The 56,552-nt window shown below is 60.8% G+C and carries 56 protein-coding genes, 1 tRNA gene, 1 pseudogene and 1 riboswitch (2 of these 59 cut by a window edge); of the genes and pseudogenes, 52 read left to right on the top strand and 6 right to left on the bottom strand.

Annotated elements, in window-relative coordinates; all coding sequences use genetic code 11:
- The 15 genes from ACYVRZ_RS01825 to lepA all read left to right on the top strand — a co-directional run.
- Window positions 1-370, top strand: the 3' portion of a protein-coding gene (locus tag ACYVRZ_RS01825) for a PolC-type DNA polymerase III (protein ID WP_461224290.1). It extends 3,962 nt beyond the left edge of the window; the window shows 370 of its 4,332 coding nt (coding positions 3,963-4,332); the start codon falls outside the window, past its left edge; the stop codon is at window positions 368-370.
- Between the two features lie 182 nt (window positions 371-552).
- Window positions 553-1,026, top strand: coding sequence for a ribosome maturation factor RimP (gene rimP, locus ACYVRZ_RS01820; protein WP_461224288.1), 474 nt, complete (start codon window positions 553-555; stop codon window positions 1,024-1,026).
- Between the two features lie 36 nt (window positions 1,027-1,062).
- On the top strand, window positions 1,063-2,274 hold the full coding sequence (gene nusA / locus ACYVRZ_RS01815; protein WP_461224286.1) for a transcription termination factor NusA: 1,212 nt from the start codon (window positions 1,063-1,065) through the stop codon (window positions 2,272-2,274).
- 9 nt (window positions 2,275-2,283) lie between these two features.
- On the top strand, window positions 2,284-2,583 hold the full coding sequence (gene rnpM, locus ACYVRZ_RS01810) for an RNase P modulator RnpM (RefSeq protein WP_461224284.1): 300 nt from the start codon (window positions 2,284-2,286) through the stop codon (window positions 2,581-2,583).
- Window positions 2,580-2,879: a L7Ae/L30e/S12e/Gadd45 family ribosomal protein gene (locus tag ACYVRZ_RS01805; RefSeq protein ID WP_461224282.1), complete on the top strand. Its 300-nt coding sequence runs from the start codon at window positions 2,580-2,582 to the stop codon at window positions 2,877-2,879. The genes rnpM and ACYVRZ_RS01805 overlap by 4 nt, the downstream gene beginning before the upstream one ends.
- Window positions 2,880-2,900: 21 nt before the next feature.
- Window positions 2,901-5,699 carry a translation initiation factor IF-2 gene (gene infB, locus ACYVRZ_RS01800; protein ID WP_461224280.1) on the top strand — a complete coding sequence of 933 codons (2,799 nt, stop codon included), beginning with the start codon at window positions 2,901-2,903 and terminating at the stop codon, window positions 5,697-5,699.
- Window positions 5,700-5,739: 40 nt separating this feature from the next.
- Entirely contained in the window at window positions 5,740-6,084 is a 345-nt protein-coding gene (gene rbfA / locus ACYVRZ_RS01795) for a 30S ribosome-binding factor RbfA (RefSeq protein WP_461224278.1), read from the top strand.
- 236 nt (window positions 6,085-6,320) lie between these two features.
- Window positions 6,321-7,250, top strand: coding sequence for a tRNA pseudouridine(55) synthase TruB (truB, locus tag ACYVRZ_RS01790; protein WP_461224276.1), 930 nt, complete (start codon window positions 6,321-6,323; stop codon window positions 7,248-7,250).
- Entirely contained in the window at window positions 7,237-8,184 is a 948-nt protein-coding gene (gene ribF / locus ACYVRZ_RS01785) for a riboflavin biosynthesis protein RibF (protein WP_461224275.1), read from the top strand. The genes truB and ribF overlap by 14 nt, the downstream gene beginning before the upstream one ends.
- Entirely contained in the window at window positions 8,184-9,329 is a 1,146-nt protein-coding gene (gene hemW, locus ACYVRZ_RS01780; RefSeq protein ID WP_461224273.1) for a radical SAM family heme chaperone HemW, read from the top strand. Before ribF ends, hemW begins: the two co-directional genes overlap by 1 nt.
- Window positions 9,330-9,444: 115 nt before the next feature.
- Window positions 9,445-10,488 carry a heat-inducible transcriptional repressor HrcA gene (gene hrcA, locus ACYVRZ_RS01775; RefSeq protein ID WP_461224271.1) on the top strand — a complete coding sequence of 348 codons (1,044 nt, stop codon included), beginning with the start codon at window positions 9,445-9,447 and terminating at the stop codon, window positions 10,486-10,488.
- A gap of 13 nt (window positions 10,489-10,501) precedes the next feature.
- Window positions 10,502-11,083 (top strand): nucleotide exchange factor GrpE, encoded by a 582-nt coding sequence (gene grpE, locus ACYVRZ_RS01770; protein WP_461224269.1) that lies wholly within the window; start codon window positions 10,502-10,504, stop codon window positions 11,081-11,083.
- Between the two features lie 36 nt (window positions 11,084-11,119).
- A complete protein-coding gene (dnaK, locus tag ACYVRZ_RS01765) occupies window positions 11,120-12,979 on the top strand; it encodes a molecular chaperone DnaK (protein ID WP_461224267.1) in 1,860 nt (619 codons plus the stop codon).
- A gap of 121 nt (window positions 12,980-13,100) precedes the next feature.
- On the top strand, window positions 13,101-14,240 hold the full coding sequence (gene dnaJ / locus ACYVRZ_RS01760) for a molecular chaperone DnaJ (protein WP_461224265.1): 1,140 nt from the start codon (window positions 13,101-13,103) through the stop codon (window positions 14,238-14,240).
- Between the two features lie 266 nt (window positions 14,241-14,506).
- Entirely contained in the window at window positions 14,507-16,345 is a 1,839-nt protein-coding gene (gene lepA / locus ACYVRZ_RS01755) for a translation elongation factor 4 (RefSeq protein ID WP_461224263.1), read from the top strand.
- Window positions 16,346-16,877: 532 nt separating this feature from the next.
- On the opposite strand, the gene ACYVRZ_RS01750 is transcribed toward lepA, so the two are convergent.
- The gene (locus tag ACYVRZ_RS01750) at window positions 16,878-18,656 is read right to left on the bottom strand and encodes a helix-turn-helix domain-containing protein (protein WP_461224261.1); all 1,779 of its coding nucleotides are present in this window, start codon (window positions 18,654-18,656) and stop codon (window positions 16,878-16,880) included.
- 833 nt (window positions 18,657-19,489) lie between these two features.
- On the opposite strand from ACYVRZ_RS01750, the gene ACYVRZ_RS01745 reads away from it, so the two are divergent.
- Window positions 19,490-20,185, top strand: a complete 696-nt coding sequence (locus tag ACYVRZ_RS01745; protein WP_461224259.1) for a hypothetical protein — start codon at window positions 19,490-19,492, stop codon at window positions 20,183-20,185.
- A gap of 10 nt (window positions 20,186-20,195) precedes the next feature.
- Entirely contained in the window at window positions 20,196-22,769 is a 2,574-nt protein-coding gene (locus ACYVRZ_RS01740; protein ID WP_461224257.1) for an AAA family ATPase, read from the top strand.
- A 115-nt stretch (window positions 22,770-22,884) separates the two neighbouring features.
- On the opposite strand, the gene ACYVRZ_RS01735 is transcribed toward ACYVRZ_RS01740, so the two are convergent.
- Both ACYVRZ_RS01735 and ACYVRZ_RS01730 read right to left on the bottom strand, forming a co-directional pair.
- Window positions 22,885-23,343, bottom strand: coding sequence for an ASCH domain-containing protein (locus ACYVRZ_RS01735; RefSeq protein WP_461224256.1), 459 nt, complete (start codon window positions 23,341-23,343; stop codon window positions 22,885-22,887).
- Window positions 23,344-23,421: 78 nt separating this feature from the next.
- A complete protein-coding gene (locus tag ACYVRZ_RS01730; protein WP_461224254.1) occupies window positions 23,422-23,748 on the bottom strand; it encodes a hypothetical protein in 327 nt (108 codons plus the stop codon).
- Between the two features lie 132 nt (window positions 23,749-23,880).
- Between ACYVRZ_RS01730 and recJ the strand changes: the two genes are divergently transcribed.
- From recJ to ACYVRZ_RS01710, 4 genes are all read left to right on the top strand, one after another.
- Entirely contained in the window at window positions 23,881-26,151 is a 2,271-nt protein-coding gene (recJ, locus tag ACYVRZ_RS01725; protein ID WP_461224252.1) for a single-stranded-DNA-specific exonuclease RecJ, read from the top strand.
- A gap of 15 nt (window positions 26,152-26,166) precedes the next feature.
- The gene (locus tag ACYVRZ_RS01720; protein WP_262316453.1) at window positions 26,167-26,694 is read left to right on the top strand and encodes an adenine phosphoribosyltransferase; all 528 of its coding nucleotides are present in this window, start codon (window positions 26,167-26,169) and stop codon (window positions 26,692-26,694) included.
- 95 nt (window positions 26,695-26,789) lie between these two features.
- Window positions 26,790-27,302 (top strand): Cys-tRNA(Pro) deacylase, encoded by a 513-nt coding sequence (gene ybaK / locus ACYVRZ_RS01715; protein ID WP_461224250.1) that lies wholly within the window; start codon window positions 26,790-26,792, stop codon window positions 27,300-27,302.
- 13 nt (window positions 27,303-27,315) lie between these two features.
- Window positions 27,316-27,630 carry a DUF960 domain-containing protein gene (locus ACYVRZ_RS01710; RefSeq protein WP_461224248.1) on the top strand — a complete coding sequence of 105 codons (315 nt, stop codon included), beginning with the start codon at window positions 27,316-27,318 and terminating at the stop codon, window positions 27,628-27,630.
- 771 nt (window positions 27,631-28,401) lie between these two features.
- On the opposite strand, the gene ACYVRZ_RS01705 is transcribed toward ACYVRZ_RS01710, so the two are convergent.
- Window positions 28,402-28,488, bottom strand: a tRNA-Ser gene (locus ACYVRZ_RS01705).
- 116 nt (window positions 28,489-28,604) lie between these two features.
- On the opposite strand from ACYVRZ_RS01705, the gene ACYVRZ_RS01700 reads away from it, so the two are divergent.
- The 3 genes from ACYVRZ_RS01700 to ACYVRZ_RS01690 all read left to right on the top strand — a co-directional run bounded on the left by ACYVRZ_RS01700 (window position 28,605) and on the right by ACYVRZ_RS01690 (window position 29,902).
- Entirely contained in the window at window positions 28,605-28,988 is a 384-nt protein-coding gene (locus ACYVRZ_RS01700; protein WP_461224246.1) for a hypothetical protein, read from the top strand.
- Entirely contained in the window at window positions 28,985-29,143 is a 159-nt protein-coding gene (locus tag ACYVRZ_RS01695; RefSeq protein WP_461224244.1) for a hypothetical protein, read from the top strand. Before ACYVRZ_RS01700 ends, ACYVRZ_RS01695 begins: the two co-directional genes overlap by 4 nt.
- A 348-nt stretch (window positions 29,144-29,491) precedes the next feature.
- A complete protein-coding gene (locus tag ACYVRZ_RS01690; protein ID WP_262316746.1) occupies window positions 29,492-29,902 on the top strand; it encodes a hypothetical protein in 411 nt (136 codons plus the stop codon).
- 63 nt (window positions 29,903-29,965) lie between these two features.
- On the opposite strand, the gene ACYVRZ_RS01685 is transcribed toward ACYVRZ_RS01690, so the two are convergent.
- Window positions 29,966-30,193, bottom strand: a complete 228-nt coding sequence (locus ACYVRZ_RS01685; RefSeq protein ID WP_461224242.1) for a hypothetical protein — start codon at window positions 30,191-30,193, stop codon at window positions 29,966-29,968.
- Between the two features lie 159 nt (window positions 30,194-30,352).
- On the opposite strand from ACYVRZ_RS01685, the gene ACYVRZ_RS01680 reads away from it, so the two are divergent.
- From ACYVRZ_RS01680 to thiT, 10 genes are all read left to right on the top strand, one after another.
- On the top strand, window positions 30,353-30,856 hold the full coding sequence (locus tag ACYVRZ_RS01680; RefSeq protein ID WP_461224241.1) for a DUF3013 family protein: 504 nt from the start codon (window positions 30,353-30,355) through the stop codon (window positions 30,854-30,856).
- Window positions 30,857-30,864: 8 nt separating this feature from the next.
- Complete coding sequence (gene prmA, locus ACYVRZ_RS01675) at window positions 30,865-31,773, top strand: 50S ribosomal protein L11 methyltransferase (RefSeq protein WP_461224239.1); 909 nt, start codon at window positions 30,865-30,867, stop codon at window positions 31,771-31,773.
- 201 nt (window positions 31,774-31,974) lie between these two features.
- Window positions 31,975-32,298, top strand: a complete 324-nt coding sequence (locus ACYVRZ_RS01670; RefSeq protein WP_262316750.1) for a hypothetical protein — start codon at window positions 31,975-31,977, stop codon at window positions 32,296-32,298.
- A 140-nt stretch (window positions 32,299-32,438) separates the two neighbouring features.
- Entirely contained in the window at window positions 32,439-33,095 is a 657-nt protein-coding gene (locus tag ACYVRZ_RS01665) for a septum site-determining protein MinC (RefSeq protein ID WP_461224236.1), read from the top strand.
- Window positions 33,095-33,892, top strand: a complete 798-nt coding sequence (gene minD, locus ACYVRZ_RS01660) for a septum site-determining protein MinD (RefSeq protein WP_461224234.1) — start codon at window positions 33,095-33,097, stop codon at window positions 33,890-33,892. Before ACYVRZ_RS01665 ends, minD begins: the two co-directional genes overlap by 1 nt.
- Before the next feature lie 464 nt (window positions 33,893-34,356).
- Window positions 34,357-35,034, top strand: coding sequence for an amino acid ABC transporter permease (locus tag ACYVRZ_RS01655; RefSeq protein WP_461224232.1), 678 nt, complete (start codon window positions 34,357-34,359; stop codon window positions 35,032-35,034).
- A 19-nt stretch (window positions 35,035-35,053) separates the two neighbouring features.
- A complete protein-coding gene (locus ACYVRZ_RS01650) occupies window positions 35,054-35,695 on the top strand; it encodes an amino acid ABC transporter ATP-binding protein (RefSeq protein WP_461224231.1) in 642 nt (213 codons plus the stop codon).
- The gene (locus ACYVRZ_RS01645) at window positions 35,695-36,498 is read left to right on the top strand and encodes an amino acid ABC transporter substrate-binding protein (RefSeq protein WP_461224538.1); all 804 of its coding nucleotides are present in this window, start codon (window positions 35,695-35,697) and stop codon (window positions 36,496-36,498) included. Before ACYVRZ_RS01650 ends, ACYVRZ_RS01645 begins: the two co-directional genes overlap by 1 nt.
- Before the next feature lie 177 nt (window positions 36,499-36,675).
- Window positions 36,676-38,112: a cardiolipin synthase gene (gene cls, locus ACYVRZ_RS01640; RefSeq protein WP_461224229.1), complete on the top strand. Its 1,437-nt coding sequence runs from the start codon at window positions 36,676-36,678 to the stop codon at window positions 38,110-38,112.
- Between the two features lie 94 nt (window positions 38,113-38,206).
- Window positions 38,207-38,303: riboswitch (TPP riboswitch) on the top strand.
- 44 nt (window positions 38,304-38,347) lie between these two features.
- Complete coding sequence (gene thiT / locus ACYVRZ_RS01635) at window positions 38,348-38,953, top strand: energy-coupled thiamine transporter ThiT (RefSeq protein ID WP_461224227.1); 606 nt, start codon at window positions 38,348-38,350, stop codon at window positions 38,951-38,953.
- Between the two features lie 55 nt (window positions 38,954-39,008).
- Here the strand turns inward: thiT and ACYVRZ_RS01630 are convergent, their stop codons facing one another.
- A complete protein-coding gene (locus ACYVRZ_RS01630; protein ID WP_262316757.1) occupies window positions 39,009-39,116 on the bottom strand; it encodes a DUF4044 domain-containing protein in 108 nt (35 codons plus the stop codon).
- Window positions 39,117-39,246: 130 nt separating this feature from the next.
- On the opposite strand from ACYVRZ_RS01630, the gene ACYVRZ_RS01625 reads away from it, so the two are divergent.
- The 18 genes and pseudogenes from ACYVRZ_RS01625 to ACYVRZ_RS01540 all read left to right on the top strand — a co-directional run.
- Entirely contained in the window at window positions 39,247-39,570 is a 324-nt protein-coding gene (locus ACYVRZ_RS01625; protein WP_262316758.1) for a hypothetical protein, read from the top strand.
- Window positions 39,571-39,809: 239 nt separating this feature from the next.
- Complete coding sequence (gene mraZ, locus ACYVRZ_RS01620; protein WP_262316759.1) at window positions 39,810-40,241, top strand: division/cell wall cluster transcriptional repressor MraZ; 432 nt, start codon at window positions 39,810-39,812, stop codon at window positions 40,239-40,241.
- Window position 40,242: 1 nt separating this feature from the next.
- Complete coding sequence (gene rsmH / locus ACYVRZ_RS01615; RefSeq protein ID WP_461224225.1) at window positions 40,243-41,202, top strand: 16S rRNA (cytosine(1402)-N(4))-methyltransferase RsmH; 960 nt, start codon at window positions 40,243-40,245, stop codon at window positions 41,200-41,202.
- Window positions 41,192-41,590, top strand: coding sequence for a cell division protein FtsL (gene ftsL / locus ACYVRZ_RS01610; protein WP_461224223.1), 399 nt, complete (start codon window positions 41,192-41,194; stop codon window positions 41,588-41,590). Before rsmH ends, ftsL begins: the two co-directional genes overlap by 11 nt.
- A complete protein-coding gene (locus tag ACYVRZ_RS01605; protein ID WP_461224222.1) occupies window positions 41,587-43,764 on the top strand; it encodes a penicillin-binding transpeptidase domain-containing protein in 2,178 nt (725 codons plus the stop codon). Before ftsL ends, ACYVRZ_RS01605 begins: the two co-directional genes overlap by 4 nt.
- Window positions 43,765-43,776: 12 nt before the next feature.
- A complete protein-coding gene (gene mraY / locus ACYVRZ_RS01600) occupies window positions 43,777-44,742 on the top strand; it encodes a phospho-N-acetylmuramoyl-pentapeptide-transferase (RefSeq protein ID WP_262316763.1) in 966 nt (321 codons plus the stop codon).
- Between the two features lie 19 nt (window positions 44,743-44,761).
- Window positions 44,762-46,132: a UDP-N-acetylmuramoyl-L-alanine--D-glutamate ligase gene (murD, locus tag ACYVRZ_RS01595; protein WP_461224219.1), complete on the top strand. Its 1,371-nt coding sequence runs from the start codon at window positions 44,762-44,764 to the stop codon at window positions 46,130-46,132.
- Between the two features lies 1 nt (window position 46,133).
- Complete coding sequence (gene murG / locus ACYVRZ_RS01590) at window positions 46,134-47,216, top strand: undecaprenyldiphospho-muramoylpentapeptide beta-N-acetylglucosaminyltransferase (RefSeq protein ID WP_461224217.1); 1,083 nt, start codon at window positions 46,134-46,136, stop codon at window positions 47,214-47,216.
- Window positions 47,217-47,226: 10 nt separating this feature from the next.
- Window positions 47,227-48,033, top strand: a complete 807-nt coding sequence (locus ACYVRZ_RS01585) for a cell division protein FtsQ/DivIB (RefSeq protein WP_461224215.1) — start codon at window positions 47,227-47,229, stop codon at window positions 48,031-48,033.
- Between the two features lie 131 nt (window positions 48,034-48,164).
- Window positions 48,165-49,484, top strand: coding sequence for a cell division protein FtsA (gene ftsA, locus ACYVRZ_RS01580; RefSeq protein WP_461224213.1), 1,320 nt, complete (start codon window positions 48,165-48,167; stop codon window positions 49,482-49,484).
- A 27-nt stretch (window positions 49,485-49,511) separates the two neighbouring features.
- Window positions 49,512-50,462, top strand: a pseudogene (ftsZ, locus tag ACYVRZ_RS01575) (cell division protein FtsZ); the annotation flags it as partial.
- Window positions 50,463-50,750: 288 nt separating this feature from the next.
- Window positions 50,751-51,224 (top strand): cell division protein SepF, encoded by a 474-nt coding sequence (locus tag ACYVRZ_RS01570; RefSeq protein WP_461224211.1) that lies wholly within the window; start codon window positions 50,751-50,753, stop codon window positions 51,222-51,224.
- A gap of 9 nt (window positions 51,225-51,233) precedes the next feature.
- Window positions 51,234-51,509: a YggT family protein gene (locus ACYVRZ_RS01565; protein WP_461224209.1), complete on the top strand. Its 276-nt coding sequence runs from the start codon at window positions 51,234-51,236 to the stop codon at window positions 51,507-51,509.
- Window positions 51,506-52,285 (top strand): YlmH family RNA-binding protein, encoded by a 780-nt coding sequence (locus ACYVRZ_RS01560; protein WP_461224207.1) that lies wholly within the window; start codon window positions 51,506-51,508, stop codon window positions 52,283-52,285. Before ACYVRZ_RS01565 ends, ACYVRZ_RS01560 begins: the two co-directional genes overlap by 4 nt.
- A gap of 17 nt (window positions 52,286-52,302) precedes the next feature.
- A complete protein-coding gene (locus ACYVRZ_RS01555; RefSeq protein WP_461224205.1) occupies window positions 52,303-53,001 on the top strand; it encodes a DivIVA domain-containing protein in 699 nt (232 codons plus the stop codon).
- A 244-nt stretch (window positions 53,002-53,245) separates the two neighbouring features.
- The gene (gene ileS / locus ACYVRZ_RS01550) at window positions 53,246-56,032 is read left to right on the top strand and encodes an isoleucine--tRNA ligase (protein WP_461224204.1); all 2,787 of its coding nucleotides are present in this window, start codon (window positions 53,246-53,248) and stop codon (window positions 56,030-56,032) included.
- 1 nt (window position 56,033) lies between these two features.
- Window positions 56,034-56,234 (top strand): cold-shock protein, encoded by a 201-nt coding sequence (locus tag ACYVRZ_RS01545; RefSeq protein WP_461224202.1) that lies wholly within the window; start codon window positions 56,034-56,036, stop codon window positions 56,232-56,234.
- Window positions 56,235-56,283: 49 nt separating this feature from the next.
- Window positions 56,284-56,552, top strand: the 5' portion of a protein-coding gene (locus ACYVRZ_RS01540) for a 2'-5' RNA ligase family protein (protein ID WP_461224200.1). 238 nt of this gene lie beyond the right edge of the window; only the first 269 of its 507 coding nucleotides appear in the window; its start codon is at window positions 56,284-56,286; its stop codon lies beyond the right edge, outside the window.

Below are 56,552 nucleotides of genomic sequence, written 5' to 3'. Positions count from 1 at the left end.
GATCACCGACCTTGGCAACGACGCCTCGGCCAAGGAGAAGAGCCTCTTGACGATTCTCGAAATCGCCAACGAATGCCTCGAGCGCGGCTTCAAGATCAAGATGGTCGATGTGGAAAAGTCCGACGCCCATGACTTCACCATCGTCGATGACCACACGCTGCTGGCGCCGTTCCGTGCGGTACCGGGGCTGGGTGACAACGTCGCCAAGCAGATCGTCTCCGCCCGAGAGGAGAAGCCGTTCCTGTCCAAGGAGGACCTCGCCAACCGCGGCAAGGTCTCCAAGACCTTGATCGACTACATGACGGAGAATCACGTGCTGGACGCGATGCCGGACGAGAACCAGCTGTCCCTGTTTGACAGCCTGTTTTAGCCCGGCGAACTCGAGGTGGTGTCAGGGCGAATAACTTGACATTCACCGTTGCGTTTTGGCGGGGTTCGTGATAAATTATTAGTAGTGAATTAAATCCTCGGAAGGGAGTGAGCAGAAATGCTCACTCTTTTTATTGGAGGTCCCCGGGTGATCAGTCGCTTGGGGTGAAAGGGGGAAAAAGCTTGAGCACGGTTGTTGAAGCAGTCACTGCAATCGTTGATCCGATCCTAGCCGAACACCAATTTTCGCTCGCCGACCTTGAATTCGTGAAGGAAGGCGGCAGTTGGTACCTGCGCGTGTACATCGACAAGCCGGGGGGCATCACGCTCAACGAGTGCGTCATGGTCTCCGAGGCCCTGTCTGAAAAGCTCGACCAAACAGAGCCCGACCCGATTCCGCAGGCCTACTTCCTGGAGGTCTCAAGTCCCGGCGCCGAGCGGCCACTCAAAACCGAAGTGGATTACCAAAACGCGGTGAATGACTACATTCACATTTCGCTGTTCACCAAGCTCAACGGCAAGAAGGTGTTCGAAGGCACGCTCAAGGCGTTGACCGAAGACGCCCTGACCCTTGAGCTCAAGGACAAGGGACGTAAGCACACGCAGGTCTTTGCGCGACCAAACATCGCCAACGCCCGCCTGGCGATTGAATTCTAGCAAATCGCGCGAACGCGCTGTAAAGGAAGGAACAACATGTCTAAGGAAATGATCGAAGCCCTCGATGCGCTTGAGCAAGAGAAGGGCGTCAAAAAAGAGGTCGTGATCGAGGCGCTTGAGGCGGCCCTGGTTTCTGCGTACAAGCGAAACTACAACCAGGCCCAAAACGTCGAGGTCAACTTCGACCCCAAGAAGGGCGATATTCACGTTTACGCCGTCAAGGAAGTGACGGAGCAGGTCTTTGACTCCCGCCTTGAAGTGGGCCTGAAGGACGCGCTTGAAATCAACCGGGCCTACGAGGTCGGCGACGAGATTCGCTTTGAGGTCACGCCGCGCGACTTCGGCCGCATCGCGGCCCAAACCGCCAAGCAGGTGATCATGCAGCGGGTCCGTGAAGCCGAACGCAGCATTATTTTCGACGAGTACTCCCAGTACGAAGACGAAATCATGACCGGCCAGGTGGAGCGGCGCGACAACAAGTTCATCTACGTCAACCTCGGCAAGATCGAGGCCGTCTTGGGCAAGCAAGACCAGATGCCCAATGAGCACTACGAGGCCCACGACCGCATCAAGGTCTTCGTCTCCAAGGTCGAAAACACCAGTAAAGGCCCTCAGGTCTTCGTCTCCCGCACCAACCCCGGCCTGGTGAAGCGCCTGTTCGAACAGGAAGTTCCAGAGATTTTCCAGGGCGTCGTCGAAATCGCGGGGATTGCCCGTGAGGCCGGCGATCGCACCAAGATCGCGGTGCGGTCGACCAACCCCTCCGTCGACCCGGTCGGCACCACCGTCGGACCCAAGGGCTCACGGGTGCAGGCCGTCGTCAACGAGCTGTCCGGTGAAAACATGGACGTGGTGCAGTGGGAAGAGGATCCGGTGGATTACATCGCCAACGCCTTGAACCCGGCGCAAGTGATCGCCGTTCAGTTCAACGACGAGGACAACGACCGCTCCTGCACGGTCATCGTGCCGGACTACCAGCTGTCCTTGGCCATCGGTAAGAAGGGTCAAAACGCCCGGCTGGCCGCCAAGCTCACTGGCTACAAGATCGACATCAAGCCGGAATCCGAAGTCGAATTCGTCGACGACGAGGAGCTTGAAGAGGCTGATGAGGCGATCGAAGCGCAAGACGCCGCGGTTGAAGACGATGCCGCAGCGGCGACGCCGGCAGAAGACACCGCAGCGGACGCTGACGCTGAGCCGGCTGCTGACGCCGACTCGGCCGAGCCCGACACGGCGGATGCCGAGTAGGAGGACGCTATGAAAACTCGCAAGATCCCGCTTCGCAAGGACCTGCTGACCGGCGAGATGTTCCCCAAGAAATCCCTGGTGCGGATCGTGAAGAACGCCGACGACACCGTTGCCATCGACCCGACTGGCAAGGCGCAAGGACGCGGGGCCTACGTTGCCCTGGATCCGGCGGCTGTGAAGGCCGCCAAGAAGAAGCAGGTCATCGAAAAGGCCTTTGGCATCAAGGTGGCGCCGGAATTTTACGACGAACTCTTCGCCTATGTCGATCACCAAAAGGCGCGGCTTGAACTCTTCGGCGATAAGCAATGACCCAAGAACAAGCCTTGAATCTGCTGGGCCTGGCCAAGCGGGCCGACCGCCTCGTGACCGGGGAAAGCTTCGTGCTGGGAGCCATTCGGGACCAAAGCGCCAAGCTGGTCCTGGTTGCCAGCGATGCCAGCGCCAACACTCACAAGAAATTTACAGACAAAAGTAGCTTTTACGAGATTCCACTTGTCGACAGCTTGACCACTGGCCAGCTGTCGCACGCGATCGGCGCTAAGCGGAGTCTGATCGCGGTTTGCGATACCGGCTTTGCAAAAAAGCTATTAAAGCTGCTCACCTAAAAAACAAGGGAGCGTGAAGAAATGGGCAAAAAACGCGTTTATGAATTTGCCAAAGAATTGAACGTCACAAGCAAGCAGGTGCTCGATGCGGCCAAGGCGAAGGGAATTGTCTTCTCCTCGCACATGGCCACCATCGACGCGGCGCAAGAGGCGACCATCAAGTCGGGTCTGACCCCCGCGGCCACGCAGGCGGCACCGAAGCCAGCGGCGCCAAAGGCTGAGGCGGCCCAACCCGCGGCCAAGCCTGCTGCGACCAAGCCGGCCGCCGCGCAGGCTGCCCCGACCCAACCGGCCGCCAAGCCGGCCGAAACCGAGAAGCCGGCGCCTGGGACCCACCACACGGTTCAAAAAACCGCCGATGGCAAGACCAAGATCTCGAAGTCTGCCATTCGCCGGCCGAAGAACGCCCCGGCGCGTGGTCAGCGGATGGGCGGCCAGGGTCAAGGCCGCGGCCAAAACGGCCAGCAAGGTCAAGGCGGCCAAGGCCAAGGCAACCGCGGCGGTCAAAACCGTGGTGGCCAGCCGCGCGACAATCGTAACGGTCAGGGCCGCAACGAAAGCGGCAGCAACCAAAACCGCGGCCAGCAGAGCCAGCGGCCTAACCAGGGCCAAGGCGGCCAGCGCAACGATCGCCGCAACGATCGCTTCGCCAACAACGGGGCGCCAAGCCCACGGCCACGCGCCGGCCGGGCGACCCAGGCCAACTCGAATCCGCGGCCGGTTGCCGGCAACGACGAGAAGTTCATTCAGCAGCTGAAGGACTCCAGGCGCCGGCGCGAGGAGCAAAAGGCCGAAAAGCAGGCTGAAAAGTCTGCCGAGAAGCCGGCGCCGCGTCCGGTCGGCAAGCCGGCCGAGGCGCCACGCGCCCAGGCCGCTCAGACCAGCCAACCGGCCAAGCCGGCAGCTCGGGCCGAGCACAGTCGGCCACAGTTCCAAGGACGTCAGCAGCAATCTAACGACAATCGCGGCAACTCCTTCAACAAGCGGCGCAACAAGAAGAACAAGCGTCGTGCTCAGGCACAGCCGAAGAAGGAAATGCCACAACGTAAGGAGCGGCCATTGCCAGAAAAACTGATCTACACGGTCGGAATGAACGCCCAGGACCTGGGTAAGATTCTGCACCGCGAACCAGCCGAAATCATCAAGAAGCTCTTCATGCTCGGCGTGATGGTGAACCAAAACCAGAGCCTGGACAAGGACGCCATCGAGCTGATCGCGACCGACTACGGCATCGAAGCTGAAGAGAAGGTCGTCGAAGACATCGCCGACATCGACACGCTGTTCGAGGCCGAGGCCGACAACAAGGACCACCAGGCACCGCGGCCGCCGGTTGTGACCATCATGGGCCACGTCGACCACGGTAAGACGACGCTGTTGGATAAGCTGCGTCACACCCACGTGACCGAAGGCGAAGCCGGCGGGATCACCCAGCACATCGGGGCTTACCAGGTTCGCCTGAATGATCGCCTGATCACCTTCCTGGACACCCCAGGACACGCTGCCTTCACCAACATGCGGGCGCGGGGGGCCGACATCACCGACATCATCGTGCTGGTAGTTGCGGCCGACGACGGCGTGATGCCACAGACCATCGAGGCGATCAACCACGCCAAGGCGGCCAATGCGCCGATTATCGTGGCGGTCAACAAGATCGATAAGCCAGGCGCCAACCCGAACCACGTGATGGAACAGCTCACCGAGTACGGCCTGATCCCAGAAGACTGGGGCGGCGACACCATTTTCGTTCAGATTTCGGCGAAGTTCGGCAAGAACATCGACGAGCTGCTCGAAATGATTCTGCTGGAAGCCGACGTCTTGGAGCTCAAGGCCAACCCGCAGCAAAAAGCGATCGGGACGGTCATCGAGGCCAAGCTGGACAAGGGCCGTGGTCCTGTCACCACCGTGCTGGTTCAGCAAGGGACGCTGCACGTCGGCGATCCGGTCGTGGTCGGCAACACCTTCGGGCGCATCCGGGTCATGACCAACGATCGTGGCCGACGCGTCAAGGAAGCCGTGCCGGCGATGCCGGTCGAAATCACCGGGCTCAACGACGTGCCGCAATCCGCCGACAAGTTCGTGGTCTTCGACGACGAAAAGAGCGCCCGGGCGGCCGGTGAGGAACGCGCGAAGCGGGCGCTTGACAAGGTTCGTCAGGAAACGCACCGCGTGACGCTTGACAACCTGTTTGAGACCATGAAGGAAGGCCAACTCAAGGAAGTCGACGTCATCATCAAGGGTGACGTACAAGGCTCCGTTGAGGCGCTGGCCGGATCGCTCAACAAGATCGAGGTCGAAGGCGTTCGCGTCAACATCATTCACCAGGCCGTCGGGGCTATCAACGAATCCGACGTCACCCTGGCCAGTGCGTCCAACGCGATCATCATCGGCTTCAACGTTCGCCCGACGCCTCAGGCCAAGCAACAGGCCGACGCCGACGACGTGGATATTCGCCTCCACCGGGTCATTTACAAGGCCATCGAGGAGATCGAATCCGCGATGAAGGGGATGCTCGAACCGACCTTCGAAGAGAAGGTCATCGGCTCTTTGACGGTTCGCGAAACCATCAACGTGTCGAAAATCGGCACGGTCGCTGGTGCGTTCGTCGACTCCGGGTACATCACCCGCGACGCCGGCGTTCGCCTGATCCGCGACGGCATCGTGATTCACGAAGGCAAGCTCGGCTCGCTGCGTCGCTTCAAGGATGACGTCAAGAAGGTCACCATGGGCTTTGAGCTCGGCTTGACCATCGAGAACTACAACGACATCAAGGTCGACGACCAGATTGAGGCCTACACGATGGAAGAAGTGCCAGTCAAGTAAGCGGTGCAGCAAACGGCCGCATCGCCGCGGAGGTAGCAACATGAAACATCGAATCGGGCGCGTTGAAACGCAGATTCAGCGGGAAATCGACGACATTTTGCTCAAGGATGTCAACGATCCGCGGGTGCAAGGGGTCACCATCACCGGGGTTCGCATGACCGGCGATTTGCAGGAGGCCACCGTTTACTACAGCGTCCTGCAAGACGATGCGAAGCACGTCGCGGAGACCCAAGCCGGCCTGGATAAGGCCCAGGGGTTGATTCGCCGCGAGGTCGGGCAGCGCATCAAGCTGTTCAAGGTGCCGACGATTACCTTCGTCCAGGACACCTCGGTTCAGTACGGGGCTCGCATCGACCAGCTGCTCAACGACATGCGCAAGGATTAACCACGAAAAAGCCGCCACTGTGCGGCTTTTTTGATGGCCTGGCGAAGCAGTGGTGGGGGCAAAGTCGGCGGCCGCGGGTCGTGCGATCGAACACCGACGGCGGCCAGCGGTCAATCCCCGTTGCGGTCCAGCGGCCGCTCGCCGGACTGGCGGCCCAGGCACCCTTGGCCCGTTGGCCGCGGCACGGTATAATAGACTGAATGCGGTCGCACGGCGACCCGGATGGGAGCAATGATATGGACGGCATTTTGCCAGTATACAAACCCAGCGGCATGACCTCTGCAGACGTGGTCAGCAAGCTGCGGTACCTGCTACAGATGAGGCGGATCGGCCACTCCGGAACCTTGGACCCGAGCGTCGATGGCGTGTTGCCGATTGCGCTTGGGGCGGCCACCAAGGCGGTCCCGGCGCTGATGGCACTGGGCAAGACCTACACCGGTTCGGTTTTGCTTGGGGTCGCAACCGAAACCGAGGACCTCGACGGGGCCGAGATCGCCCGGCAGCGCCTGACTGCGCCGCTTGACGTGGCCGCCATCGATGCGGCCATGGCGAGCCTGACCGGTGACATCGTGCAGATTCCGCCGATGTACTCGGCGGTCAAGGTCAATGGGCGGCGCCTGTACGACTACGCGCGACACGGCGAGCACGTCGAGCGGCCGCGCCGCGCGGCCCATGTCTACGCGTTCACCCGGACCGCGGCCCCGGTGTTCGACGAAGTGGCCGGCACCGTGAGCTTCACCTTCACGGCCACTGTCAGCAAGGGCACTTACATTCGGACGCTTGCCGTGGATGTCGGTCAGGTGCTGGGGTTGCCGGCGGTGATGAGCCAGCTCACCCGCACCCAAAGCGGCGGCTTCACGCTGGCGCAGACGCTTGATCTGCGTGAGCTATCGCGAGAGACCGCCCCTGAGGCGGCCCAGGCTCACCTGCGGCCGATCGAGTACGCCTACCCAACGGTGCCGCAAGTCAGCCTGACGGCGGCGCAGTGGGGAGACGTGCAAAACGGCAAGGCGCTCGTGCTGAGCCAAACCGCGCCGCAGCTGGCCCTGATGCAAGGTGCCACGCTCAAGGCGATTTACCACCGGGTCGGCGAGCTGTACCGCCCGGATGTGATGTTTTTGGCCAATGTTTGGATGAACGGGGATACGATGAATGAAAGTCTTTGATATTTTACCGCCGCTTGACGCGGCGCTGCGGCCCCAGGCACCGGTGGTGTTGGCTCTGGGCTTCTTTGATGGGGTTCACCTGGGTCACCAGGCGGTGCTGCGCCGGGCCAGGCAGGAGGCCGATCGCCGCGGCCTGGACTTGGCCGTGATGACCTTCGATGTTCACCCTGCGGTGATTTACCGCGGAGTGCCGGCCGCAAGCGTTCGCTACCTGTCGCCACGGCCGCGCAAGGAGGCCTTGATGGCCGACTGCGGGGTAGATCTGCTGTACTTTGTCCACTTCACGCCCGAGTTTGCGGCGCTTGCCCCGCAGGCCTTTGTCGATCAGTACCTGGTGGGGCTCAACGCCGCGGTGGTCGTGGCCGGGTTTGACTACACCTACGGCAAGCGAGCGGTGGCCAACATGACCAAGCTGCCCGGCTACGCGGCCGCACGCTTCGCTGTGGTGACGGTGCCCGAGGCCCTGCAGGACGGGCAGAAAATCTCATCGACGCGCATCCGCGCGGCGCTTGACGCAGGCGATGTCGACTTGGCCAACCGCCTGCTGGGTTATGCCTACCGCACCTCGGGGCCGGTGGTTCACGGCGAGGCCCGGGGACGGACGCTCGGTTTTCCGACCGCCAACATCGACACGCCGGCGGCCGAACGCCTGCCGGGCATCGGCATCTACGTGGTGCGGGTACTGGTTCGCGGCGACTGGGTGCCGGGGATGGCCTCGGTGGGCCGCAACGTGACCTTCGGCGCCGGGCGACCGGTGACGCTTGAGATCAACCTGTTTGACTTCAGTGAAGACATCTACGGTGAGGCCACCCAGGTCGAGTGGTTGCATTACCTGCGCGGCGAGGTCAAGTTTGACGGGGCCGCCGGGCTGATTGCGCAACTGCAGCACGACCAGGCGGAATCCGATGCCTACCTCAAGGAGCATAGGAACTGATGGCCGGCGCATACATTCACATCCCGTTTTGCGATCACATCTGCTACTACTGCGACTTCAACAAGGTGTTCATCGAGGGCCAGCCGGTCGACACGTACTTGGATATGCTGTTGCGAGAGATGCGGCTGGTGATGGCCGCTCACGCCAAAGACGCGATTCAAACCGTGTACATCGGCGGTGGCACCCCGACGGCGCTTTCGGCCCAGCAGCTGGATCGGCTCCTCACCGGGGTGCGAGAGGTTTTGCACTTCACGCAAGGGGAGTTCACCGTTGAGGCCAACCCCAACGACTTGCTGACGCTGGACAAGCTGCAGGTGATGCGCGACCACGGGGTCAACCGGCTGTCGATCGGGGTGCAGTCCTTTGATGACCAGATTCTCAAGCGCATCGGCCGCACCCACAAGGCCCAAGACGTGTATCGGGCCATCGAAAACGCCCGGCAGGTCGGATTTGATAACCTGTCCATCGACCTAATCTTCCGGCTGCCCGGGCAAAGCCGCGAAAACTTCCTGCACAGCCTCCACGAGGCGCTGGCGCTAGATCTGCCGCACTACTCGACTTATTCACTGATTCTTGAGAAGAAGACGATTTTTTACAACCTGATGCGCAAGGGGCGGCTGCAGCTGCCCAGCCAAGACGTCGAGGCCGACATGTACCAAGACGCCATTGACCTGATGCGTGCCAACGGCCGCGATCAGTACGAGATCTCCAACTTCGCCAAGCCCGGCTACCAGTGCGAACACAACCTGCTGTACTGGCAAAACGACAAGTACTTCGGCTTTGGCGCCGGTGCGTTCGGCTACCTGGGTCGCGACCGCTACCACAATTTCGGCCCGATTCAACAGTACCTGGCGCCGCTTGAGGCCAACAAGGTGCCGGTGATCGAACACCACTTGGTGCCGCTTGAAGAGCAGATTGAAGAGGAAATGTTCCTAGGCCTTCGCACCCGGGCGGGGGTCAGCCGCAAGCGCTTCGCGGATCGTTACCACATGCAGATCGAAGACGTCTACGGGGGTCTGATCGACCAGCTCAAGGAACAGCAGTTGCTCAAGGAGGTCGCCGGGAGTCTGAGCCTGACCAACCAAGGCATGTTTTTGGGCAATGAGGTGTTCCAGCAGTTCCTGTTGGATGATCCGCTGGTGTAGCGACTCGGGCGCAGGGCTGATTTAGCAACCCGGGGTTGACTTTGCTAAGGGCGGTTGCTATATTAGTAATTGTGTTAGCACTCATTGCTTTGCAGTGCTAAAAAGAGGTGGCAATATGTTGACGAAACGCCAACTGCTCGTCTTAAAGGAAATCATTCGGCTATTCACGGAAAGTGGTCAGCCTGTGGGTTCTAAAACCTTGATGACGGAATTACCGATTCACGTCAGCTCGGCGACGATCCGCAACGACATGGCGGCCTTGGAAGAGCAGGGATTGATTACAAAGACACACAGCAGCTCCGGCCGCGTCCCCTCGACGAAGGGCTACCGCTATTACCTGGACAACCTGGTGGAGCCGGCACAAGCGACGCCTAACGAAATCGCTGCGATTCAGCAGGGGTTCGGCGGTCATTTTTACAAGATTGACGAGATTGTGGCCCAAAGCGCCCGGATCCTGTCCAATCTGACCAGCTACACCGCCATCAGCCTTGGTCCCGAGGTGACGAACATTCGCCTGACGGGCTTTCGGCTGGTGCCGCTGGGCAACCACCAGGTGATGGCGATTCTTGTCACCAGCAACGGTAACGTGGAGAACCAGTTGTTCACGCTGCCGCCGGAGGTTGACCCCGACGAGGTCGAAAAGGCGATCCGCATCATCAACGATCAGCTGGTCGGCCTGCCGCTCGGGGCAGTTGCGCAAAAGTTGCAAACCGATGTGCCGGCGGTGCTGTTCAAGTACATGACCTCCGCCGATGGCTTCTTGGACATTTTCGGCAACGTCTTGCAAAAGGCGGCGGCCGAGCGATTCTTCGTCGGTGGCCGGCTGAACCTGATGGATTACGTCGGCGATGCGGATGCTGGGCAGCTCAAGCAGCTTTTGGGCATGATCGACTCGGAGCAAGGCGACATCAACCGGCTGCTCAACCCGAGCACCGCGGCCGATCTGCAGGTTCGCCTGGGGGCCGAGCTGACGCCGGACGTCTTGGCTAACCTGAGCGTCATCACGGCCAAGTACAGCGTCGGCGAGCACGGCACCGGGATGATCGCTTTAATCGGGCCGACTCAGATGCCGTATTCCAAGATGATCGGTCTGCTGTCAGCCTTTCGTGAGGAGCTGGCCAAGCGGTTGACCAACTACTACACGCATTTTGATCAATGACAAGGAGGCTCCCATGACGAAAAAGGAGAAAGAGACGCAGCCTACTGAAAAGCAGGCCCAGCCCGACGCGGCGCCCAAGCAGTCCTTGAAGGAAGAAATTGCCGCCGAGATGGCCGCTGACCTGGACGCCCAGGTGAAAGAAGATGCCATCGACGTGCCGGCGCTTCAAAAGGAGCGAGACGAGCTCGAAGACAAGTACCTGCGGGCCGCCGCCGAGATCAGCAACATGAACAACCGCTTCAAAAAGGAACGAGCCCAGCTGCTGAAGTACGACGGCCAAAAGCTCGCCGCCGCGGTTTTGCCGGTGCTTGACAACCTCGAACGCGCCTTGCAGACGCCGGTCGATGCGGATTCCGCGCAGTCGCTGAAGAAGGGCGTCGAGATGGTGTACAGCCACCTCGAAACCGCCTTGAAGGACAACGCGGTGACCGAAATCGATGCCAGCGCCAAGTTCGACCCGACGCTGCACCAGGCGGTTCAAACCGTACCGGCGGATGACGACCACCCCAAAGACAGTGTCGTTCAGGTCCTGCAAAAGGGCTACATGCTCAAGGACCGCGTGTTGCGGCCGGCCATGGTCGTCGTGGCCAATTAACACTGAATCTAAATCGTAAAGAGAAGGGATACTACTATGAGTAAAGTTATCGGGATTGACTTAGGGACCACCAACTCCGCCGTCGCCGTGCTTGAAGGCGGCGAGCCGAAGATCATCACCAACCCAGAAGGCAACCGCACCACGCCTTCCGTTGTCGCCTTCAAGGACGGCGAAATCCAAGTCGGCGAAGTCGCCAAGCGCCAGGCCATCACCAACCCAGACACCATCATCTCCATCAAGCGTCACATGGGCGAGGCCGGCTACAAGGTCAAGGTCGGCGACAAGGAATACACCCCGCAGGAAATTTCCGGGATGATTCTGCAGTACATCAAGAAGTTCGCCGAGGATTACCTGGGCGAAGACGTGACGGATGCGGTCATCACCGTGCCGGCCTACTTCAATGACTCCCAGCGCCAGGCGACCAAAGACGCCGGTAAGATCGCCGGCCTGAACGTGTCGCGGATCGTCAACGAACCGACCGCCTCGAGTCTGGCTTACGGCCTGGACAAGACCGATAAGGAAGAAAAAGTCCTGGTTTACGACCTCGGCGGTGGGACCTTCGATGTCTCCATCCTGCAGTTGGGCGACGGCGTGTTCGAAGTGCTGTCGACCAACGGTGACACGCAGCTGGGCGGCGATGACTTCGATAACAAGATCATCGACTGGCTGGTCAGCGAGTTCAAGGCCGAAAACGGCATCGACCTGGCCAAGGACAAGATGGCGATGCAGCGCCTGAAGGACGCCGCCGAAAAGGCCAAAAAGGACCTGTCCGGCGTTTCCTCCACGCAGATTTCCCTGCCATTCATCTCCGCCGGCGCCAACGGCCCGCTGCACCTGGAGCGGACGCTGACCCGTGCCCAGTTCGACCAAATGACTGAAGACCTGGTTCAAAAGACCAAGGTGCCGGTTGACAACGCCTTGCGCGATGCCGGCCTGACCGCCGCCGACTTGGACAAGGTGATTTTGAACGGTGGCTCCACCCGCATTCCGGCCGTTCAAGACGCCGTGAAGTCCTGGACCGGCAAGGAGCCGGACCACAGCATTAACCCAGACGAGGCCGTTGCGCTCGGCGCTGCCATCCAAGGCGGGGTCATCTCCGGTGACGTCAAGGACGTGGTGCTGCTCGATGTCACCCCGCTGTCTTTGGGGATTGAAACCATGGGCGGTGTGTTCACCAAGCTGATCGATCGCAACACGACGATCCCAACCTCCAAGAGCCAGGTCTTCTCGACGGCCGCCGATAACCAGCCGGCTGTTGACATCCACGTGCTGCAGGGCGAACGCCCGATGGCCGCGGATAACAAGACTTTGGGCCGCTTCCAGCTCACCGACATCCCGGCTGCCCCACGTGGCGTTCCTCAGATCGAAGTCAAGTTCGACATCGACAAGAACGGCATCGTGCAGGTTTCCGCCAAGGACCTCGGCACCGGCAAGTCCCAAAACATCACAATCAAGAGCTCGTCAGGCCTGTCCGATGACGAAATCGATCGCATGATGAAGGAAGCCAAGGAGAACGAGGAAGCCGACTCCAAGCGCAAGGAAGAAGTCGACCTCAAAAACGACGTCGACCAGCTCCTGTTCCAGACGGATAAGACCCTGAAGGAACTCAAGGGCAAGGTCTCCGACGACGAGATCAAGAAGGCTGAGGACGCCAAGGAAGCCCTGAAGAAGGCCCAGCAAGAAAACAACATCGAAGACATGAAGGCCAAGCGCGACGACCTGAACAAGATCGTCCAAGACATGACCGTCAAGATGTACGAAGAAGCCCAAAAGGCGCAGCAGGCGGCCGGTGCCCAAGGCAACCCGACCGGTGATGCGACGCAGGCCACCGACGACAAGAAGGGTGACTCAGACGACACCATCGACGGCGAGTACAAGGACGTCGACAAGAAGTAAGCCCAGCAGTTCCGTTGAAAAGCCGAAGCCCAGGCGGCTTTGGCTTTTTGATTGAGATTGTGCTATCCTGAAAGGACTTTCCGCGCGTCGGCTTCGCCACGCGCCGCTCAAAGGAGACAATATGGCAGAGAAAGATTATTACGACATTCTGGGCGTCAGCCGCGATGCGGACGACGCGACCATCAAGCGGGCCTTTCGCCAGTTGTCGAAGAAGTACCACCCGGACATCAACCACGAGCCCGGTGCGGAACAGAAATTCAAGGAAATCAACGAGGCCTACCAGGTCCTGTCCGATCCCCAAAAGCGCGCGGCCTTCGATCAGTACGGCTCGGCCGACGGTCCCCAGGGCTTCGGCGGTGGCCAAGGCTTCGGCGGCGGTCAGGGCTTCTCCAGCCAGGGTTTCGGCGGCTTCGACGACATCTTCAGCCAGTTCTTCGGTGGTGCCGGCGGCGGCCAGGCGCCGAACGCGCCGCGCCAAGGCGCCGACCTGCAGTACCGCATGGACCTAACCTTCACCGAGGCGATTTTCGGCAAAACCACCAAGATTTCTTACGACCGCGATGCGGTGTGTCACACCTGTGGCGGCTCCGGCGCCAAGCCCGGCACCAGTCCCGTGACCTGCAGCAAGTGTCACGGCTCCGGCTACATCCAGGTTCAGCGCAACACGCCGCTTGGGGCCATGATGAGCCGTGAAGTCTGCGACGTCTGCCACGGTACCGGCAAGGAAATCAAGGACAAGTGCGTGGACTGCCACGGCACCGGCCACCAAAAGGAGCGGCACACCATCGATGTGACCGTCCCAGCCGGCGTCGAGGACGGCCAGCAGATGCGCCTGCGCGAGGCCGGCGAGGCCGGTCAAAACGGGGGGCCTTACGGGGATTTGTTCATCGTGTTCCGCGTGGCCGCAAGTTCTAAGTATCAGCGCGACGGCGCGACCATCTACCTGAAGCTGTCGATCAGCTTCGCCCAGGCGGCGCTGGGGGATGCGATTAAGGTCGACACGGTTCACGGCCCGGTTGAGCTCAAGATTCCGGCCGGCACCCAGACGGACAGCAAGTTCCGCCTGCGGGGCAAGGGGGCACCGCGCCTGCAAGGCGCCGGCATCGGCGACCAGATCGTCACGGTGACGGTCAAGACGCCAAAATCCCTGAACCAAAAGCAAAAAGATGCGCTGATGGCCTTTGCGGCCGCCAGCGGCGAGGATGTCACCCCGCACGAAGGCTCGCTTTTCGACAAAGTGCGAGACGCGTTCAAGAAGTAAGGCTGACCGCTTGGCGGCCCGTCCCGGTGGGGGCGGGCCGCCTTTGCGTCTCGGCGAGCCGGTCCCTCGGCACCGGCCACGGTTGGTCGAAGCACGGCCGGTAACCGCCAGCGTCAATCGCCGCCTGCACGGGCGACGGCCACCGGCATCAGGCAGCGCTGGTCCGGCTCACCACTGGAAGACCGAACAACCCGGCAACGGCAGTGGCGCATTCGGGCGCAGTTCGGGTATACTAGGAGTAGTGACTTTCAGAAAGAGGCAACCCATTGGATAAAGCAGAGTTATTGAATCGCCAGCAGCACATCCGCAACTTCTCGATTGTGGCCCACATCGATCACGGCAAGTCGACTTTGGCCGACCGCATTCTGGAGTTGACCGACACGATTGCCAAGCGCGACATGCAGGCGCAGGTGCTGGATGACATGCCGCTTGAGCGTGAGCGCGGCATCACCATCAAGCTCAACGCGGTGGAGCTTCACTACAAGGCCCAAAACGGCGAGACCTACATTTTTCACCTGATCGACACTCCGGGGCACGTCGACTTCTCCTACGAGGTCAGCCGCAGCCTGGCCGCCTGTGAGGGGGCACTGCTGCTGGTCGACGCGGCGCAAGGGGTCGAGGCCCAGACGCTGGCCAACGTCTACCTGGCGCTGGACGATGACCTGGAAATCGTGCCGATCATCAACAAGGTGGATCTGCCGAGCGCCCAGCCCGACGTGGTGAAGGAAGAGATCGAGGAGATGATTGGCCTCGACGCCTCCGAGGCGATTTTGACCAGCGCCAAAACCGGCCTGGGCATCCCGGAGGTGCTGGAGCGCATCGTCTCGGACATTCCCGCCCCCAGCGGCGACTTGGATGCGCCACTTGAGGCCCTGATTTTCGATTCCGTCTACGACTCTTACCGCGGCGTCGTGTTGGCGGTGCGAATCAAGCAGGGGATGGTGCGGCCCGGCGACACGATTCAGCTGATGAGCAACGGCAAGACCTTCGACGTGACCGAGGTCGGCGTGATGTCGCCCAAGGCCGTGCCGCGGGACTTCCTGATGGTCGGCGACGTCGGTTACATCACCGCCAGCATCAAGACCATCCAAGACACCCGCGTTGGCGACACCGTGACGCTGGCGGCCCGGCCGGCGACCAAGGCCCTCGATGGGTTTCGCAAAATCACGCCGATGGTCTACTCCGGCCTGTTCCCGGTCGACAACGCGCGGTTCAACGACTTGCGCGAGGCGCTTGAGAAGCTCCAGCTCAACGATGCGGCGCTGGAGTTCACCCCGGAAACCTCCCAAGCCCTGGGTTTTGGCTTCCGCTGCGGCTTCTTGGGGCTGTTGCACATGGACGTGGTACAGGAGCGGCTCGAGCGTGAGTTCAACCTGGACCTGATCATGACCGCGCCTTCCGTGGATTACCAGGTCAAGCTGACCGATGGCAGCACGATCACCATCGATAACCCGGCCGAACTGCCAGAGCCCAGCGAGATTCGCAGCATCGCAGAGCCCTTCGTCAAGGCCAGCATCATGGTACCCAACGAGTACGTGGGGCCGGTGATGGAGATTGCCCAGCGCAAGCGCGGCGAGTTCGTCACCATGGATTACCTCGACAAGTACCGCGTCAACGTGATTTACAACCTGCCGCTGTCCGAAATCATCTACGATTTTTTCGACGACCTCAAGAGCTCGACCAAGGGGTACGCGAGCCTGGACTACGAGATCACCGGCTACCGCGAGTCCGACCTGGTCAAGATGGACATCCTGCTCAACGGCGACGCGGTCGATGCGCTGAGTACGATTGTTCACAAGGACTTCGCCTTCGACCGCGGCCGCGCCATCGTGGCCAAGCTGAAGGAAACCATTCCGCGCCAGCAGTTCGAGATCCCAATCCAGGCCGCCATCGGCAACAAAATTATCGCCCGCAGCACCGTCAAGGCCTACCGCAAGAACGTCTTGGCCAAGTGCTACGGTGGCGACATCACCCGTAAGCGCAAGCTGCTGGAGAAGCAAAAGGCCGGCAAGAAGCGCATGAAGGCAGTCGGCTCCGTCGAGGTGCCGCAAGAGGCGTTCATGAGCATTCTGAAGATGAACGAGGATGACACCAAAGGCAAGTGAGAATTGAGCTGGCGGTAGCCACCTGAGCCATGTTAATCGTACGGATAGCCCTTGAGCGCAAGGGCTATTTTGTTTGTACTTACATGCCTATAATGACGTCCTCACTTGCAAGTGTAAATAATTGTGGCGACTGTATTGTTAATCGTAAGCGAATTACCTGTGCTTTTCTGAAATAATCATCATTCGCTCCCGCTTGCCCAGGGCTGGCACCAATACCCACTTGAAAAATGTGCAGGTGATGGGGCTCTTTTTTCTCAGACAAGGAATTAGTGAAAATACAGCTGTGTCGGCGTTGGTTAGCCAATTACTCGATTTGTAGCCTTTTTTCGGAGCTGAACCATGAATACCGTTGGTGGCCGTGATCGCCCGGTTACGAATTGCGGTGACAAGATAGATTTTTAGGTTCGATTAGGGCTTTTAGCGCCTTGTGTGGGAGCCAGAAGCTAGGGCAGTACAACGGCCGTGAATGGCTGGTTGCGGTGCAACTGAAGTGTTGCCGACTGAAGGCCGTCGGTTTGGGGGGCCGATGGGGCTACTTGAAGTGCGCGTAGTCTTTATCAAGTGCAAACAGCATCCAATGCGCTGGTTCAAAGGCGTTGTTTGGCTGTGGCATTATCAGTGCCCTTGCTTTGTTGAAGGCGGCGACGGCCGCACGTGTCTCTGCCGTGTCATGTCGGAACGCTTTGGCCATGAGTTCGACCTGTGTGACAGCGGCTTGTACATTCCAATTGTATTCTGCAAATTTGCCGGTGTCTTTGAAGTATTCGGCGACTCGCGTAATCAGACTTTCGTTTTGAAAGTAGACTGGGCCACACATGAAGGTGTCTGATTCTTCAACGCACAACTCCCACGCTTTCGATCCGTGTCGAAGATGCTTAAATATGGCCTCGGTCATTTCCGGAAGCTGGTCCTGATTGAGAATTTCAAGTGCGTGAAGTGAGAGCCCAAGATCGCCGACAGAAATATCCGTTTGACCAGCATAGTAGTCAACTACTGCTACGGATTCTTCAGCAGTCAGGCCGCGGTTGAGTGGGTCATCGTATGGAAAAAGGTCAGTTGCCATTCCGACTAGTGAGCTAATGAGGGAACGCTCTTGTAGTCGAAGCAGGCCGGCCGGAGTGGCCTGGTTTTCCTTCACGAAATCTCTGACAGCTTTCAACAGGAAGTCGCGGGTGTACTGCTTGGATTTGGCCTCACGGGCTAGGCCGGTGACTTGGTTATAGGTGCGGCGATATGAGCTCACCAAATCACCGCCGCGATTAAGCAGTGTAAGCGGAATGCAAAGCGCCTCAAATAACTGTAGCGTCTTAAGAAATCCGAGCTGCGATTTTCCGTTCTCAAAACGTGACTGCGCGGCTTTGGACCAAGAAATGCTAAGGCCGTCAATCGTTTGGCCATGCTGTTTTCGAATCTTACTCAGGGTTGGACCCGAAAGTACGCTTTCACCTGGTTGAATCCGTAATGCCGGTTTGGCGTTGTCTACTAGCTGCGGATTGTGGGTCGCCGACGACTTTTGGGTATTCCTAATCGTCTTGCGGAGCCATTTCGCGAGAAGCTTAGCACCAAGAACCTGCAAGGCGCTAAGGTAAGGCTCAACCTCTTGCCCATCCGCAAGTGCTAAAGTGATTTTCGCGATTGGATACTCAACGCGATAGCTAGCTTCAGTTTTAGCATTGCTGATGTGTGCCCTCAAATCGGTGCGGATCTCATCACGCAGGGGCTTTCCGCCTCGCAACACGCCAAAGAGTGCAGTGTAACAGATGAAGGGTTGAACCCAGACGATTTGCTCTAGCGGCAAAACAATCAGGCGATGCCAGATTAACGCGATGAGTTCAACGCTGGCGCGGGACAAGGCGTAGAGCAGAACTGTGAGTTCAAGCATGTCTGCCTGAGCCGGGTAGGCCAATACATCCGCGGTAGCTTGCTCAACTGATTTGGTGAGAAAGGTTCCGTTCGTGTTTTGGATAAGAGTGCGGATGAGTTTCATCGGCCCAGATTCGATGAAATTCGGGTGAACTTCGGCGTAGCGCTCGATTTGGCTGAGTAGCCCGGCTGAATCCCCTTTAATTACGTAGTCGCTTGGGTCGGGAAAGCGATAACCAGGGCCACTGATCAGGTCGTCTAGCTCGCGTGGCCCCATACCGATGTTGTACATGAGGGCAGCAGCCGTTTCAGTCGAAATATCGTTTTCACCATGCTCAAAACGTGAAATCGTAGCACCCGATCCCGTAGTGCCGGCCGCCTGTTGGGTCGTAACGCCGTGATTGACTCGAAATTGTCTAAAAATCGCGCCCAACTGCTGCCCGTTCATATCTGTCACCCTCCTAGCTTTTATATAGATATCATACTGCCTGTGTTAGTGAAAAAGAAGCCCGCCATAAAGGCGAGCTAGGTCAAAATTTAGTTGTGAGTGCCGGTACCGTTACCCCAGACGCTACCCAAAACTGACATCAAGTCGAGCATGTGCTTCACTCCCTTCCTGGAACACCCAAGATTCTTACGGCGCGAAGCGCCGAGGCGGCGGAGCCGCGGGGCTTTAGGAGTTGCACTGGAAGGGGGGTGTCTCGCATATGGGCAGTGGCGCTGGTGCGTGGTTAACACAATCGCCCATCCTGTCGGGGGATGGGCGATTGTGTGGGTACGTGACCGGCTTCTTTTGATGAACCAGCATCTGAGGCATCGATTGACCAGTTCAAGTCGGCGCAGATTGGAAACAACGATGAGGGCAAGTTCATGTGGCATGTTGAAGAACGCAAACGCTTCATCCGTCTTGAAGCCAACTCATTCAATCGTGAAGCCGATGCGGTACGACCCGCCGACTCGGTGTGGCCTGACATTGCTTTTTGCGGCAGGTGAAAGCGATGCATCCGTCTACTCGCGCTGCTCATCGCAGCCCGGCTGATGGGTTTCTCGCGGTGGCAGATTCTTGCTCGCCCCCGCGAAACCCACTTGAGTTTTCCCGAGGATTGGGGTAGCATTAACCTCGTTATAACGACTCATTTTATATTCAAAAAATGATTAGCTAATCAGTTGAACAGGTTCATCACCATCGGAGTTGCATATTTGTAACGCGATTCCGATTTTGTGAGGCCTGGTCAGGGGTTGGCTATTTTTTACGCCATTTTTCACAAGGGAGGAACGCTTATGTCGAGTAAACCAAAATTTGGCGTGGATACCGCGCCGCTGTCATCCACCAAGCAAGACGCCGCAGACCAGCCGCCCAAGCGCGGCTCACACCCCAAGTTCGGGGTCGATGCCGCTACCGCGGCCGCGGTCAAGAACCGCGAGGCGATGGCCGCGACGGTGACCGCGGAGGCGGTCGAACAGGCGGCGGAGGCCGAACGAAGAGCGGCCAAGCGCAACGCCGACACGGCGGCCATTTTGAAGGCCTTCGAAGTGGCCGACGCCAAAAAGAAGGGGCTTGCGTCTAACGGTGGCGCAATCAGGCCGGCGACCAAGTCCGACAACGTCTTGGTGCGATTGTTTACCATGCAGCCGGTCTTGTTTTGGATCACGCGCTACGTGTATGCGGTGCTGGGGGCCGCCTGGCTGTGGTACGTCCGGGTGCCGGTGTGGTTCATCGTCCTCACTGTCTTGCTGTACCCGTTTGCGACCACCGTGCTGCAGGAAATCGGCCGGGCGATGCATGCCAATCGCTTCGTCGTCACCGATGCCTTCTTCGGTCACGGCCAGGGGGAGCCGGCCGCCGACACCAGCTCGGAGCTGCTGCGGTTCGGGCTGTACTTTCTCTTTTTCTTGATCAAGTTTCCGCTCAGCATCGTGATTGGGCCAATCGGGCTCATCTACATGCTCATTGTCGCCAAGAAGCTCAACGATTAGGAGGGACAAGATGAGAAGAGCAATTACGGTGGGCCGCGGCTTTGGCAAAAAATCGCTGGAAGAGGCCTTCAACACGGCCCAGGCGGGGGATGTGGTCTGCGTCGAGCCCGGGGAGTACAACCTGGCGAACGGCTACGACATCGGCTCGCGGTCTTTGACGGTCAAGGGGCTGGGCGAAGCCCCGGGGGAGGTGATCATCCGGGCCCAGATGGTCGTGCAGCAAAACGGACAGCTGACACTTGAAAACCTGCAGCTCGAAAGCTTCGGTGAGGAGGCCGGCGCAATTTTTGCCGCTAGAGGCGCGGTTACGCTGTCGCGCTGCGTTGTGATTGGGCTTCGGTACAATTACCCGACACTGCACGGTGAAGGCGCGACGTTCAGCCTGACGGCGTGTGAAATCGAACACGCCGAGGATGAGGAATTTGGCATCTACGTGGATGAAGCTTCGCATGTCACACTGACCCAGTGCGACGTTCATGGTGTCGCGATTACACAATCACAGATCGAAATCGCCGAGACGCAACTGAGCGGGTTCAGTTACCTTCAGACCCACGCCGAGCTTCAGGCATCTAGTCTCTATGTGGTTCCGGCGGCCTCGGATCGCTGGGCGCTGAGGTTCTTGGACGGAAGTGCGGCGACCATCGAGGATCTCAACGTCGAGGAAGGCGTCGCCAACCTCGACGTCACGGACAGTGCGTTGACGGTTCAGGCCACCAACGCTGATTCGGACCACCGGATCATCGTGTATCCCGATGCAACGGCCGAGGCCAGCGTCCCCGGCGCCGAATGGGGCCAGATGCAGGCAGAAGGCGGCGAAGCTGCCCAGGCCGGCGATGCAGGCGGGGATGATCAGGAAGGTGACGCGAACGGGGATGACCGGGCCGACGACGCCGCGCAAGGCGACCAGGCCACGGCCTCTGGCCAGACCGCGGCCGCGGCCACCGGCGACGCGCCACGCGCTATCGATGAGCTCAACGCGATGATCGGGCTTGAACAGGTGAAGGACGAAGTCGCCCAGTTCGTGAACCTCGCGCAGTTCTCTAAGCTGCGTGAGGAACAGGGCTTTCAGTCGGTTTCCCAGTCGCTGCACTCGCTTTTTCTGGGTAATCCAGGCACCGGCAAGACGACGGTGGCCCGGCTGGTCGGCCGGGCGATGTACGAAGAGGGGGTGTTGCCGACCGAGCATTACGTCGAGGTCAGCCGCAAGGACCTGGTCGCCAACGTCATCGGGGGGACCGCCCTCAACACCCAACAGAAGCTCGAAGAGGCCCGAGGCGGGGTGCTGTTCGTCGATGAGGCCTACAGCCTGTACCAGGAAGGCGGCACCAACTGGGGGCAAGAGGCCGTCGACACGATTCTCAAGTACATGGAGGACCACCGCGACGACCTGATGATCATCTTCGCCGGCTATACTAAGGAGATGAATGATTTTCTGAGCATGAACCCGGGCCTGGCCAGCCGGGCCCCCAACACCTTCAACTTCGAGGATTACGCCCCGGCCGAAATCGCCCAGATCGGGACCCAGGACCTGCAGCGCAAGGGGTTTCAGTTGAACCAAGCCCTGTACGAAAAGGCGATTGAAAGGGCCTACCAGGCCGACGTCAGCCACGACAACGCGCGGTGGGTCCGCAACCAAAACGAGGAGCTGATTCGCATCGCCGCCAAGAACCACCCGGACGTGTTCGATGCAATCACCGACGCGGATATTGGCGAGCTGACCGGCGGCGACGACGGCGACAAGGCCGACAGCACCGAGCAGCTCTTGGCCCAGCTGGACGGCATGATCGGCCTGACGGCGGTCAAGGCCTTCGTCCACGATCTGGTCCAGCAGGTCAAGGTCAATGCGGCTTTGGCCGACACCCTCGGCGATGCCGCCAAGCCGACTTACCACATGGTGTTTGCCGGCAATCCCGGGACCGGGAAGACGACGGTGGCGCGGCTGATCGCCAAGCTGTTCTACAATCTCGGCATTTTGCCTCGCGCCACGGTGGTCGAGGTGTCGCGGCCGGACCTGGTCGCCGGCTACATCGGGCAGTCCGAGGCCAAGACGCAAAAGGTGATTCGCGACGCCCTCGGCGGGGTCTTGTTCGTCGATGAGGCCTACCAGCTGACGCTGGAGGGTCAATCCGGCAACGACTTCGGCCAGCAGGTGGTGGAGACGTTCATCACGGCGCTTGAGAACCAGCGCGACCAGTTCGTCGCGATTTTTGCCGGCTACACCAAGGAGATGGCGCATTTTCTCGATGCCAACCCGGGGCTGCGGTCGCGGATTCCCTTGACCATCGAATTCGCCGACTACACGCCGGATGAAATCGGTGACATCGTGGTCGCCGTCGTCGGCCAAAAGTGGCAGGTCAACCGCGAGCTACTCAAGGCCGTCGCGTCGCAGCGCTACTTGCAGCTGCCGCCGGCGGAGCAGGCCAACGGGCGCTGGGCGCGCACCTTCGCCGAGGCCGTAATCCATCAGCACAAGCTGGCCCTGGCCCAGCGGCTGGACCGCGGCGAGCAGATTGGTGATTCGGCCCGGGTGATTCCAGACGCACTGGTGGTGGCGATGCTGCAGGATGAGTCAAGCCGCGCCTAGGCAAAGGCGGGTCCCGCCGTCAACCTGAATCCGGGTGGCGCCAACGCAAAAAGCGGTCGCCTCACACCCCCTTGAATAGGAGGGTGAGGCGACCGCTTTTTGCGTTGCGGCTGGTTCAGCCGCGGTAGATGACGCGGAAGTTCTCCAGCACCACCAGTGCGGTGGCCGGGTCGAAGGATAAGCCGGCCGCCTGGTACTCGGCGGCGAAAACGGCGTCGTGAACCCGGCGCCAGTAAGCCAGGCTACCGTCGCCTTCGCCTTCCGCCGCGGCGTGGGCGGCGCCGATTTGGGCGTAGGCCTGGACCGTGACCGCGGTGGTCACGGTCAGCGCCACCGGCTCGCCGGTACCGTCCAAAATGATGTCGAGCCCGCCGGTTGCCGGCAGCGGCTCGTGGTCTAGCTGATACAGCGCAAAGCCGCTGGTGGTCGCCGTTTTTTGCCCGCTGACCACAAGCGCTGCCAATTCGTTGGCGGTTTGGGGGTCGGGACCGAACTGGTAGGCGGATTCAAGCGTTGCGTCTGGGGTGATGGCCCCGGCCTGCTTGGCCTGGGCGAAGAATGCGTCTGGGGTCATGGGGACCTGCTTTCTGGCGAGCATCGCCGATTGGGTCAAAAAAGGCCCGGGCAGCGGCCCGGGTCCGGTTGACTGAGGTCAGAACTCGACTTTGTCGACGTCTGACAAGGTGGCGGTTGGCATCGTCAGGCCCATGTCGTCGGCCAGCTTTTGCTTGGCCGCGTCGCGGGTCTTGATGACGTCCATGTTCCACACGATGTTTTCAATGTCACCACCGGCGAAGTCGAAGGGCTCGGCGTAAATGTAGCCTTCCTCCTGCTTCTTTTCCCGGGACTTGGTGAGGGTTGCGGCCAGATCCCGCGCGTAATCGCGGTCCTTCAGGTCTGCAAGCTCCTTTTCGGTGACGAACCCTTGGTCGTTGATTGCGTCTTCGGCAATCTTTAATGCTTCAGCAGTTGCTGCCATGTCAATCTCTCCTATCTGCATCAGTCGCTGATTGGAGTAGGGCTGAAAAATCTTACAACATTATTGTAACACCTTCAGCGGATATCCGCGCCGTTTTTTGTTATACTAGTTCGGTTAGAAAGGACGATGCATGTGAGCCCACGGTATGATTGGCAACTTGAGGCACAACCAGAAAGCGACGCGATAACTGAGGTGGCGACTACCCTGAAGGTGCCACCGTTTTTGGCGCGGCTGTTGATTCAGCGCAAGATCACGACTCCGGAGGCCTACGAGGCGTTCATCAACCCGGACATGGCGCGGCTGCACGATCCCTTCCTGCTCCACGACATGGATAAGGCGGTCGCGCGGATTCAGCAGGCCATCGAGAATCAGGAGAAAATCACCATTTACGGGGACTACGACGTCGATGGGCTGACCGCCTCCAGCATCATGCTGGAGACGCTCCAGAGCATGGGGGCCGAACCCACGGTGTTCATTCCGGACCGCTTCACCGACGGCTACGGTCCCAACGCCGCGGTGTACCGCTACCTGCAAAGCGCCGGCACCGGGCTGGTGATCACCGTCGACAACGGGGTCGGCGGGGCGGCGGTGATCGATGACGCCCAGGCCGCCGGCATGGACGTGGTGGTGACCGACCACCACGAGCTGCCGGCCGTTTTGCCGCAGGCGGTGGCGGTGGTGCATCCGCGCCACCCAGAGGGCCACTACCCCTTTGGCGGCCTGAGCGGGGCCGGGGTGGCCTTCAAGGTCGCCTCGGCGCTGCTCGGTGCCGCCCCGGTCGAAAGCATTGACCTGGCGGCGATGGGCACGGTGGCCGACCTGGTCGACCTGACCGACGAGAACCGCATCATCGTGCAGATGGGCCTGGCGATGATCCGCACCCAGCCGCGGGTCGGCATCGCGGCGCTGCTCGCCGCGGCCAAAATCGACCCGGCGACGGTGGACGAAACCAGCATCGGCTTTGGCATCGGGCCGCGCCTGAACGCGCTGGGGCGGCTCGGCGACGCCAATCCCGGGGTCACGCTTTTGACCACCTTCGACGAAGCGGAGGCCCAGGCGCTGGCCCACAACATCAACGACCTGAACACCAAGCGCCAGGCGCTGGTGCAAGACATCAGCAAGGTCGCCCTTGAAATGGCGCAGTCGCCGGAGAACCAAGGCCGTCGCACCTTGATTCTGGCCCATGCCGGTTGGCACGAAGGGGTGCTTGGCATCGTCGCCAGCAAGGTGGTCGAGGCCACCGGCAAGCCGACCTTGGTGTTGAATATCGCGGCGGATGGCCAAAGCGCCAAGGGCTCCGGCCGCTCGGTACCGGCCTTCCACCTGTTCAACGCGCTGAACGCCGAACGCGACGCCATGACCGCCTTTGGGGGCCACGGCATGGCCTGCGGGTTGACGGTGCCGGTGGCCAACATTCCCAAGCTCCAGGCCGCCATGGAGCAGGCGGCGGCCGAGAGCCTGAAGGATCAGCCCAAGCCGCCGCTTGATATCGCCGCGCGGCTGACGACGGCCGACCTGACGCTTGACCACTACCGAGCCATGCGCCAGCTCGCACCGTTTGGCAACGGCAACCCGGAGCCGACCTTCTCCTTGCGCCCGGACCTGATCGACCGGATCAAAACCATGGGGCAGACCAACGCGCATCTGCGCTTTGTGGCCGACGGCGCCGCCGTGGTGGCCTTTGGCTACGGCGATCAGGCGCAGGCCTTGAGCCAAGCGACGCAGGTGAAGCTGGCGGTGCGGCTGGACGCCAACACCTGGCAGGGCAACACCAGCCTGCAGCTGCGGCTGTGCGACTGGCAGCTGCAGGCGCCGGCAGTCATCGACTGGCGGGGACCGGACATCAGCGCCGCCCAGTTTCGGCCGGCTTTGACCTACGTGTTCTTTGACGCCAAGCGGCAGGCCGCATTCACCCGCCGGTTCCAGTTCGGCGGCCCGACCGTGCTGGCCCAAGACCTGACCGCAGGCACGGCCGACGCGGTGCTGGTCGACCTGCCGAGCGACGCGGCCCAGCTGGACGCCGCGCTGGCTAAGCTGAGCCTGCCGGTGCGGGTGATGTTTTACGCCGCCCCGGCGGAGCTGGTCGCCTTGCCGACGCGCAGCGAGTGTGCCGCCGTGCTGCGCTACTTGGCCGCTCACCCGCGGTTTGACAAGCACCACCTGCCGGCCTTGGCCAAGGCGGTTCACGTCGCGGTCGGTCAGGCAATCTTGGCGGTGCAGGTGTTTTTTGAACTCGGATTTGTTACAATAAAGGGTGCGTTTATCGACCTGGCCGAGCATCCGGCCAAAAAGCCGCTGCAAGACGCCGCGGCCTACCAGGCTCGGGCCACCTTTTTGGCGCTGGCGCATGAGTTGCAAACCGCAGACCGGCGCGAGCTTGAAGCACGATTGACGAATCATTAGGAATGGAGCAACAACATGGCAATCAATTTTAAAGACTACATCGCAAGCGTTCCGGACTTTCCGGAGCCCGGCATTGTGTTTCGCGACATCTCGCCTTTGATGGCCGATGGCGAAGCCTACGCCGCCGCCACCGACGAAATCGTGGCCTATGCCAAGGACAAGAACGTCGAGATGATCGTCGGGCCCGAGGCGCGTGGCTTCATCGTCGGCTGCCCGGTCGCCTACAAGCTCGGTGTCGGCTTCGCCCCGGCGCGGAAGAAGGGCAAGCTGCCACGGCCGACCGTCAGCGCCAGCTACGACCTGGAGTACGGTCAGGCCACCTTGTACCTGCACCAAGACGCGATTCGCCCGGGCCAGCGCGTGCTGGTCTGCGACGACCTGCTGGCCACCGGCGGCACGATTGCCGCGACCATCGAGCTGGTTGAAAAGCTCGGCGGCGTGGTGGTCGGCACCGCGTTTTTGGTCGAGCTGTCCGACCTGCACGGCCGCGACAAGATCAAGGACTACGACATGTTCACCCTGACCACCTACCAAGGCAAATAACTTCAACCGGCGGGGTCTGGCCCTGCCGGTTTTTGCGTCAGGGCGAAACATTGCAGTGGCCGCGGCCAAGTGCGATGATAGAAGGGGAGGCTGACATGAGCAAGAAGAAGCGAGACGATAAGACGTTGGTGGAGAAAATGCTCGACAAGGCGAAGGTCGCCTATGTCCCTTACGAATTTCCCACCCATGAACAAGGCGACGTGGCGCAGCTGTCGGTCGACCACATCGGCGTCCCCGAGCACCGTATCTACAAGACCCTGGTCCTGACCGGCAACAAAACCGGCCCGGTGGTCGGGGTGGTGCCGCTGGATCGCCACATCGACTACAAGAAGCTCGCGGCCGTGTCCGGCAACAAGAAGGTCGGCATGGTGCCGCTGCGCGATCTGGTTCAAACCACTGGCTACGAGCACGGCGCCAACACGCCAATCGGCATCCACGCCCGGTACCGCTACCCGATTTTCATCGGCACCGAGGCGCTTGAGGAAACCGAAATTCTGGTGTCGGCGGGTAAAATCGGCCGCTCCGTCGGCGTCGCGCCCAAGGACCTGGCCAAGCTGGTCCAGGCCGAGTTTCAAGACATCACCGCACTGACCGAACAGGCCGAATGAAGGGGGTCCCCACATGTTTTCACCCGAACACAGTCGCTTTGCCACGTTTGGCGTCATCTCGCAGGTACCCGGCGAGATCATCGACAGCATCTGGCTGATCATCGATCAAAACCTCAGCGGCGTCGTCCCGCTGGGCCGCCTGCTGCGCTTTGACCTGCTGAACACCAAGGGCAAGTTGACCGTCGCCTTTTCACAGGAAGGCGACGACACCCAGATTGCCGTTGACCTGCCGTTCGACTACCAGACCCGGCTGCCCAAAACCGTGATGGCCTACGATGACGGCCAGCGCCAGACCATCCTGCTGCCGGCCGAGGCCGGTGAGCACTAATCACCGAATTAAGGCCGCCCTGGCGGCCTTTTTGCGTGGTGACGGGAACCAACGGCTTGGCCGGCAGCGTGGCGAGGCAAAATGCTTGACGCAAAATTGGTCTGGTGTTAAGCTACACCCGAATGATTATTCTTGCACGGGGAGGCAGCAAAAGGCCACAGCTGCTTTGTTATCCACCGCGCGGGGCACATCCTGCGGCTCGCACCGCAGCCCCCACCCATGACAAGCCGCAGTGTATTGCCACACGGCTTTTAGCTCGAGAGTTTTAGTGCAACCCCGGAATCAAACGAGGGGAAACCAGGGACCCGGATTCGCACCACCCCACCGGCTGTAGGCCGGCCACCGCCACTCCCAAGCGAGTTAGCCGCGCGGATGACCGGAACCGGTGGGCGCCATGGCACCACCACGGTAAGCAGAAGCCAGGAACGTAACCAAATAGGCCAAGGCCACCGACTTCACACAGTCCGGTGGCTTCGGCGCGGCCGCCGCAATGCGTTTTGTTGCGGCGGTTTTTGTTGGCCGGCGACGGTGCTGGTAGCAAAAGGCGCGGCCCTCAGAAGTGCCGCGATTGCGAACATTGATCCAGGCGGGGAACTCGGCGTCTTCTGGCGCAGTCAAGGGCGTCCCTTAAGATTCGCCTGAGTGGGTTGAAGGCCACCACATTTTGCCCACAAAACATCTCAAAACGCCCGGTTCAAGGAAAAGAAAAGCCTCGAAAGCCCAGTATATCGGGCTTTCGAGGCTTTCAAAACGTATAAGCGTCCTGATTTAAGGAGAGTACAGGATTTGAACCTGCGCGCCGGTATTACCGGTTCGACGGATTTCGAGTCCGTTGCATTACCACTCTGCCAACTCTCCGTAACAACGAATACCAGTATAGCAAATCTTGCGTTTTTTGCAAAGCGCCTTTCGCGATTTTATTTTTGCGCCGCGACTGAGTATACTGGAGGTATTCGAACTAGGGAGTGGAGACCGTGAGACGTTCCGTCGTCAAGATCTTGGCGCTGTACAGCGTCGTGTACATGCTATTTGCGGCCGCGGTGCTGGCCGCGGCCGCCATTCACACCTGGTCCGGGGGCCTCAGTCCCGCCGGGATCGCCCGGCAGCTTCTGACCTGGGAGCCGCGGTGGTGGTGGCTGAGCCTGATCGGTGGCGCCTTGCACCTGCTGGGCTTTTTGCGGTCGCTGCGCCGGCCGCGGCTGATGGTGGGGAACACACTGTGCCTGTGGGCCTTCATCGCCTACGCGCTGGTCCCCAATTACACGTTAATCATTTTGGCGGTTCACGCCTTGGGGGTCGGCCTGATCATGGGCTACCGCTGGACGACGGGGCCGGCCACTGAGGGGGAAAGTCGATGAGTTGGTTCAAAAAAAATAATGCCAAGAAGGAAGAGGCGCCGGTTCAGTACGACTTCGCGCAGATGGTCAAGGCCGCCCGTGAGGATCACGGTCACTTCCAGCGCGTTCAAGACGCCTTCAAGGACCTGAAGAAGAAGACAAAACCGAAACCCTGATCCGCTAGGTCCCACCCAAGCATTGGCTTGGGTGGGACTTTTTGATTGCCGCCGAGGTGTGAAATGGTAAGCGAATAGTTCCTGCCATTAACCTAATTATATTTCTAAAATATATTTGTTATGAAGACGACTTGCATCGCCCGGTTGATTGGTCGAACCGCTTAATAACGGCACTTAGACGGGCGAAGTTAAATAACCGCTGTTATAAAAACGGGCCGTGTACATGATTTATTACATAACACACGGGTTTAAATTATTTTTGACAAATTATATTGACGATTAGAATTGTAAGCGTTAAACTGAACCTTGTAAGTTAACAAGTTAATGAGTGAGCAAGGAGGCCCGCCGATGCAAACAGACCAGTACGTTCAATGTGTGAACCAGGAGCTCGAGCGCTTATTAGTTTTTGAAACAGTGTTCAAGGAATACTTCCACACGTGCAAGAACATTGAAAAGGGGAATTGCTACGCCAGTGAAAGCTTCGAGCGCCTGCACCTGTACCTCAGCAAGAACATCCTGCGCTACAACCGCTTCGTTGACCAATGCGCGAAGGTGACGGCGCCGCGCGGCTACGAGGAGTTCAATCGCCGGCTGATCGAGGGGCTGCAGGGGATTCGCAACGGGGTCTTGTTGACGCTCATGGCCATCGAGCCCGACAAGCTGGACGCCAGCCTGTTCAACGCCGGGCTCACCACCCAAAAGCAGGCCAGAGACGCCATCGATCAGGCCTTCTCACACATTCAGGTCGCTGCAAGCTAGGCGGCACACCACAACAAAGCGACCCTGCCACTTTTGGCGGGGTCGCTTTGTTGTACGTGGGGTTTAGGCTGGTTTGTCGGCCAGCTGGGTCAACACCGCGGCGAGCAGCTCCTCGGTGAAGGCGCGGGTCTCCGCCAGCATGAAGGCGGTTTGTTCCGCCAGCGTGGCGTCGGGGGCCGCCTTTTGCCAGGCGGCCGCGCGTTCCCTGAGCTGAACCTCGGTGTAATGGGCGGCCACCACCGTGTCGGCGGCGTCTGCGATGGTCGCCTTCAGGTTACGTGATTCAGGCATTCGATCACCTCCAATGCAGCGACTTCGGTTGCTGCCTCGATTATACTGGATAGTCGCGGCGGTTTCACTTTTCGTTTTCGGCGAATTACGATAAGATGAAGGGCGGAGTGCGGCACGGCCGCGCCAACGGAGACACGTCAATAATTGGAGGATGGCAAAATGGCCAAGACAGAACAAAACATGCTGGATTACATCGGCGACAAAATGGACGCCCTGGATTTCGACGGCGACTTGGATCTCAACTGGGACAAGGAAGCGCATGTGCTTGAAGTCGAGTTGACGATGTACGTCGACGCGGCGGCCGGCTATTCGGTCGAGGACCAAGACGGCCAGACCGTGGATGAAGGCGGCGAGGTCGATTACGCCGACGCCATCCTGTTTTACGATTCGACCCGGCTCAACGGGGCCGATTACGCCGACAACTACCTGACCGTGGTCGGCTTTGCCGGTAAGAAGGGCATCGAACAGGCCAAGGTTGATGCGCTGTTCAGCTACCTGCAAACCCTGCTCGATGACGGCCAAAGCGACCTGTTTGATTTTGTCGACGGGACCTCCGACGCGGAGACCTTCGCGCTGCACTTCGATCAGGCCAAGTTCGACGCGGCCTACGCCGAGCAACCGGCGGCGACCAAGGCGACCTTCCTGCCGTACCCGAAGTACTAGGAGGTCCCATGGATTACTTAGCCGTCACCATTGAGACCAGCAGCGCGGCCGTGGATGCGGTTGGCGAGTTCATGATGGCCCAAGGCGCCTTGGGCCTGGCGATCGAAGACGCCGCAGACGCCGCGGCCGCCGGCTTGACGCCGACCCACACCGGGGCTTCGGTCACCGGCTACTTCCCGGCGGCCACCAATCCCAAGGCCTTGGCCGCGACGCTGGCCGCCCAAGTGGCCAGGCTGCCCGAGTTCGGGTTGCCGGCCGGCAGTGCGAAGCTGCGCGTGGCCGGGGTCGCCGACGCCGACTGGGCCGACAACTGGAAGGCCTACTACCAGCCACTGCGGGTGACCCGGTACCTAACCATTGTGCCGGACTGGCTGGATTATGCGCCGCAGCAGCCGGGAGAGCTGATTATGCGCCTTGATCCCGACATGGCCTTTGGCACCGGCAAGCATCCGACGACCGCGGCGATGCTGACGCTGCTTGAGGCCACGGTGCGAGGCGGGGAGACCATGATTGACGTCGGCACCGGCTCCGGGGTGCTGGCCTTGGCCGGGCGGTTGCTCGGGGTCGCCTCGGTGCTGGCGCTTGACGTCGACGACGCGGCGGTGCAAAACGCGGCTAAGAATCTGGCGCTGAACCCGGAAGTCACCGGCATCACGGTTGCGGCCAACGACCTGCTGGCCGGGGTGACCACCCAGGCGGATCTGATTGTCGCCAACATCTTGGCGGAGGTCTTGCTGCCACTGATTCCCCAGGTGCCGGCCCGGCTGGCACCTGGCGGGGTACTGCTTTTGAGCGGTATCTTCCACGACAAGCTGGATGTGATTCAAGCGGCGCTGGTTGACTGCGGTCTGACCGTCACGGCCCAACTGCACCGCGGGGACTGGTATGCGCTCAGCGCGACGCGGCCAACCGCGTGAGCCGCCGGATTTTCTGAAATTAGCGCAAAGAATTGGGGTAACCGTGAATCTGCGGCTGATTGAGTGCCGAGAAAGTGCTACACTGGGAGAAAGTGACGCCGCCCGACCGAAAGCTGGCGCGGCGACGACGGCGGTGGTGACACCGCACTAGACTGGTGAAGCGCCGCGGATGCGCTTTGCGACTTGCAGGGAGACAACTAAATGACGACAATCTTTGCCTGGCTACGCTCCTATCGTGGCCGCATCATCGTGTTAAGCCTGCTGGCGACCATGGCCTTGCCCTGGCTGTTTACGCTGGCGCATGTGCGGGTGGCCTACCGCCTTGCACTCTTGTTCATTGTAATCAATATGCTCCTGGCCGCCTTGATCGGCCGCTGGCTGAGTAAGGGCCACCTGCCGTGGTGGTACAGCCTGTGTCTGCCGGTGCTGTTCGGCTTCATGGTCTGGTTTCGCTTCGCCGATTACAATTACTGGTTCATGCCGATTTACTGGCTCATTACGATGCTGAGTCTGGCCAAGGAGTGAGCATAACCGCCGCCTAGCAGCGGTTATTTTTGTGCGGGAGGTCTTTTTGTAGCGGCAAAACGCTTTTGTCTCACTTGGGGCTTTGTGCGATAATGAAAGAAAGGCTCCGCCGCAACCGGCGGAGAAAACGAGGTGGAAACGTGGACGCAGTCACATTGAAGGGGCGCAAGGCGGGGTTTGAGCTTCAGCTTGCGGATTGGGCCGGGATCACGGCCATCACGGCGGAGTTGCAGACGCTTTTGGCGCGGCTGGCAACCGACACACCGGAAGGCGACGTGGATTTTGCCCTCGAAACCGGCCAGCGGCGGCTCGACGACGCGGCGCTTTCGGCGATTCAGGCGGTGTTCGACCAGTTCCCGCGCTTCACGGTCAAAACTGTGCATGCCGAAGTCGACCTGGTGGCGCCGCTTATGGCCCGCGTCGCCACCCAAAGCGTTCACCTGATCGGCGGCATCATCCGCTCGGGTCAGGTCGAAAGCGTGGAGGGCGACGTGCTGTTCGTCGGCACCTTGCACCGCTCCGGGACGCTGAAGGCGACCGGCAGCATTTTCGTCATGGGGCCCGTGGCCGGGCTGTTGATTGCCGGGGCCAGCGGCGACCAAGATGCGGTGATCGCCGGTGACATCAGCCAGGCCGGTCAGATTCGCATCGCCGACACGGTTGAAATCATCGATAAGAACACGTACGGTTCGCAGACGACCAGCTACATCAACGATCTGCACATTCTGGAGCACGGTGAGCTGGCCAAGCTGCCACAGCTGCGGCCCCGAATTTTCCGGAAACTGGAGGAATTGTGATGGGAAACGCATTAGTGGTGACTTCGGGCAAGGGCGGGGTCGGTAAAACCACGACCACGGCCAACATCGGCACGGCGCTGGCGCTACAAGGCAAGCGCGTCTGCCTGCTGGATCTGGACATCGGCCTGCGCAACCTGGACGTGGTCTTGGGCCTGTCCAACCGCATCATCTACGACATCGTCGACGTGACCACCGGCCGCGCGAAGCTCCACCAAGCGCTGATCAAAGACAAGCGCTTCGACGACCTGCTGTACGTGCTCCCGGCGGCGCAAAACGCGGAGAAAGACGCGCTGACGCCGGAGCAGGTCCAGGCCATTGTCGACGAGCTGCGCCCGGAGTTTGACTGGCTAATTCTGGATTCGCCGGCCGGCATCGAGCAGGGCTTCCGCAACGCCGTGGAAGGGGCGGATGGGGCGATTGTCGTCACCACGCCCGAGATCAGCGCGGTCAGCGACGCGGATCGCATCGTCGGCCTCTTGGAGCAGCGCGACATGGTGTTCCCGCCGCGGCTGGTGATCAATCGCATCCGCTCGCACATGATGGCCGATGGTCGCGCGATGGATGTCGATGAGATCACCAAGCACCTGGGCATTGACCTCTTGGGTATCATCGTCGACGACGATGCGGTGATCGCCAGCTCCAACAAGGGCGAAACCGTGGTGATGGACCCGGACGACTCGGCCAGCCTGGGCTACCGCAACATTGCTCGGCGCCTGTTGGGCGAGTCGGTGCCGCTGATGAACCTCGAGACCAAAAAAGTCGGGTTCTGGGCAAGATTATTTCACCGGCAGGGTTGACAAGTGGCAATCCGGTGAGTATTCTTTAATCAATCATTCAAAACGTTGAGTGGAAATGGTGCAAGTGAAACGCCCAAGCGAGTCCGGAGTGGTGAAAGCCGGATGCCGATCCTTGCCCCTCACATCCACGAGCGTCCGGTTGAAGTCAGTAGGCCGGAACGGTTGAGCTCGTTATCGCTGTGGTCAAAAAGACCATGTGAGGCCGTCTTGGTGACAAGACGGCGAGCATGAGGTGGTACCGCGCGATTGCGCCCTCATACAGCAGATGCTGTGTGGGGGCGCTTTTTGGTGCCCGGGCTTTTTGACCACCCGAGGTCGGTTCGGTGACGAAGCGACGAAGTGAGGTGGCACCACGCAGACGCGTCCTCTTATCCATTATGGATGAGCGGGCGTTTTTTTGTCCCTTTCCGCAGCTGAGAATGAACGGTCCGGCCGACCACGACACACACTTAGGAGGAATTACCATGGCTTACATGATCTCGATTTTACCGGCACTGCTTGCCGGCACCAAGATGACGCTGGGCGTTTTCGCCCTCACTTTAATCGGGTCCATTCCCTTGGGCATGGTCTTGTCGGTCGGCCTGATTCATCGGGACCAGCCCGGCGAGTTCTGGCTCAAAAAATGGGCCTTCAAGATTCTTAAGGCGATCATCGAGGCCTATGTCTGGCTGTTTCGCGGCACCCCGCTTCTGCTGCAGCTGATCTTTGTTTTCTACGGCCTGCCGCTGATCGGAATTGTGTTCGACCGCTTCAACGCCGCCATCTTCGCCTTCGTCTTGAACTACGCGGCCTACTTCGCCGAGATTTACCGCGGCGGCTTTGGCGCCGTGGCCACCGGCCAGTTCGAGGCCGCCACGGTATTGAACCTGACGCGCTGGCAGACCCTGCGCTACGTGGTGATTCCCCAGGTCCTCAAAATCGTCCTGCCGTCGATGGGCAATGAGGTAATCAACCTGGTCAAGGACTCCAGCCTGGTTTACGTCATCGGGCTGGGCGACCTGCTGCGAGCCGGCAACATCGCGACTGCTCGCGACGTGACCCTGCTGCCGCTGGTCTTAGTCGGGGTGATTTACCTGCTGATGACCCTGGTGCTGACGTTCCTGCAGCGTCGCATCGAAAAGTCGTTCGCCTACTTCAAGTAGCGCCAAGGAGGACACAAACATGCTAGAACTCGTCGATATTACCAAAACCTACAACGATACCACCATTTTGAACAAGCTGTCTTTGACCATCGCGGATCAAAAAACGCTGGCGATTGTCGGGCCTTCCGGGGCCGGCAAAACCACGCTGCTGCGCATCATCGCCGGCCTCACCGCGGCGGATGGCGGGACCTTCCTTTGGAACGGTCAGGCGACCACGCCGGCCAAGCTGCGCAAGGAAGGCGTGATCGGGGTCGTCTTTCAGAGCTTTGAGCTGTTCCCCAACTTGACGGTCCTGCGCAACATCACGCTGGCGCCGACGCTTCAGGGCCAAGCCGTGGCCCAGGCCGAGGCGAAGGCCCAGGCACTTTTGGCCCAGCTTGACCTGAGCGATCAGGCTCAGGCCTACCCGGATGCCTTGTCCGGCGGCCAAAAACAGCGCGTGGCCATCGCCCGGGCACTGGCGTTGAATCCGCAAATTCTGTTGTACGATGAGCCGACCTCGGCGCTTGACCCCAACCTGCGCCAAAGCGTGGCGAACTTAATCAACAGCGTGAAGGCCCAGGGGATGACCCAGGTGGTGGTGACCCACGACATGGCCTTTGCCCAAAGTGTGGCCGACACCACCTTCACGGTCGCGAAGTTCGGAGGTGACGCCCAATGATGAAACGTCTTTGGACCTTCCTGGTGCTGGTGCTGGCCGTCGGGCTGGCCGCCGGCTGTGCCAGGACCAAGGCGGCCGAATCCTGGCCGCGCATCAAGCAAGACAAGAAGGTGGTGATTGGGCTGGACGACACCTTCGTCCCGATGGGTTTTCGCCAAAAGAACGGGCAACTGGCCGGCTACGACATTGACCTGGCCAAGGCCGTGTTCAAGTTGTACGGCGTGACCGCCGATTTTCAGCCGATCGAGTGGTCGATGAAGGAAACCGAGATGAAGAATCAGACCATCGATCTGATCTGGAACGGTTACTCGGTCACGCCGGAACGCAAAAAGCAGGTGGCCTTTTCGGATGACTACCTGGTCAACCACCAGATTCTGGTGACCAAGGTCAAAGACAACGTGACCAAGCTCAGCGACATGGCCGGCAAGTCCCTGGGTGTCCAGACCGGCTCCAGCGGCGCCGCGGCGCTTGACGGGCAGCCCAAGCTCTTGAAGCGCTACATCAAAAACCAGACGCCGGTTTTATACGATACCTTCAACGAGGCGTTCTTGGATCTCAACGCCGGGCGCATCCAGGGCATCTTCATGGACGAGGTTTACGCGCGGTACTACGTGGCTCACCAATCCGACCCCAAGGCCTACCGCATCCTGACCGGCGACTTTGATGCCGAGGCCTTCGCGGTGGGGATGCGCAAGTCCGACACCACCTTGCGCGAGAAAATCAACGCCGGCTTCAAGGTGTTGAAGCAAAACGGTACGGTTGCCAAACTTCAAAAGAAGTGGTTCGGCGCCGTCCAGCAGTGATCAGCACAACCAGCAGCGCCGCCCAAACAAGGGCGGCGCTGCTGCGTCTCAACAGGCAGCCAAGGTCTGGGGAGGCAGCCCAGCGTCCCTGCAGGCGGCTCGCGGTGGCGGTTGACCCGAAGCCGGCGCCAAAAGGCAGGCCGTCGTGTATAATGAAGCCAAACGGAGGTGAGTGGGATGTGGATCGGGTTGGTGTTAGGGGGCATCGTGGCGCTGAACGCCGGGTTGGCCATGGTGACGGTTTTGCGCCAGCCCCGAGACATTTCCGCCACCTGGGGCTGGCTGTTGGTGCTGCTACTGATTCCGGTGGCCGGGTTTGGATTGTACTGGCTGTTTGGACGCAAAATTGCGACCAGCAAGCTCAATGCGCTGTTGAACCAGCAGCGGCTGGGCATCGACCGGGCGGTGGCGGCTCAGCAGGAGGCGGTGGCGTTAGGCGCGGGGTTAATCGGTCGCGCCACCGCCGAGGCCGGGGTGCCGGAGCTGGTGCGAACGCTGCTGCAGGTCGACGGGGCGCTGGTGACGACGCTGAATCAGGTGACACTCATCACCACCCGGTCGGTCTTCAACGACCGCCTGTTCGCCGCGGTTCAGACGGCCCAGCAGCACGTTCACATCGAGGCCTACACCATCGAGCCGGACGCAACCGGCCAGGCGCTGCGCGATCTGCTGACCCAAAGGGCCGCGGCCGGCGTCTTGGTGCGGGTTTTGTACGACCCCTTCGGCTCCCACCGGCTGAACCAGGCGTTCTGGCAGCCGCTGCGCGATGCCGGCGGCCAGGTGACACCGTTCATCGCCGGGCGGCTGGCCCGGGCTAACCCGCGCATCAACTTCCGCAACCACCGCAAGCTGGCGGTGATCGACGGGTCCCTCGGCTTTCTCGGCGGCTTTGACATCGGCAGCTCGCCCAAGCGCGTCTCAATCACGCGCGACACGGCCCTTGACCTGCGTGGCTCGGCCGTGGCTGTGCTGCAGGCGCGGTTTCTGATGGACTGGAACACCGCGGCCAAGGCCCAGCGGGTGGCAATGGCCGAGACTTACTTCCCCAAGCCCCAAGCGAACGGGCAGGTCACGCTCCAAATCGTGTCCGGTGGCCCCGAGCAGCCGCTTGAGGCAATCAAGCTAGGGTACCTGCGACTGATTGCGATGGCCAAGCACAGCGTGTGGCTGCAGAGTCCCTACTTCGTGCCGGATGAAAGCCTGCTGGATGCGCTGACCATCGCCAGCAACGCCGGTATCGACGTGCGAATCATGGTCCCGCGGGTGACGGCCCAGCCGCTGATGGCCAAGGCGACGCGGTTTTACCTTGACCGGCTGGTGCGAGTGGGGGCCAAGGTCTACTTTTACCAGGCCGGCTTCCTGCACAACAAGGTGATGGTGGTCGATGGTCGGTACCTGGTTACCGGCACGGCGAACCTGGACATCCGCAGCTTCAGCTTGAACTTCGAAATCGCCGCCTTCGTGTATTCGGCCGATCTCGCTGCGGCGGCCGCCGCTCAGTTCACCGCGGATTGTCAGGCGTCGTTGCGCTACACCCACGCGATGGCCAAGGTGAAGCCACGCCGCACCCGGCTGGCCGAGGAGATGTCGCGGCTGCTGACCCCGATTCTGTGATTGACGACTAAAGCGGATGCGTTTTCAGATAGGCTAAAATTTGCAATTTTGGCGGCAGATGCTACTATTAAGAAGTCAATTAAATCTGTGAGGAACCGTCACAAAGGGGAGCCATTGGCTGAGAGTGGGGAAACCCAGACCCTTCGAACCTGTTCGTTAATACGAGCGTAGGGATTGTGAACGTCGACTTGTCGACCTTCTTTGTGGTAGGGAAATCACCTAGGAGGTCTTTTTGTTGTCTAAGAATTCGGACAAGTTGTTGATTCTGGTTGAAATCGCCGTGATTGCGGCGTTTGCGATGGCGCTGGAGTACGTGCCACACAAAACCGGCATTTCATCGGTGGAAATGAGCTACGGCATCATTCCTGTCACCGTCTTGGCGCTTCGGCGCGGTCCCGGCGCCGGCATGGCCGCGGGGCTGACTTGGGGGGTCTTGGACCTCTTGCTGATCGGCTTCAGCGAAGGGTCGTTCCTGAACGTGGTCCAAGGGGTGCTGGAGTACCCCATCGCGTTCGCGGTGGCCGGGCTCGGCGGGGTCTTTGCCGGCCGGCTGCAGGCGGCCTTGAAGGGCGGCCAGCTGCGCCGCGTGTTCCTTTACGCCTGGGCTGGCATTTTGCTTGGGACCATTGCCAAGTACTTCTGCCACTTCCTAGCCGGCTGGGTATTTTGGGGGTCATACGCGCCCAAGGGGATGCCGGCGTGGCTGTACTCGCTGGCAATCAACGGCGGCTCGGCCATTGCGTCGGGGCTTTTGGGCCTGATCGTCATCTCGGTTCTGGTCACCAGCGTCAAGCAGTTGTTTCTGCCGAAGCGAACGATCGGCCTAGGTCACGCCGCTTAACGCAAAAAGGTCCTGCCCGTTTTGGGGCAGGACCTTTTTGGTTGGTGTGACGCGGTTACATCGCGGAGAATGCCATCGCGATAGCGCCGAAAACGGTGACAATCAGCATGGCCCAAGCGGCGATGTGGGTAATGTACCAAAACTTGGTTTTCTTCTGCTTCACGGTCCCACCACCTTTGTCTTTTTTCTCAGTTTACCCGTTTTTGGGACGTGGGGCAAATCAAAATCTGGTAAGATAGGAAGAAATGGCTTTTGCCGTCGCGTTGGCGGTGAGGGCAGTCTGGGAGGGCGACATGCAACCGCTGCTGATCTACATTTTGCCACTGGTCGGCTGGGCCTTCGTGCTGGCCAGCATGGTCTTTCGCTTTTCGAACAACCTGTTTTACTTCACCGCCACCGGCTTCAACCTGCTGGGGCTGTGGGCGGCTCGCACTCAGGCCGCGCCCAACCAGATCTGGCTGGCGCTGTTTTGCGCGGTGGCGATCGCCATTCTGTTGGTGATCGACCGCGTCGCCCGGGACTACGACCTGATCGTGCCGGTTTACGCCCACTGGCTGAGCCGCACCTGGCTGCTCGCCACCACCGCCTGGTGGGTGGCGGCGCTGATTTTCCGCTGAGGCGAATTTTGCCCCCACCTGGGCCCCACCAGGTGGCCCGAGCCACACAAAATGGGCTGAGTCCCCACTTGTCTTTCAGAATAACGACCTTGCGCTGCTTGGCGGCGCAGGGTTTTTTTGTGCCGCCGTGCCAGACAATGGGCGAACAACAGTTTCGTGCCGCCATTTTGGGGAGTTTGGTGGTGGATTGTGGGGGGATGTGGTAGACTGAAAATAACAATATCAGGGGAGGTGTCGCCATGTTGATGGGTGAGTTTCATCACAGCATCGATGCGAAGGGCCGGCTGATCATTCCGGCCAAGTTTCGCGAGCAGCTAGGTGCGAGCTTCGTGCTCACCCGCGGCATGGACGGCTGCCTGTTCGGCTACCCTGAGGCCGAGTGGGAGAAGCTGCAAGAGAAGGTCGCCACGTTGCCCTTGACCAAGAAGGACGCGCGAACCTTCACCCGCTTTCTCTACTCGGCGGCCACCGAGTGCGAGCTGGATCGCCAGGGCCGCATCAACATTCCCAAGCCCTTGATCGAACACGCCGGCCTCGCCAAAGGCTGCACACTGGTGGGGGTGGCCAACCGCATTGAAATCTGGAGCGACGACAAGTGGGCCAGCTTTGCGGCCGACGCCGAAGACAACTTCGACGACATTTCCGAAAATCTAATGGACTTTGGACTTTAATATGACAGAATTCAAACACGAAACCGTCCTGCTCCAGGAGGCGACCGACGCCTTGGCCATCAAGCCGGCCGGCACCTACGTCGATTGCACCCTCGGCCGCGGCGGTCACACCAAGCGCATTTTGAGTCAGCTGACCACGGGTCAGCTTTACGCCTTCGACCAAGACGCCGCCGCCATCACGGCGGTCCAGGCCACCCTGGGCGACCGGGCCAATCTGCACCTCATACATAAGAACTTTCGTCAGCTTGAGATGGCCTTGGGGGCCAGTGGCCTGACGACCGTCGATGGCATTTTGTACGATCTTGGCGTGTCGTCGCCGCAGTTCGACGACTCCAAGCGCGGCTTCAGCTACCGCTTCGATGCCCCGCTTGACATGCGCATGGACCAAAGCCAGGCCTTGTCTGCCCGGGTGGTGATTAACGAGTGGTCCTTTCAGGAGCTCGTGCGAATCTTCAGCCGCTACGGCGAGGAGAAGTTCGCCAAGCCGATTGCCCGGCAAATCGAACGGGCGCGGGCGGAAAAGCCAATCGAGACCACCTTCGAGCTGGTTGAGCTGATCAAGGCCGGCATCCCGGCTGCGGCGCGTCGTACCGGCGGTCACCCCGCCAAGCGCGTGTTTCAGGCGGTTCGCATCGCGGTTAACGATGAGCTGTCGGCGCTTGAGGACTCGCTGACCCAGGCCCTGCGCCTGCTGGCTCCGGGCGGTCGCATCAGCGTGATCACGTTCCAGTCGCTTGAAGACCGGCTGGTCAAGACCATGTTTCGCGAGGCCACTACGCTGCCGGACCTGCCGCGCGACCTGCCGGTGGTGCCGGCGGGGCTCGCCCCGGACTTTCGCTTGCCCAATCGCAAGCCGATTCTGCCTGGTGCCGAGGAGCTTGCGGCGAACCACCGGGCCCACAGCGCGAAGCTGCGCGTGATTGAAAAAGTGATGAAGGAAGGCGACGTTGATGCAGGATAACACCGCAAGACAGCTCGATTACGCGCAACCCGCGTTCCGGCCGGCCCCCAAGCCGGCCGCGGTGCCAACCCCGACGCAGGCCCCCAAGCCGCAGGCGAACCCGCGCCGTCACCTGGCCCTCAGCCCGCTTGAGCGCCTCTTGACCTGTGTCTGTGGGGTGGCCGTGGTGATTTTCGCCATGGGCTACTTGGCCACTCAGATGCAGCTGGCGGGGCTGAACCGGAGCTTCCAAACCGTGCAGCGCGAAACGACTGTCCAGCAGCAAGGCGTCGCCGACGCCAAGCAGACGGTGGGGGAGCTGTCCAACTCCAGTCGCCTCGAGAACTTTGCCAAGGCCCACGGCTTCACCGTGATCGAGGGCAACATCAAGCGTGTGACGAATAAATGAAAAACATGACTCCCAAACGACAAACGAATGCGAGACATCCTGAACGCAACCGCAAGCTTTTCGGCATTCTGCTGATTGTGGTGACGGCTTTGGTGGGGCTTGGGTTCGCTTGTCGTTTTGCGTATGTGGCGCTGGGCGGCACGGTCGATTCCAAGGACCTCAAGGCCTACCGCGTCCAGCAGTACCACCGCGATTCGGTGCTGACCGCCAAGCGCGGCACCATCTACGACCGCCATGGCAGCGTGATTGCCGAAGACGCCAACACCTACACGCTTTACGCCGTGGTCAGCACCAAAACCACCGACGGCAAGCCCAATGTGGACGGCAAAAAGAAGCTGTACGTCACCGACAAGCAGCACACCGCTGAAGTTTTGGCCAAGTACCTGCCGCTGACGGTCAAGCAGCTGTTAACCTACCTGAACCCCAAGGGCAATCCCTACCAGGTCGAATTCGGCAAGGCGGGGTCCGGACTATCACTGGCGATCAAAAAGCAAATCGAGGCCCAGCACCTGACAGGCATCGGCTTCACCGACAGCCCGTCGCGCCTGTACCCCAACGGGGATTTTGCTAGCTACACCATCGGGTTGGCAACACCGCAGTCGAGCACCGCCAACCCGCTGCTTGGGGTGATGGGGATTGAGAAGCAGTTCAACAAGCTCCTGACCGGCACCAACGGCTACACCAGCTCCCAGTACGACGTTTACGGCTTCAAGCTGCCGCAGGCCAAGACCAAGATTCAACGCGCCGTTAACGGCGGCTCCGTCACCACGACGCTCGATGCCAGCCTGCAGTCGTACCTGGAGACCCTGATGACCAAGGTGGCCACCGCTTACCGGCCTAAGGTGCTCAACGCTGTGCTGATGAACGCCAAAACCGGCGAGATTTTGGCCGCAAGCTCGCGGCCGACCTTCGACCCGAGCACCAGAGAGGGCCTGACGACCTGGCGCAACGCCTTGGTCGAGGATGTTTACGAGCCGGGTTCGGTGATGAAAATCGTCACGCTGGCCAGCGCCATCGACGCCGGTACCTACCAGCCCAACGAGTACTACAAGTCCGGCCGCATCAAGGTGGCCGGTGGCACCGTCGCCGATTGGAACGATGGGGTCGGCTGGGGGTCCATTCCCCTGAGCGAGGCCTTCACGCGGTCGAGCAACACCGGGATGGTGCGCATCGAGCAAGAACTGGGTGAGACCAATGAGGCCAAGTACCTCAAGGCCTTTCGCTTCGCCGAGGCGACCGGGGTGGCGCTGCCCAACGAAAACGCCGGTACCTACTCCCTCAAAAACCCGCTGCAGCGTCTGAACATCTCGTTTGGCCAGGGGATTTCGGTCAACGTGATGCAGATGCTTCAGGCCACCACCGCCATCGCCAACGGCGGCACCATGATTCAGCCGCGCTTGATCAAGCAGACGGTCTCCAAGACCGGCAAGGTGACCAACTACAAGCGGCGCGTCGTCGGTCAGCCGATCAAGGCGACCACGGCGGCGGCGGTGCTGGACGCGATGAAGAAGGTGGTGACCGATAAGAACGGGACCGGGGTGCCATACGCCATCAAGGGCGTGGATCTGGCGATGAAAACCGGGACCGCGCAGATTCCTCGGGCCGATGGCAAGGGTTACGTCACGGCCGGCGATAACGCACTGCACAGCGTGATGGCGATTGCTCCGGCGAGCTCGCCGAAGTACATCGTGTACGTCACCTTGCAGCAGTCGCAAAAAAACGTGGAAACGCCGATTGCCACCAAGATCAACCAGATTTTCCAACCGCTGCTGAAGCGGGCGCTGGCGCTTGATGCCAGCACCGCCGCCAGCGGGGCGGCCAGCAGGGCGACCGTGCCGGCGGTCACCAACCAGCGCGTCGCCGCCGCCCAAACTACGGTGACCAAGGCCAGGCTCGCCGCGGCGTTGGTCGGCACCGGCAACCGCGTGGTCGCGCAGCTGCCGCAGGCCAAGACCGCGGCGTTGACCGGCGCCCGGGTGCTGCTTTTGACCAACGGCGCGATGACCATGCCGGACGTATCTGGCTGGTCCAAGAGCGATGTGTTAAAATTAGCGCAATTGACTGGCAAAAAATTCAAACTGAGCGGCACGGGTTACGCAACCCATCAAAGCCTGGCCAGCGGGGCGCTGCTGGGCGATGAGGCCGTGACCGTCACTTTCGCCAAAACTAAGTAATGGGGTAGGATAATGCAATTCACAGAGATGTTGATCCCGATGGTGGCCGCTTTTGCCATCACGGTGATCTTGTTGCCGCTGTTCATCGGCTACCAGCGCATGCGCAAGGAAGGCCAGACGATTCGCGAGATCGGCCCCAAGTGGCACGCCAAAAAGAACGGCACCCCAACCATGGGCGGCCTGATTCTGGTGATCGCCATTGTCGCCAGCGCGTTGTTTGCCGGCTGGTGGCAGGGGCAGCTGACACTGAGTCTGCTCATCGGCCTGTTCATTCTGGTGCTTTACGGGGCACTGGGCTTCTTCGATGACTTCATCAAGGTGGCCATGAAGCGCAATCTCGGGCTCAAGGCCTGGCAGAAGCTCCTGGGCCAGATTGTTGGCGCCGCGGTGTTCTTGCTTGCCTACTTTCACGAGGGCTTTCCCCACACGCTGGCGCTGCCGTTCGTCGGCAGCCTCAACGTCGCCTGGGTCTACGTCGTCTTCGCGGTGGTGTGGCTGGTCGGCTTCTCTAACGCGGTCAACCTCAGCGACGGCATCGACGGCCTGTGTGCCGGGCTGAACGTGGTGGCCTTTGGCACCTACGCCATCATCGCCGTGCAGGAGGCCCGCACCGACGTCTTGATTCTTTGCTTGGTCACCATCGGCGCGATGATTGGGTTTTTGCTGTATAACCACAAGCCGGCCCAGATCTTCATGGGTGACGTCGGCAGCCTGGCCTTGGGCGGGATGCTGGCGGTGGTCGCCTTGCTGCTGAACCGACCGTGGTCGCTGCTTTTGATCGGCATCGTGTTCGTCTGTGAAACCGCCAGCGTGATGATCCAGGTGTTCGTTCACCACTTCTTCCACCGGCGCGTCTTCAAGATGACGCCGATTCACCACAGCTTTGAGATGTCCGGCTGGTCCGAGTGGCGCATCGACATCGTCTTTTGGCTGACCGGCGCGGTTGCCGGCGGCCTGTACCTGCTCCTATTCATGTAGAAAGAAGATCAGTTTAATCATGAAACAGATCACCTCGTATCAAAACAAGAAGGTCCTGGTATTGGGCCTGGCCAAAAGCGGCGTGAACGCCGCCAAGCTCCTGCACCGCCTCGGTGCCTTGGTCACCGTCAACGACAAGAAGGACTTCGACGACAACAAGGACGCCCAGGCGCTGTTGGCCGAAGGCATTCGCGTGATCACCGGGAGCCACCCGGTGGCGCTTTTGGATGAAGACTTCGCCCTGATGGTCAAAAATCCCGGGATTCCGTATTCCAACCCGATGGTCCAACGCGCCCAGGCGCTGAACATCCCAATCATCACCGAGCCGGAGCTGGCCTTTCAGGTCTCTGATGCCAACTGGATCGGCATCACCGGCAGCAACGGCAAGACGACGACGACGACCCTGATCGGGCTGATGCTCAATGAGGACCGCGCCAAGGGTCACGCTTACGACGCCGGTAACATCGGCATTCCGGTGTCCGGCGTCGCGCAAAAGGCCGGCCCTGACGACACCATCGTCGCCGAGCTGTCGAGCTTTCAGCTGGTCGGCACCCGGACGCTGCACCCGCACATCGCGGTGTTGACCAACATCTACGAGGCGCATCTGGATTACCACGGCGACCGCGCCCATTACGTCGCGGCCAAGATGCACATCACCCAAAACCAGACGCCTGACGACTACTTCATCATGAACTGGGACCTGCCGGAGATGCACGAGCTGGCCAAAAAGAGTGCGGCCACCATCGTGCCGTTCTCCCGCCTCGGCGCTGACGGCGCCCGGGCGACGCTTGAAAACGGGCAGCTGTGCTTTGACGGCCACGCCATCATGGCGGCCGACCTGATGCAGATTCCCGGCGAGCACAACATCGAAAACGCGCTGGCCGCCATCGCTGCGGCCAAGCTGTCCGGTGTTTCGGATGACGCCATTCGAGCGGTTTTGACCCGCTTCACTGGCGTTCGCCACCGCATCCAGTACGTGGCCACCGTTGACGGCCGCAAGGTTTACAACGACTCCAAGGCCACCAACGTCGAGGCGGCCACGGTGGCAATCGAGGCCTTCAAGCAGCCTGAGGTACTGTTGGCGGGGGGACTTGACCGCAAGTTGTCCTTGGCCGGGCTGATTCCGTTGGTCAAGGCTCACGTTCGCAAGCTGATCGTCTTTGGCGAAACCACTCAGCAGCTGATCGATGTCGCCAAGGCAGCCGGCGTTCCGGTCGAAGCGACCCAAGACGTGCAGACCGCGGTGCCGCTGGCCTTTGCTGCAAGCGAGCCCGGGGATGTGATTTTGCTTTCACCGGCGGCGGCCAGCTGGGATCAGTACCCGAACTTCGAGACCCGCGGCGATCTGTTCATCGCGGCGGTCGAGCAGTACGCAGAAAAGGAGAAATAAGATGCGCCTGATGATTTCCGGTGGCGGCACCGGCGGCCATATCTACCCGGCACTGGCCTTGATTGAGCGGTTGAAGGCCACCGGTCAGCTCGACGCGGTGTTGTACGTCGGGACGGCCAAGGGGCTGGAAAGCCGCATCGTGCTCAAGGCCGGCATTCCCTTCGAGACGCTCAGCCTGCAGGGATTCAAGCGTCGCCTGACGCTCGAGAATGTTCGCACCGTCAGCCTCTTTTTGGGGTCGCTCAAAAAGGCGCGGCGCTTGCTGCGCGACTTCAAGCCCGACGTCGTGGTCGGCACCGGCGGCTACGTCTCGGCCGGGGTGCTGTTTGCGGCGACGCAGCTGCACATTCCAACCGTGATCCACGAACAAAACTCGGTGGCCGGCGTGACCAACAAGTTCCTGGCGCATTTTGTCACCAAGATTGCGATCACCTTTCCTGAGGTGGCCGCCAGCTTCCCGGCCAATAAGGTCGTCGTGACCGGCAATCCCCGGGCCCAGCAGGTGGCCGGGCTGTTGCCCAACGACCGGCTTGCCGACTTCGGGCTTGACCCCAAGCGCCGGACGCTTCTGATCTTCGGCGGCTCCCGCGGGGCCCCGAAAATCAACCAGGCCGCGCTGGCGGCGCTACCAGCGTTTGGCCAGGCGGATTTTCAGACCCTGTTTGTGACCGGCAGCGTTCACTACGACCGGATCAAGGCCCAGCTGCCGCCGCTTCCGAGCAACGTGGCGGTGGTGCCTTACGTCGACGACATGCCGAGCATCCTGCCGGACATCAGCCTGGTAATCGGTCGCTCCGGCGCGACCAGCCTGGCGGAGCTGACCGCCCTGGGGCTGCCGAGCGTCCTGATTCCCAGTCCGAACGTCACGCACAACCACCAGTTCGTCAACGCCCAAGCGCTGGCGGTCAAGGGGGCGGCGCTGGTGGTGACCGAGCCCGAGCTTGATGCGCAGTTCGCCGACACGATCATCGAGCTGATGCAAGACGATCCGCGACTGTTGCAAATGGCCAAGGCGGCCAAGGCACTTGGCACCCCGACGGCCGGCGACGCGCTGGTTGCAGTGCTGCAATCTGTTATGAAGTGAGGTGTTCGGCGTGGGCAGACAAAAGCCAACAGAAGATCCGCTCACGCCGTGGGAGGCCTACCAGGCCAAGCAGGCGCGAAGCAACAAGCGTCCGGCCAAGCTGAAGCTGCCGACCGTGCAGCGGCTGCGAGCCCGGCACCGCAATCGTAACCTGGCGCTGATTCTGACGCCGCTTTTGCTCCTCCTGGCGTTTTTGGGCTACATGGTGTCGCCAATCGCCAAGGTGGCGACCGTGTCCGTGACCGGAACGCGCAACGTGCCGATTCAGACCGTCATCGATGCCAGCCGGCTGGACGAGACCAAGCTGGTGCTTGGTCTTTTGGCCCACCGCCGGCAGGTGCTGGGCGGCATCAAGCAGCGGGTGCCGGAGCTTCAGGCGGCCACGGTGAGCGTGGCCGGGTTCAACCACGTCACCTTCCACGTCTTGGAGTATGCGCCGGTGGGGTACGTCCTGGAAAAGGGGCGCTACCGCATGATTCTGGAGAACGGCGCCGAGATGTCAGTCAGCACCACCACGCCACTGGATAATTACCCGGTGTTCAGCGCCTTTGGGACAAAGGACGCGGCGGCGATGGCCATCGCGGTTCGCAAGTTCCCCGGCGCGGTGCGGCGAACGGTCAGCGAGGTCAAGGCGACGCGCGGTGGGGGCAATCCTTACCAGATCACGATGACCATGACCGACGGCAACACCGTGGTGGCCGACTCGCGAACCGTTGCCAAGAAAATCAGTTATTACCCCGCGATAGTGGCGCAGGTGAAACAAAAAGGCACCGTTGACTTGGAAGTCGGGGCGTTTTTCACCCCTTATTCGAAATGAAATGCATAATATTCAAATTTTCATTGGGTTTGCTGAATTGACGGGGTACGAAGTCTAGGCCCCTGTGGTAAACTTGGACTAGTCATGTTTATCATAGAATAATTACGATTGGCAAAGGAGGTTCGGTCGACATGGGAAATCGCGACTTATACGTTGGTCTTGATATCGGGACGACGTCGATCAAGGTCATTGTGGCCGAGTCTGTGCAAGGCGCATTGAACGTGATCGGGGTGGGGAGTCAGCGCTCGGAAGGGCTCTCTCGCGGCGTGATCGTCGACATCGACAAGGTGGCTGGCGCAATCAAAGGCGCCGTGGCCCAGGCAGAGGAGAAGGCCGCAATCAAGATCTCTTCGGTGGTGGCCGGGGTGCCGGCCAACGCGCTGCAGATTGAGCCGGTGACCGGCATGATCGCGGTTGGCGACCAATCCAAGGAGATTCAGGACGCGGATGTGCGAGCCGTTGCGGCGGCGGCCTTGGTGCGGAACCTGCCGCCCGAACGCGAAATCCTCTCGCTTTCGCCGACTGAATTCATCGTGGATGGCTTCGACGGCATCAAGGACCCGCGCAACATGGTGGGGGTTCGCTTGGAGATGCACGGGTTGCTGTTCACGGTACCCAAGACCGTTTTACATAACACCAAGAAGGCCATCGAAAAGGCCGGTCTGACCATTCGCTGCATGGTCGTCGCCCCGCTGGCGGCGGCTCAGGTTGCCTTGAGCGACGGCGAGCAGGACTTCGGCACCGTGTTGATCGACCTGGGCGGTGGTCAAACCACCGCCGCGGTGATTCACGACCACAAGCTGAAGTTCACCGCCGTGGATCCCGAGGGGGGCGAGTACGTCACCAAGGACATCTCGCAGGTGCTCAACACCGACTTCAAGGATGCCGAGAAGCTCAAGCGCGACTACGGCACCGCCGATTCGTTGGCGGCCGCCGAGGGCAATCGCTTCCCGGTCACGGTGGTCGGCAAAACCGAACCGGCGATGATCTCGGAGAAGTACCTCGCCGAGATCATCGAGGCGCGGTTGACCCAGATTTTCGACCGGCTGCACAGTGCGTTGGCCCAGGCCAATGCGCTGGACCTGCCGGGTGGCGTCGTCATCACCGGGGGCACCACCGCCTTGCCCGGCATCATCGAGCTGGCCCAGGATGTGCTGGGGCAGGGCCGCGACCAGGCCCTGGCCGTCAAGCGCTTCATGCCGGATGAGATGGGGCTGCGCCACCCGGCGTTCACCCAGGCGCTGGGGCTCATCACCGCGGCCGCTAAAATGACCGACATCGACATTCTGGTCGCCGCCGTGCTGCCGACCCCGATTGCGGGTCAGGTGGCCCAAGAGGCGGTGACCAAGCTGGCCACCACCCCGGCCTCGGCAACGGAGCCGGAGGCCACGACGCCCAAAGAGAAGAAGCCTTCAGCACTGCGTCGCTTCTTCGGCAATTTCTTCGAATAATAAAAGATTTTCCTAGGAGGAACGACAATGGAATTCTCACTTGATGCACAAAACGACACCGGGGCAGTGATCAAGGTCATCGGGGTCGGTGGCGCCGGCGGTAACGCGGTCAACCGCATGATTGCAGAAGACGTCAAAGGCGTGGAGTTTATCGCGGCCAACACGGATGTTCAGGCGCTGGCCAACTCCAACGCCGAAACCAAGATTCAGATCGGCCCGAAGCTCACCCGTGGGCTTGGCGCCGGCGCCACGGCCGACATCGGTCAAAAGGCGGCGGAAGAGTCCGAAGAGGCGATTCAGCAGGCGCTTGAAGGCGCCGACATGATTTTTGTCACCTGCGGCATGGGCGGTGGCACCGGCACCGGGGCCGCCCCGGTGGTGGCCAAGATTGCCAAGGACCTCGGCGCGTTGACCGTCGGCGTCGTGACACGTCCCTTCACCTTCGAGGGCCCGCGCCGCGCCAAGAACGCCAGCGAAGGCATTTCGCAGCTCAAGGACGTGGTCGACACGCTGGTGATCATCGCCAACAACCGGTTGCTCGAAATCGTCGACAAGAAGACCCCGATGCTTGAGGCCTTCCACGCCGCCGACAACGTGCTGCGCCAAGGCGTTCAGGGGATTTCCGACTTGATCACAAGCCCCGGCTACGTCAACTTGGACTTCGCGGATGTCAAGACCGTCATGGCCAACCAGGGCAGCGCGTTGATGGGCATCGGCTCCGCCACCGGCGAGAACCGCACCATCGAGGCGACCAAGAAGGCGATTTCCAGCCCACTGCTCGAGGTGTCGATCGACGGCGCCAAGCAGGTGCTGTTGAACATCACCGGTGGTCCGGACCTGTCCTTGTTTGAGGCCCAAGACGCCAGCGAAATCGTGGCTCAAGCCGCGACCAACGACGTCAACATCATCTTCGGGACCTCGATTAACGAGGAGCTCGGCGACGAGGTCGTGGTGACCGTCATTGCCACCGGTATCGACGAGGCCGCCGTTGAGCAAAGCCGCGGCAGTCGTGGTGCGGCGAGCCGTCCGGCCGCCCAAGCCAGCAAGCCAGCGGCTAAGCCAGCCGACGATCCCTTCGGCAACTGGGACCTGCGCCGCGAGCCGAGCCAGCGCCAGGCGCCGGCCGAGCAGAACCTGGACAAGGCCGAGAAGAAGGACTTTGACATCTTCGAGAGCCAGCCGCAGGCAGACGATGGGGACAAGGGCGACGACCAGCCGCCATTCTTCCGGTTTCGCCGCCAGTAATCTTGAACGGAGGTGAAGGCGATGGCCTTTGAAAAAATTTCTTCCAAATTCAATCAGTTCTTCGCCATGGACCCCGAAGACACCGAGCAGCCAGAACCGGCCGCGGCTCAGCCGACGCCGAGTGTAGCAGCCGACAGCGGTAACACGCGCCCGGTCACGGCACCGTTTCGCGGCAACAAGGTGGTCGCGATGAGCGACCCGGCGACCAAGGCGGCCAAAATCGTGGTGTACGAACCGCGCATCTACTCGGACGCCAAGGAGATCGGCAACCACCTGCTGAACAACCGCGCCGTGGTGGTCAACTTCGATCGCATCACACCGGCCGACGCGACCCGCATTGTCGACTTTCTGACCGGCACCGTGTTTGCCATCAACGGCGAGATTAAGCGCATCGGCGAGATGATTTTCCTGGTCACGCCGGCGAACTTCCAGATCGACGGCAGCCTGGCCGACACGGTCGGCCAAGACGCCGACTTCGACCTGGCAACCCCCTAGGAGGTGCCTATGTTCATTATCTGGCTTTATCGCGTCTTGAGCTGGGTGCTTGAGGCCTACATGCTCGCCTTGGTGGTGTACGTGCTGATGTCTTGGTTCCCCGGAGCCCGTGAATCGGCGCTGGGGCGGTTGTTGGCCCGGCTGTGCGAGCCTTACCTGCGGCTGTTTCGCTTCCTGCCGATTTTTGCCGGTATGGACTTCTCGCCGCTGCTCGCGTTCTTCGTGCTTGGCTTCGTCCAGCGCCTGCTGGGGCAGCTGTTCGGGCTCTTGGTGACGGCACTGTGAGCGACTTGGATCAGCACTTCAGAAAAGACGAGGCGCCGTTCATCGCAACCGTGCTGGATCAGATTGAGACCGCGACGACCGAGTACCGGCCGGTGCTGACCGACTTTTTGGATCCGCGCCAGGCCTACATTGCGGAGACCCTGATCGCGCGGTCGGACAGCGTGAAATTGCACTTGTTCGGCGGCATCGCGGCGGCTGAGCGCCGCCGGGCGTTGATTGCGCCCGACTACTTTGAACCGGCGCCTGAGGATTACGCCTTGGCCGCCATCGAAATCAAGTACCCGCAAAAGTTCGCCGAGCTGCACCACAGCCAGGTGCTTGGCACCCTGGCCAACTCGGGCATCGCCCGGGCCCAGTTCGGTGATATTCTGACGGCGGCCGGCCACTGGCAGATTGTGACCACGGCCAGCATGTCGGAGTGGGTGGCGACCAACATCACGCGCATCGGCAAAATTGCGGTGCGGCTGGTTCCCATCGACTTGGGCGACCTGGTGACACCGGTGACCGACTGGGAGGCGGCGAGTCTGACCATGTCCAGCTTGCGGCTGGACAGTCTGGTCGGCCACGCCTTCAATCTGTCGCGAGCCCGGGCCAAGCACCTGGTCGACACCGACAAGGTGCGGCTGAATTTTGCCGAAACCACGGCGCCGGATGCGGCCATCAGCGTGGCCGACATCGTGTCGGTGCGTGGCTTTGGCCGGGTCCGGGTGCGGGCTTTGTTGGGGGTCACCAAGAAAGGCAAGCAAAAGCTCGACGTTGAGATCATTCACAAATGAGTAGGGGAGGAACTTCTATGGCACTCAGTCCATTAGACATTCACAACAAGGAATTCGCCAGCCGCATGCGCGGTTACGACAAAGACGAGGTCAACGATTTTTTGGCGCAGATCATCAAGGATTACAGCGCCGCAATCAAGCACAACGAGGAGCTTGAAAAGAGCCTGGCGGAGACGCAAGACAAGATCAAGTACTTCACCGACCTCAAGGACGCGCTGAACCAGTCGATCATCGTGGCTCAAGAGGCCGCCGACAAGGTTAAGAAGAACGCGGATCAAGAGGCCGAGCTGATCACCCAGCAGGCCGAAAAGAACGCGCAAAACCTGCTGACGGATGCGACCGACAAGGCCAACCACATTCTCGGCGATGCGACCGACAAGGCCAAGACCATCACGGTGCAAACCGAGGACCTGAAGCGCCAGACCCGCGTCTTCCGCCAGCGCCTGCAGGTGATGCTTGAAAGCCAGCTGGAAGTCGTCAAGAGTCCGGAATGGAAGGAACTGCTGGCCAGCACCACCGAGGCTGCGGAGTACCTCGATCCGGCCAACACGCCAGCACCGCTTGACAACACCCCCCAAGATTCAGTAAACTCAGAGGCAAGTGAAGAAAGCGACGGTCAGACCAAGTACACCGAAATCGTGTTCCCAACCGATGACGCAGCGGCGTCAGACGATTCAGACGCGACGCCGGCACCTGAGAACCCGGACGCGGAATAGTAACGTCAGAACACAAGCCAGGCGTGGCGGCAGGTCAGCGAATCGGGGACGGTGGAAGCCCGAGCCACAAGCGCGCCTTGGTATCAGTTCGCAGTTGTGCAGTCGAGATGTAGGCCGCACCGGTCACCACCGTTATCGGGCACTGAGGGGTCATTGCGACCCGAACCTAGGTGGTACCACGAGATTCTCGTCCTATTCGGAGAGAATCTTTTTTTGTGCCGCCGGACACTTTTAGGAGGAGACTATGAAAGTCAAAGATACGCTGAACCTGGGCAAAACCGACTTCAAGATGCGAGCCGGGCTGCCGACCAAGGAACCGCAGATGCAAGCGGCCTGGGAGGAGAATCACCTGTACCAGCTGCGCCAAAAGCTCAACGCCGGCAAGCCGAGCTTTGTGCTGCACGACGGGCCACCGTTTGCCAACGGGAACATTCACATGGGCCACGCCTTGAACAAGATCTCTAAGGACATCATCGTTCGCTACAAGTCGATGAGCGGCTTCCGGGCCCCTTACGTGCCCGGCTGGGACACGCATGGTCTGCCGATTGAGCAGCAGCTGGCCAAAAAAGGCGTTCACCGCAAGGAAATGTCTTGGGCCGAGTACCGCGAGCTGTGCCGCCAGTTCGCGATGCAGGAAATCGAAAAGCAACGCACCGACTTCAAGCGCCTCGGGGTGTTGGGCGACTGGAATCACCCGTACATCACCTTGCAGCCAGAGTTCGAGGCGCAAGAGATTCGCGTCTTCGGGCAGATGGCCGAAAAGGGCTACATCTACCACGGCCTGAAGCCGGTGTACTGGTCTTGGTCCTCGGAATCCACCCTGGCCGAGGCCGAAATCGAGTACCACGACGTCAAGTCGCCGTCGATGTTCGTCGCCTTCAAAGTGGTGGATGGCAAGGGGCTGTTGGATCAAGACACCAGCTTCATCATCTGGACCACGACGCCTTGGACCATTCCGGCCAACGAAGGCATCGCGGTCAACCCGCGCTTCGAGTACGTTCAGGTCAACGCCGACGGCAAGAAGTACGTGGTGGCCAGTGAGCTGTTGACCAAGATTCAGGCGACGCTCGGCTGGCAGGACGTCACCGTGCTGCAGACCTTGAAGGGGACGCAGCTTGAGTACATGACCGGCCAGCACCCGCTGTACGATCGCACCAGCCTGGTGGTCCTCGGCGACCACGTGACGCTGGACGCCGGGACCGGGCTGGTTCACACCGCCCCGGGCCATGGTGAAGACGACTACAAGTGCGGCGTGAAGTACGACCTGCCGGTGCTGTCCGTCGTCGACGAGAAGGGCTTCATGACCGAAGACGCGCCGGGCTTCACCGGCGTGTTCTACGACAAGGCCAACCCGCTGGTCACCGAAGCCTTGAAGGCCAATGGCAGCCTGCTGAAGCTCGACTTCTTCACCCACAGCTACCCGCACGACTGGCGGACCAAGAAGCCGGTGATCTTCCGGGCGACGACCCAGTGGTTCGCCTCCATCGACGCGATTCGCGATCAGATTCTGGACGCCATCGACACCGCCAGCTTCTCGCCGGCCTGGGGCAAGACCCGCCTGCACAACATGATCAAGGACCGCGGCGACTGGGTGATCTCCCGGCAACGCGCCTGGGGTGTACCGCTGCCGATTTTCTACGCCGAAGACGGCACACCGATTCTCGAAAAGGCCACCATCGACCACGTCGCCGACTTGTTCGGCCAGTACGGCTCGATCGTCTGGTCGCAGCGCGAGGCCAAGGACCTGCTGCCGGACGGCTACACCAATGCCCACTCGCCGCACGGTGAATTCACCAAGGAAACCGACATCATGGACGTCTGGTTCGACTCCGGCTCCAGCTGGGCCGGCGTCTGCGAGGCTCGCCCCGAGCTGACCTACCCGGCCGACCTGTACCTGGAAGGGTCCGATCAGTACCGCGGCTGGTTCAACTCGAGTTTGATCACCAGCGTCGCGGCTCACGGCAAGGCGCCTTACAAGCAAGTGCTGTCGCAGGGCTTCACCTTGGACAGTGAAGGTCGCAAGATGAGCAAGAGCCTGGGCAACACCATCGCCCCGGACGTGGTGGAGAAGCAGTACGGGGCCGAAATCATCCGCCTGTGGGTCGCCACCGTCGACTCAAGCTCCGACGTTCGCGTGTCGATGGACAACTTCGCCCAGGCCAGCGACGCCTACCGCAAGATCAGAAACACCCTGCGCTTCATGATTGCCAACACCAGCGACTTCGACCCGGCGGCAGACACCGTGGCCTACGAGAACCTCGGCAGCGTCGATCAGTACCTGACCGTGCGGCTGAACCAGGTGATCGAAGCGGTGAAGGCCGCTTACGACCGCTACGACTTTGCCACCGTCGACAAAACGATTTCGAGCTTTTTGGTCAACGACTTGTCGGCCTTTTACCTCGACTTCGCCAAGGATGTCGTGTACATCGAAGGTGCGGATTCACTGTTGCGCCGGCGGATGCAGACGGTGATGTACCAGGCCTTGGTCGCCTTGACCCAGCTGCTGACCCCGATTCTGCCCCACACCGCCGAGGAGATCTGGCCTTACCTGCACCAGTCGGCGCAATACGCGGCCTTGAGCGAGATGCCTTCGGTTCAGCACTTCGCCGAAGAAGACGCGCTGCTCGCGCAGTGGCGCGGGTTCATGGCGTTCCGGACCAACGTGCAAAAGGCGCTTGAAACCGCCCGCGACGCCAAGGTTATCGGCAAGTCCCTTGAGGCCGCCGTCACCGTGTACCCGAACCAGGCCGTTGCCGACCTGCTGGCGGGGCTTGACGCCAACGTGATGCAGCTTTTGATTACCAGCGCCTTCACAGTGGCCCCGGCCGGCGCTGCGGTGCCGGATACGGCCGTCACCTTCGACGACGTGGCCGTGCAAGTCGACCGCGCCCAAGGGGAGGTTTGCGCCCGTTGCCGCATGACCACCGAGACGGTGGGTCAGGACCCGCACTTCCCGACGCTGTGCGACCGCTGTGCTAAAATCGTGACTGCCAACTTCCCGGAGGCGGTGGCCGAAGGATTCGAGGCGTAACATGCAGGGACGCGTGAAGAACTTCAACGAGGACAAGGGGTTCGGCTTCATCGAAGTCGAAAACCAGCCGGACGTGTTCGTCCACTTCTCCGCCATTCTCGGCGGGGGCTACAAGACGCTGCACCCCGGTGATACCGTGGATTTTGTGATTGTCGAGGGGCCGCGCGGTCCGCAGGCAGCCAACGTTCAAGTCAAGGATTAAGCTGAACGGTCATCGCAGACGCGGTGGCCGTTTGTCATCGGAGGACCCAATGACCGAATTCGCCCTGATTCTACAATTCGAAGATCCTGCGGCCCAGACCCTGGGCGCCTGGCGCGCCGGACTCGGCCAGCAGATCGGCCAGCCCGCGGGGGTGCCACCGCACCTGACGCTAGCCGTCTTCGACGCTGCAAGCGCGGGGGCGGTGCAGGCGCGCGTCGCGGCTTCAGTGGGGCGGTTTGCCGTCGGGCCGGTGCGGCTGGCCAGCCTCGGGGCGTTCGTTCCCGCGGTGGTGTACGCGGCGCCGCTGTGGACCCCGGG

The sequence above is a fragment of the Lacticaseibacillus suihuaensis genome, assembly GCF_054785075.1.
Note: the sequence above shows the minus strand (reverse complement) of the source record. Positions and strands in the feature narration are given on the sequence as shown.

Excerpts from the sequence above, each read along its gene's own strand:
- ACYVRZ_RS01605 (WP_461224222.1), top strand. The coding sequence starts at position 41,587 with ATGAAAAACATGACTCCCAAACGACAAACGAATGCGAGACATCCTGAA.
- hrcA (WP_461224271.1), top strand. The coding sequence starts at position 9,445 with ATGTTGACGAAACGCCAACTGCTCGTCTTAAAGGAAATCATTCGGCTA.
- ACYVRZ_RS01650 (WP_461224231.1), top strand. The coding sequence starts at position 35,054 with ATGCTAGAACTCGTCGATATTACCAAAACCTACAACGATACCACCATT.
- murD (WP_461224219.1), top strand. The coding sequence starts at position 44,762 with ATGAAACAGATCACCTCGTATCAAAACAAGAAGGTCCTGGTATTGGGC.
- nusA (WP_461224286.1), top strand. The coding sequence starts at position 1,063 with ATGTCTAAGGAAATGATCGAAGCCCTCGATGCGCTTGAGCAAGAGAAG.
- mraY (WP_262316763.1), top strand. The coding sequence starts at position 43,777 with ATGCAATTCACAGAGATGTTGATCCCGATGGTGGCCGCTTTTGCCATC.
- ACYVRZ_RS01680 (WP_461224241.1), top strand. The coding sequence starts at position 30,353 with ATGGCCAAGACAGAACAAAACATGCTGGATTACATCGGCGACAAAATG.
- hemW (WP_461224273.1), top strand. The coding sequence starts at position 8,184 with ATGGCCGGCGCATACATTCACATCCCGTTTTGCGATCACATCTGCTAC.
- ACYVRZ_RS01745 (WP_461224259.1), top strand. The coding sequence starts at position 19,490 with ATGTCGAGTAAACCAAAATTTGGCGTGGATACCGCGCCGCTGTCATCC.
- grpE (WP_461224269.1), top strand. The coding sequence starts at position 10,502 with ATGACGAAAAAGGAGAAAGAGACGCAGCCTACTGAAAAGCAGGCCCAG.
- ACYVRZ_RS01730 (WP_461224254.1), bottom strand. The coding sequence starts at position 23,748 with ATGGCAGCAACTGCTGAAGCATTAAAGATTGCCGAAGACGCAATCAAC.
- ybaK (WP_461224250.1), top strand. The coding sequence starts at position 26,790 with ATGAGCAAGAAGAAGCGAGACGATAAGACGTTGGTGGAGAAAATGCTC.
- dnaJ (WP_461224265.1), top strand. The coding sequence starts at position 13,101 with ATGGCAGAGAAAGATTATTACGACATTCTGGGCGTCAGCCGCGATGCG.
- ACYVRZ_RS01720 (WP_262316453.1), top strand. The coding sequence starts at position 26,167 with ATGGCAATCAATTTTAAAGACTACATCGCAAGCGTTCCGGACTTTCCG.
- ACYVRZ_RS01555 (WP_461224205.1), top strand. The coding sequence starts at position 52,303 with ATGGCACTCAGTCCATTAGACATTCACAACAAGGAATTCGCCAGCCGC.
- ACYVRZ_RS01695 (WP_461224244.1), top strand. The coding sequence starts at position 28,985 with ATGAGTTGGTTCAAAAAAAATAATGCCAAGAAGGAAGAGGCGCCGGTT.
- infB (WP_461224280.1), top strand. The coding sequence starts at position 2,901 with ATGGGCAAAAAACGCGTTTATGAATTTGCCAAAGAATTGAACGTCACA.
- ftsL (WP_461224223.1), top strand. The coding sequence starts at position 41,192 with ATGCAGGATAACACCGCAAGACAGCTCGATTACGCGCAACCCGCGTTC.
- ACYVRZ_RS01655 (WP_461224232.1), top strand. The coding sequence starts at position 34,357 with ATGGCTTACATGATCTCGATTTTACCGGCACTGCTTGCCGGCACCAAG.
- ACYVRZ_RS01565 (WP_461224209.1), top strand. The coding sequence starts at position 51,234 with ATGTTCATTATCTGGCTTTATCGCGTCTTGAGCTGGGTGCTTGAGGCC.
- ACYVRZ_RS01570 (WP_461224211.1), top strand. The coding sequence starts at position 50,751 with ATGGCCTTTGAAAAAATTTCTTCCAAATTCAATCAGTTCTTCGCCATG.
- ACYVRZ_RS01750 (WP_461224261.1), bottom strand. The coding sequence starts at position 18,656 with ATGAACGGGCAGCAGTTGGGCGCGATTTTTAGACAATTTCGAGTCAAT.
- rnpM (WP_461224284.1), top strand. The coding sequence starts at position 2,284 with ATGAAAACTCGCAAGATCCCGCTTCGCAAGGACCTGCTGACCGGCGAG.
- rsmH (WP_461224225.1), top strand. The coding sequence starts at position 40,243 with ATGACAGAATTCAAACACGAAACCGTCCTGCTCCAGGAGGCGACCGAC.
- ftsA (WP_461224213.1), top strand. The coding sequence starts at position 48,165 with ATGGGAAATCGCGACTTATACGTTGGTCTTGATATCGGGACGACGTCG.
- cls (WP_461224229.1), top strand. The coding sequence starts at position 36,676 with ATGTGGATCGGGTTGGTGTTAGGGGGCATCGTGGCGCTGAACGCCGGG.
- ACYVRZ_RS01645 (WP_461224538.1), top strand. The coding sequence starts at position 35,695 with ATGAAACGTCTTTGGACCTTCCTGGTGCTGGTGCTGGCCGTCGGGCTG.
- ACYVRZ_RS01685 (WP_461224242.1), bottom strand. The coding sequence starts at position 30,193 with ATGCCTGAATCACGTAACCTGAAGGCGACCATCGCAGACGCCGCCGAC.
- ACYVRZ_RS01670 (WP_262316750.1), top strand. The coding sequence starts at position 31,975 with ATGACGACAATCTTTGCCTGGCTACGCTCCTATCGTGGCCGCATCATC.
- ACYVRZ_RS01735 (WP_461224256.1), bottom strand. The coding sequence starts at position 23,343 with ATGACCCCAGACGCATTCTTCGCCCAGGCCAAGCAGGCCGGGGCCATC.
- ileS (WP_461224204.1), top strand. The coding sequence starts at position 53,246 with ATGAAAGTCAAAGATACGCTGAACCTGGGCAAAACCGACTTCAAGATG.
- truB (WP_461224276.1), top strand. The coding sequence starts at position 6,321 with ATGGACGGCATTTTGCCAGTATACAAACCCAGCGGCATGACCTCTGCA.
- minD (WP_461224234.1), top strand. The coding sequence starts at position 33,095 with ATGGGAAACGCATTAGTGGTGACTTCGGGCAAGGGCGGGGTCGGTAAA.
- ACYVRZ_RS01625 (WP_262316758.1), top strand. The coding sequence starts at position 39,247 with ATGCAACCGCTGCTGATCTACATTTTGCCACTGGTCGGCTGGGCCTTC.
- murG (WP_461224217.1), top strand. The coding sequence starts at position 46,134 with ATGCGCCTGATGATTTCCGGTGGCGGCACCGGCGGCCATATCTACCCG.
- mraZ (WP_262316759.1), top strand. The coding sequence starts at position 39,810 with ATGTTGATGGGTGAGTTTCATCACAGCATCGATGCGAAGGGCCGGCTG.
- ACYVRZ_RS01710 (WP_461224248.1), top strand. The coding sequence starts at position 27,316 with ATGTTTTCACCCGAACACAGTCGCTTTGCCACGTTTGGCGTCATCTCG.
- prmA (WP_461224239.1), top strand. The coding sequence starts at position 30,865 with ATGGATTACTTAGCCGTCACCATTGAGACCAGCAGCGCGGCCGTGGAT.
- ACYVRZ_RS01545 (WP_461224202.1), top strand. The coding sequence starts at position 56,034 with ATGCAGGGACGCGTGAAGAACTTCAACGAGGACAAGGGGTTCGGCTTC.
- ACYVRZ_RS01740 (WP_461224257.1), top strand. The coding sequence starts at position 20,196 with ATGAGAAGAGCAATTACGGTGGGCCGCGGCTTTGGCAAAAAATCGCTG.
- ACYVRZ_RS01690 (WP_262316746.1), top strand. The coding sequence starts at position 29,492 with ATGCAAACAGACCAGTACGTTCAATGTGTGAACCAGGAGCTCGAGCGC.
- rbfA (WP_461224278.1), top strand. The coding sequence starts at position 5,740 with ATGAAACATCGAATCGGGCGCGTTGAAACGCAGATTCAGCGGGAAATC.
- ribF (WP_461224275.1), top strand. The coding sequence starts at position 7,237 with ATGAAAGTCTTTGATATTTTACCGCCGCTTGACGCGGCGCTGCGGCCC.
- dnaK (WP_461224267.1), top strand. The coding sequence starts at position 11,120 with ATGAGTAAAGTTATCGGGATTGACTTAGGGACCACCAACTCCGCCGTC.
- ACYVRZ_RS01805 (WP_461224282.1), top strand. The coding sequence starts at position 2,580 with ATGACCCAAGAACAAGCCTTGAATCTGCTGGGCCTGGCCAAGCGGGCC.